The 57671-nt window shown below is 69.5% G+C and carries 49 protein-coding genes, 2 tRNA genes and 1 pseudogene (1 of these 52 cut by a window edge); 29 read left to right on the forward strand and 23 right to left on the reverse strand.

The window, feature by feature from the left end:
* Positions 1–102: 102 nt before the first annotated feature.
* Entirely contained in the window at positions 103–900 is a 798-nt protein-coding gene (locus QMG73_RS02460) for a hypothetical protein (RefSeq protein ID WP_281892102.1), read from the reverse strand.
* 125 nt (positions 901–1025) lie between these two features.
* On the opposite strand from QMG73_RS02460, the gene QMG73_RS02465 reads away from it, so the two are divergent.
* Both QMG73_RS02465 and QMG73_RS02470 read left to right on the forward strand, forming a co-directional pair.
* Complete coding sequence (locus QMG73_RS02465) at positions 1026–1802, forward strand: deoxyribonuclease IV (RefSeq protein WP_281892104.1); 777 nt, start codon at positions 1026–1028, stop codon at positions 1800–1802.
* 12 nt (positions 1803–1814) lie between these two features.
* A complete protein-coding gene (locus tag QMG73_RS02470) occupies positions 1815–4037 on the forward strand; it encodes a hypothetical protein (RefSeq protein WP_281892105.1) in 2223 nt (740 codons plus the stop codon).
* Positions 4038–4053: 16 nt separating this feature from the next.
* On the opposite strand, the gene QMG73_RS02475 is transcribed toward QMG73_RS02470, so the two are convergent.
* From QMG73_RS02475 to QMG73_RS02485, 3 genes are all read right to left on the reverse strand, one after another.
* Complete coding sequence (locus QMG73_RS02475) at positions 4054–5559, reverse strand: glycosyltransferase family 87 protein (RefSeq protein WP_281892107.1); 1506 nt, start codon at positions 5557–5559, stop codon at positions 4054–4056.
* Positions 5560–5632: 73 nt separating this feature from the next.
* Positions 5633–8398 (reverse strand): transglycosylase domain-containing protein, encoded by a 2766-nt coding sequence (locus tag QMG73_RS02480; protein ID WP_281892108.1) that lies wholly within the window; start codon positions 8396–8398, stop codon positions 5633–5635.
* 188 nt (positions 8399–8586) lie between these two features.
* Positions 8587–9105: a DUF5318 domain-containing protein gene (locus tag QMG73_RS02485; RefSeq protein ID WP_281892109.1), complete on the reverse strand. Its 519-nt coding sequence runs from the start codon at positions 9103–9105 to the stop codon at positions 8587–8589.
* Between the two features lie 152 nt (positions 9106–9257).
* Between QMG73_RS02485 and QMG73_RS02490 the strand changes: the two genes are divergently transcribed.
* Together QMG73_RS02490 and QMG73_RS02495 are read left to right on the forward strand one after the other, a co-directional pair.
* Positions 9258–9884 (forward strand): PadR family transcriptional regulator, encoded by a 627-nt coding sequence (locus tag QMG73_RS02490; protein ID WP_281892218.1) that lies wholly within the window; start codon positions 9258–9260, stop codon positions 9882–9884.
* A gap of 23 nt (positions 9885–9907) precedes the next feature.
* Complete coding sequence (locus tag QMG73_RS02495) at positions 9908–10987, forward strand: inositol-3-phosphate synthase (RefSeq protein ID WP_281892110.1); 1080 nt, start codon at positions 9908–9910, stop codon at positions 10985–10987.
* A 44-nt stretch (positions 10988–11031) separates the two neighbouring features.
* Here the strand turns inward: QMG73_RS02495 and QMG73_RS02500 are convergent, their stop codons facing one another.
* The 3 genes from QMG73_RS02500 to QMG73_RS02510 all read right to left on the reverse strand — a co-directional run bounded on the left by QMG73_RS02500 (position 11032) and on the right by QMG73_RS02510 (position 13875).
* Entirely contained in the window at positions 11032–11508 is a 477-nt protein-coding gene (locus QMG73_RS02500; RefSeq protein WP_281892111.1) for a methylated-DNA--[protein]-cysteine S-methyltransferase, read from the reverse strand.
* Positions 11509–11540: 32 nt separating this feature from the next.
* A complete protein-coding gene (locus tag QMG73_RS02505) occupies positions 11541–12332 on the reverse strand; it encodes a hypothetical protein (RefSeq protein WP_281892112.1) in 792 nt (263 codons plus the stop codon).
* A gap of 82 nt (positions 12333–12414) precedes the next feature.
* Positions 12415–13875, reverse strand: a complete 1461-nt coding sequence (locus tag QMG73_RS02510; RefSeq protein ID WP_281892114.1) for a CCA tRNA nucleotidyltransferase — start codon at positions 13873–13875, stop codon at positions 12415–12417.
* Positions 13876–13913: 38 nt separating this feature from the next.
* On the opposite strand from QMG73_RS02510, the gene QMG73_RS02515 reads away from it, so the two are divergent.
* The gene (locus QMG73_RS02515) at positions 13914–14765 is read left to right on the forward strand and encodes a hypothetical protein (RefSeq protein WP_281892115.1); all 852 of its coding nucleotides are present in this window, start codon (positions 13914–13916) and stop codon (positions 14763–14765) included.
* Positions 14762–16504: a murein biosynthesis integral membrane protein MurJ gene (murJ, locus tag QMG73_RS02520; RefSeq protein WP_281892116.1), complete on the forward strand. Its 1743-nt coding sequence runs from the start codon at positions 14762–14764 to the stop codon at positions 16502–16504. The genes QMG73_RS02515 and murJ overlap by 4 nt, the downstream gene beginning before the upstream one ends.
* Here the strand turns inward: murJ and QMG73_RS02525 are convergent.
* Entirely contained in the window at positions 16501–18036 is a 1536-nt protein-coding gene (locus QMG73_RS02525; RefSeq protein WP_281892117.1) for a helicase HerA-like domain-containing protein, read from the reverse strand. The genes murJ and QMG73_RS02525 overlap by 4 nt on opposite strands.
* A 209-nt stretch (positions 18037–18245) precedes the next feature.
* Between QMG73_RS02525 and QMG73_RS02530 the strand changes: the two genes are divergently transcribed.
* From QMG73_RS02530 to QMG73_RS02555, 6 genes are all read left to right on the forward strand, one after another.
* Complete coding sequence (locus tag QMG73_RS02530; RefSeq protein ID WP_407676729.1) at positions 18246–19820, forward strand: protein kinase family protein; 1575 nt, start codon at positions 18246–18248, stop codon at positions 19818–19820.
* Between the two features lie 9 nt (positions 19821–19829).
* On the forward strand, positions 19830–20465 hold the full coding sequence (gene sigM, locus QMG73_RS02535; protein ID WP_281892119.1) for an RNA polymerase sigma factor SigM: 636 nt from the start codon (positions 19830–19832) through the stop codon (positions 20463–20465).
* Positions 20462–21364: a hypothetical protein gene (locus QMG73_RS02540; protein WP_281892120.1), complete on the forward strand. Its 903-nt coding sequence runs from the start codon at positions 20462–20464 to the stop codon at positions 21362–21364. The genes sigM and QMG73_RS02540 overlap by 4 nt, the downstream gene beginning before the upstream one ends.
* Before the next feature lie 104 nt (positions 21365–21468).
* The gene (trxB, locus tag QMG73_RS02545) at positions 21469–22422 is read left to right on the forward strand and encodes a thioredoxin-disulfide reductase (RefSeq protein ID WP_281892121.1); all 954 of its coding nucleotides are present in this window, start codon (positions 21469–21471) and stop codon (positions 22420–22422) included.
* A gap of 20 nt (positions 22423–22442) precedes the next feature.
* Positions 22443–22766, forward strand: a complete 324-nt coding sequence (gene trxA, locus QMG73_RS02550; RefSeq protein WP_281892122.1) for a thioredoxin — start codon at positions 22443–22445, stop codon at positions 22764–22766.
* 159 nt (positions 22767–22925) lie between these two features.
* Positions 22926–24071, forward strand: coding sequence for an N-acetylmuramoyl-L-alanine amidase (locus QMG73_RS02555; protein WP_281892124.1), 1146 nt, complete (start codon positions 22926–22928; stop codon positions 24069–24071).
* A gap of 10 nt (positions 24072–24081) precedes the next feature.
* Here the strand turns inward: QMG73_RS02555 and QMG73_RS02560 are convergent, their stop codons facing one another.
* A complete protein-coding gene (locus QMG73_RS02560; RefSeq protein WP_281892125.1) occupies positions 24082–24744 on the reverse strand; it encodes a GNAT family N-acetyltransferase in 663 nt (220 codons plus the stop codon).
* Between the two features lie 292 nt (positions 24745–25036).
* Here QMG73_RS02560 and QMG73_RS02565 point away from each other — a divergent pair, with 292 nt between their 5' ends.
* A complete protein-coding gene (locus QMG73_RS02565; protein ID WP_281892126.1) occupies positions 25037–26353 on the forward strand; it encodes an aminotransferase-like domain-containing protein in 1317 nt (438 codons plus the stop codon).
* 8 nt (positions 26354–26361) lie between these two features.
* A complete protein-coding gene (locus QMG73_RS02570; RefSeq protein WP_281892128.1) occupies positions 26362–27327 on the forward strand; it encodes a D-alanine--D-alanine ligase family protein in 966 nt (321 codons plus the stop codon).
* 158 nt (positions 27328–27485) lie between these two features.
* Here QMG73_RS02570 and QMG73_RS02575 read toward each other — a convergent pair whose 3' ends face one another.
* From QMG73_RS02575 to rpmH, 9 genes are all read right to left on the reverse strand, one after another.
* Positions 27486–28448: a hypothetical protein gene (locus QMG73_RS02575; protein WP_281892222.1), complete on the reverse strand. Its 963-nt coding sequence runs from the start codon at positions 28446–28448 to the stop codon at positions 27486–27488.
* A gap of 262 nt (positions 28449–28710) precedes the next feature.
* Positions 28711–29712, reverse strand: a complete 1002-nt coding sequence (locus QMG73_RS02580; protein ID WP_281892129.1) for a ParB/RepB/Spo0J family partition protein — start codon at positions 29710–29712, stop codon at positions 28711–28713.
* On the reverse strand, positions 29709–31118 hold the full coding sequence (locus tag QMG73_RS02585) for a ParA family protein (RefSeq protein ID WP_281892130.1): 1410 nt from the start codon (positions 31116–31118) through the stop codon (positions 29709–29711). Before QMG73_RS02585 ends, QMG73_RS02580 begins: the two co-directional genes overlap by 4 nt.
* A 145-nt stretch (positions 31119–31263) precedes the next feature.
* Positions 31264–32028, reverse strand: coding sequence for a 16S rRNA (guanine(527)-N(7))-methyltransferase RsmG (rsmG, locus tag QMG73_RS02590; protein ID WP_281892132.1), 765 nt, complete (start codon positions 32026–32028; stop codon positions 31264–31266).
* A 1-nt stretch (position 32029) separates the two neighbouring features.
* Positions 32030–32638 carry a Jag family protein gene (locus tag QMG73_RS02595; protein ID WP_281892133.1) on the reverse strand — a complete coding sequence of 203 codons (609 nt, stop codon included), beginning with the start codon at positions 32636–32638 and terminating at the stop codon, positions 32030–32032.
* A gap of 170 nt (positions 32639–32808) precedes the next feature.
* Positions 32809–33825, reverse strand: coding sequence for a membrane protein insertase YidC (yidC, locus tag QMG73_RS02600; RefSeq protein ID WP_281892134.1), 1017 nt, complete (start codon positions 33823–33825; stop codon positions 32809–32811).
* Positions 33822–34067, reverse strand: a complete 246-nt coding sequence (gene yidD, locus QMG73_RS02605) for a membrane protein insertion efficiency factor YidD (RefSeq protein ID WP_265252933.1) — start codon at positions 34065–34067, stop codon at positions 33822–33824. The genes yidC and yidD overlap by 4 nt, the downstream gene beginning before the upstream one ends.
* 19 nt (positions 34068–34086) lie before the next feature.
* On the reverse strand, positions 34087–34494 hold the full coding sequence (gene rnpA, locus QMG73_RS02610; protein WP_281892135.1) for a ribonuclease P protein component: 408 nt from the start codon (positions 34492–34494) through the stop codon (positions 34087–34089).
* Positions 34495–34526: 32 nt separating this feature from the next.
* Positions 34527–34664 (reverse strand): 50S ribosomal protein L34, encoded by a 138-nt coding sequence (rpmH, locus tag QMG73_RS02615; RefSeq protein WP_281892136.1) that lies wholly within the window; start codon positions 34662–34664, stop codon positions 34527–34529.
* Positions 34665–35190: 526 nt separating this feature from the next.
* Here rpmH and dnaA point away from each other — a divergent pair.
* From dnaA to QMG73_RS02640, 5 genes are all read left to right on the forward strand, one after another.
* Positions 35191–36894 (forward strand): chromosomal replication initiator protein DnaA, encoded by a 1704-nt coding sequence (gene dnaA, locus QMG73_RS02620; protein WP_281892225.1) that lies wholly within the window; start codon positions 35191–35193, stop codon positions 36892–36894.
* Positions 36895–37409: 515 nt separating this feature from the next.
* A complete protein-coding gene (gene dnaN / locus QMG73_RS02625; RefSeq protein ID WP_281892137.1) occupies positions 37410–38543 on the forward strand; it encodes a DNA polymerase III subunit beta in 1134 nt (377 codons plus the stop codon).
* 44 nt (positions 38544–38587) lie between these two features.
* Complete coding sequence (gene gnd / locus QMG73_RS02630; RefSeq protein WP_281892139.1) at positions 38588–39463, forward strand: phosphogluconate dehydrogenase (NAD(+)-dependent, decarboxylating); 876 nt, start codon at positions 38588–38590, stop codon at positions 39461–39463.
* A gap of 3 nt (positions 39464–39466) precedes the next feature.
* Positions 39467–40594, forward strand: coding sequence for a DNA replication/repair protein RecF (recF, locus tag QMG73_RS02635; RefSeq protein ID WP_281892140.1), 1128 nt, complete (start codon positions 39467–39469; stop codon positions 40592–40594).
* Positions 40527–41135: a DUF721 domain-containing protein gene (locus QMG73_RS02640; protein WP_407676730.1), complete on the forward strand. Its 609-nt coding sequence runs from the start codon at positions 40527–40529 to the stop codon at positions 41133–41135. Before recF ends, QMG73_RS02640 begins: the two co-directional genes overlap by 68 nt.
* 67 nt (positions 41136–41202) lie before the next feature.
* Here QMG73_RS02640 and QMG73_RS02645 read toward each other — a convergent pair.
* Together QMG73_RS02645 and QMG73_RS02650 are read right to left on the reverse strand one after the other, a co-directional pair.
* Positions 41203–42348 (reverse strand): annotated as a pseudogene (locus QMG73_RS02645) (MFS transporter); the annotation flags it as partial.
* Positions 42349–42508: 160 nt separating this feature from the next.
* Positions 42509–43063: a hypothetical protein gene (locus tag QMG73_RS02650; protein ID WP_281892142.1), complete on the reverse strand. Its 555-nt coding sequence runs from the start codon at positions 43061–43063 to the stop codon at positions 42509–42511.
* A gap of 436 nt (positions 43064–43499) precedes the next feature.
* On the opposite strand from QMG73_RS02650, the gene gyrB reads away from it, so the two are divergent.
* From gyrB to QMG73_RS02680, 6 genes are all read left to right on the forward strand, one after another.
* Entirely contained in the window at positions 43500–45443 is a 1944-nt protein-coding gene (gene gyrB, locus QMG73_RS02655) for a DNA topoisomerase (ATP-hydrolyzing) subunit B (protein ID WP_281892143.1), read from the forward strand.
* Between the two features lie 91 nt (positions 45444–45534).
* Positions 45535–48042 carry a DNA gyrase subunit A gene (gyrA, locus tag QMG73_RS02660; RefSeq protein WP_281892144.1) on the forward strand — a complete coding sequence of 836 codons (2508 nt, stop codon included), beginning with the start codon at positions 45535–45537 and terminating at the stop codon, positions 48040–48042.
* A 3-nt stretch (positions 48043–48045) separates the two neighbouring features.
* Positions 48046–48990, forward strand: coding sequence for a DUF3566 domain-containing protein (locus QMG73_RS02665; protein ID WP_281892145.1), 945 nt, complete (start codon positions 48046–48048; stop codon positions 48988–48990).
* Positions 48991–49074: 84 nt separating this feature from the next.
* Positions 49075–49148 (forward strand) — tRNA-Ile (locus QMG73_RS02670).
* A gap of 1 nt (position 49149) precedes the next feature.
* Positions 49150–49278, forward strand: coding sequence for a DLW-39 family protein (locus tag QMG73_RS02675; RefSeq protein ID WP_281892147.1), 129 nt, complete (start codon positions 49150–49152; stop codon positions 49276–49278).
* A 30-nt stretch (positions 49279–49308) separates the two neighbouring features.
* A tRNA-Ala gene (locus QMG73_RS02680) sits at positions 49309–49384 on the forward strand.
* 20 nt (positions 49385–49404) lie between these two features.
* Here QMG73_RS02680 and QMG73_RS02685 read toward each other — a convergent pair.
* On the reverse strand, positions 49405–50220 hold the full coding sequence (locus tag QMG73_RS02685; protein WP_281892149.1) for an alpha/beta fold hydrolase: 816 nt from the start codon (positions 50218–50220) through the stop codon (positions 49405–49407).
* A 158-nt stretch (positions 50221–50378) separates the two neighbouring features.
* Between QMG73_RS02685 and QMG73_RS02690 the strand changes: the two genes are divergently transcribed.
* Positions 50379–52322: an Hsp70 family protein gene (locus tag QMG73_RS02690; RefSeq protein WP_281892151.1), complete on the forward strand. Its 1944-nt coding sequence runs from the start codon at positions 50379–50381 to the stop codon at positions 52320–52322.
* Positions 52323–52357: 35 nt separating this feature from the next.
* Complete coding sequence (locus QMG73_RS02695; RefSeq protein WP_281892227.1) at positions 52358–52927, forward strand: YbaK/EbsC family protein; 570 nt, start codon at positions 52358–52360, stop codon at positions 52925–52927.
* Here QMG73_RS02695 and QMG73_RS02700 read toward each other — a convergent pair.
* On the reverse strand, positions 52916–54619 hold the full coding sequence (locus QMG73_RS02700) for a proline--tRNA ligase (protein WP_281892153.1): 1704 nt from the start codon (positions 54617–54619) through the stop codon (positions 52916–52918). The genes QMG73_RS02695 and QMG73_RS02700 overlap by 12 nt on opposite strands.
* A 71-nt stretch (positions 54620–54690) precedes the next feature.
* Here QMG73_RS02700 and QMG73_RS02705 point away from each other — a divergent pair, with 71 nt between their 5' ends.
* Complete coding sequence (locus tag QMG73_RS02705; RefSeq protein WP_281892155.1) at positions 54691–55455, forward strand: SGNH/GDSL hydrolase family protein; 765 nt, start codon at positions 54691–54693, stop codon at positions 55453–55455.
* Positions 55456–55472: 17 nt separating this feature from the next.
* Positions 55473–56735 carry an aminotransferase class V-fold PLP-dependent enzyme gene (locus tag QMG73_RS02710; RefSeq protein WP_281892157.1) on the forward strand — a complete coding sequence of 421 codons (1263 nt, stop codon included), beginning with the start codon at positions 55473–55475 and terminating at the stop codon, positions 56733–56735.
* On the opposite strand, the gene QMG73_RS02715 is transcribed toward QMG73_RS02710, so the two are convergent.
* Positions 56732–57671 carry the 3' portion of a hypothetical protein gene (locus QMG73_RS02715; RefSeq protein WP_281892159.1) on the reverse strand. It continues 335 nt past the right edge of the window, so the window shows 940 of its 1275 coding nt (coding positions 336–1275); its start codon lies off the right edge, out of view; its stop codon occupies positions 56732–56734. The two genes, QMG73_RS02710 and QMG73_RS02715, sit on opposite strands and share 4 nt — an antisense overlap.

The raw sequence follows: 57671 nt of genomic DNA on the forward strand, positions 1-57671 counted from the left end.
GGGGCGCCCTATCCACTTCTTTGGGTGGGACCTGGGGAGGAACGACCACACCGACGAGGTTGGATAGAAGGCGCCCCGCGGAGCCTTTTCTTCAGTTACATATTACGCGACACCCGTCCGGGTTGCACGTTGAGCGATAATAGCCCGAATTGCTCCGGCTGACACGCCAACGACACATACTGTGGCGATAAGTGCCAGCAATCCGATTGGCCCTGTTTCGCGAATCGGCTCGACCGACGCCAACGCCTCCGCGGCGGCCCCTTCCGACCCGGTCGCTTCGTCGAAGGTAGCCGCGCCGGCATCCAGGTCGCCACCGTCTTCGCTGGTGACGGCCGCGTCCGGGCTGGCTTCCGCCGACGGGCTCGCGTCCGGCTCCGGCGAGGCCGAGGCCCGGGTCCGCGGCCGGTCGCCGTGCTCGTTGGAGGGCGGGCGTCCCGGACGGCTGGTCCCCGGCTTGGTACCGGAGCCCGGCGTGGCCGACCCGGGTGCCGCGACGACCTCCACGCGTACCGCGGACTGCTTGCCGAGCATGCAACTCGGCTTGAGACCGAGGGTCACCGGACCGCGGTGGAACACCACCGGAGCGGTGGCGCCGTTTTCGATCTCACCCTGCGAGGCGCCGTCGAGGTACAGCTTGGCGCGGTACCCCGTCTGGTTGACCACCCGCAGCGTCGTCTCCGCCGGCACGGTGACCGCCGAAGCGCTGGGGTTGGCCTCGCACGAGACCCCGAGCAGTCCTTTGGAACCGCTGAACACGACCTCCTTGCCGCTTTCCGGCACGGAGATTGCGGGAGACGGTGCCGGTGCGGCGTACACCGCTCCGGTGGCCAGCAGCGGTGCGGCGACGAACAGTGCGGCCACAGCGGTGGCTGCGGCACGATGTCGGGCCGGCGTCGGCATTCACCATCTCCCCAGGTCGGTATCGGGTCCACTCCCAGTAACGATGTGGTCAACAAGGCGGTGACGGGTGATTGCGAGCTATGCCCGGCCCGGTTTGGTCGGTGGTGAGCAGTAGGCTCGCCACCATGCGTATCGGAGCCCACGTCGACTCGACCGACCCGCTGGGCGAGGCCGCCGCCCGCGGCGCCGAGACCGTGCAGTTCTTCCTCACCGACCCGCAGGCGTGGAAAGACCCGGAGCCGCGCGCCGACGCCGATGCGGTGCTCGCGGCCGACGTCGACGTCTACATTCACGCGCCCTACCGGATCAACGTCGCCACCCTCAACAACCGCATCCGCATCCCGAGCCGCAAGCTGCTTCTGACCCATGCCCAGGGCGCGGCCGCGCTGGGTGCAAAAGGTCTGATCGTCCACGGTGGACACGTCGGCAGCGGCGAAGACGTGGCGGTCGGCTTCGACAACTGGCGAAAGACGTTCGAATACGGTGCGAAGGCGGGCGGCTTCCCGACGCCGATCCTGATCGAAAACACGGCCGGCGGTGACAATGCGTGCGCCCGGCGCTTCGACGCGCTCGCCCGCCTGTGGGAGGCGATCGGCGACTACGAGGTCGGTTTCTGCCTCGACACCTGCCATGCGTTCGCGGCCGGCGAAGACCTCCTCGACGCGGTCGACCGGATCAAGGCCATCACCGGCCGCATCGACCTGATCCACGCCAACGGCTCCAAGGACCCGTTCGACTCGGGGCGCGACCGCCACGACAACCTCGGGGCCGGCACGATCGACCCGGAGCTGATCGTGGCCGTGGTGCGGGCGGCCGGCGCGCCCGTGGTCGTCGAGACCCCGGGTGGAGTCGAGGGCCAGGGCGCCGACATCGAGTTTCTGCGTGACCGCGTCGGCCGATAGGGTCGTCGGTCGATGACTACCGAGCCGCCGGCACCCGCCACACCGACCCCGGCCACCGATCCGGCACGTGCCGGATCGGCAGGCTCCGCACCGGCGAGCTCCGACAAGCCGGCCAGCGCGAAGACTTCCGAGGGGGCGCCGGCCGCCAGCGCGCCGACGTCGCCGGCACCGGCTGGCGCCGCGACCAAGCCGTCCAGCGAGCCCGCCGCGCCGGACCCGGAGCCGGCCAAGTCGGAGGATGACGCGCCGGACGCGGGCCCACCCAAGTCCGAAGCCGCGCAAGCGCCCAAGCCTCGCGCGGCGGAGGAGGCCGGCGCCGGGGCCGGCGCGGTGGCCACCAAGACCGACAAGCCGGACGACGCCGCGAAGTCAGAAAAGTCCGAAGCACAGCCGAAGAAGGCGGAGAAGGACGGCGCGGAGAAGGACGGGTCGGGCAGCGAGGAGGCGGCGAAGCCGCCGCGTGACCCGTTCACGTCGTTCGCGCCGGAGCCCGAGCACGAGCCGGGCCGGCTCCAGCGCTTCGGTCGCGCGATCGGCCGGTTCGTGATCCACGAGCGGTTCCTCGCCGTCGTCGGGTCGCTCGCGCTCGCCGTCCTCATGACGTGGCCCACCCTGCGTTACCCGCAGCACACCCTGCCGCAGGACATCTGGGACCCTACCCTTCAGTCCTGGCAGATGGCCTGGTCGGGCCACATCCTGCTGAGCGACCCCACCCAGCTCTGGAACGCCAACGCGTTCTATCCCGAACGGCTCAGCTTCGCGTTCTCCGACACGCTGCTTGGGTACGCGCCGGCCGGGATGCTCGGCGACGGGCCTACGGCGGCGGTGCTGCGGTACAACATCATGTTCGTGCTGGCACACGCGCTGGCCACCCTCGGCGCGTACGCGCTGGTCCGCCAGCTCGGCGCCGGACGCACGGGCGCCGTCGTGGCGGCGGCCGCCTACACCTACGCCCCGTGGATGCTGTCGCAGGCGGGTCACCTGCACATCGTGTCGAACGGCGGCATCCCACTGGCGCTGGCGATGCTGGCGCGCGGCCACGGCTACTCGTTCCGGCACGGGTACCGGCCGGACCGGCGGCACGCCGGCTGGGCGCTGCTCGGCTGGATCGTGGCGGCGTGGCAGATCAGCCTCGGCTTCGGCATCGGCCTGCCGTTCGCGTACGTGCTGGCGCTGCTCGGCGTCGCGGCGATCGGCGTCTGGTTCTGGCGAAAGGCGCGACGCTGGGCGGTGAAGCGCCCGTTCGGGATCCGGCTGGCCCTGGCCGACGTGGTCGGCGGTGCGATCTTCGCGGCCACCGGCGCCCTGATGTCCCTGCCGTACTTCGAGGTGGCGCACCAGCACCCCGAGGCGGCTCGCACCGTCAACGACCTGAGGGCGTACTCGCCACCGCCGAGCGGCTTCTTCATCGCGCCCCCGGAGTCCCTGGTCTGGGGCGATCTGCACGAGAGCGCGCGCGCCGGCCTCCCGTGGGCGCCGGAGATGACGCTCCTGCCCGGGTTCGTGCTGTACGGGCTCGCGCTGGCGGGCCTGTTCTTCTCCGTCTGGAAGCTGCGCCACCGGCTGCTCCTGCTCGCCGGTGTACTCGTCAGCGGCATCCTGGCGATGGGTCCACGCTTCTTCGGCGGCACCTACACCTACCTGCCGCTGTTCAACAACCTGCCGGGCTGGGATGGTCTGCGCACCCCCGGACGCCTGATGTTGTGGACTTCGCTGCTGCTCGGCATCCTGGCCGCCGGCGCGGTGAGCGCGTTCGTCCGGAGGGTCGAGAAGATCTCGACTCTGCGAGTGCCACCGCGTCCACAGCCGTGGCTGCGACTGCTGACATTCGTGCCCTTGGCGCTGGTGCTCGTCGAGGGACTCAACACCACGCCGCACCCGATCGTGCCGCAGCAGCCCGTCGTCATGCGGGTCGACGAGGGCCCGATCCTGGTGCTGCCGAGCACTCTCAAGATCGACCAAAACGTCATGCTGTGGTCGACGACGCGGTTCCAGCCGATCGTCAACGGCGGCAGCGGCTTCACGCCGACCCGGCAGGAGGAGGTGCGCGAGATGGCTCGCTCCTTCCCCGACCAGGCCAGCGTCGACTACCTGCGGGAGCTGGGCGTCAAGACCGTGGTCCTGCTGCGTGACCAGATCTCCGGCACACCGTGGCAGGCGGCCGCCGACCTGTCCGTCGACAACCTCGGCATCGAGCGCGAAGACGTCGGAGACACGATCATCTTCCGCCTCTGACCGGGCTGACGAAGGCTTACGCCGGGATGAGGGCCTCTTCTTCTTGACGGGCTCTGCGTTCTCGGCGGCGGATCAGCCAGGGCGCGTCCGGTGCGCCGTCGAAGAACCCGCCGTCCGGGTCGTCCTCGTACGTGTCGCGGACGCGATCCTGCTCGGGCTTGAGGATGTCACGAACGATCAGTCCACAGAGGACGCCAACCGTGATGAGCCGCAGCGAGGCCGCCAGCACGAACACGCCCTCCGGGAAGACCTGCTTGCCCGAGGCGCCGAGCAGCTCGCCGTAGAACGACACGAAGTACAGCACTTCGGCGATCTGCCAGGCGAGGAAGGCACCCCACCGCGGCCGAGCCAGCACCGCCAGCGGCAGCAGCCACAGGACGAACTGCTGCGACCAGACCTTGCTGAAGATCAGGAACGCGGCCACAACGAGGAACGCCAACTGCGCCACCCGGGGCTTCCGGGGAGCGAAGAGGGCCAGCGCGGCGACGCCCAGGCAGCAGAGGCCGAACAGTCCGTACGTGAGGTAGTTGAGCTGCGGGTCGACGTGGTTGCTGAGCCACTGGAACGGGCCTTGGTCGCCAGCGTTGCCCGAGTTCCACTTGCCGTCGAGGTAGCGGCCGATGTACCAGAACGTGCCCCAGTCGATCGGGCGCTCGGTGTTCAGCTCGAAGAACCGGTCCCAATTCTCCCGGTACGGGAGGGCGACCGGCAGGTTGACCAGTACGACCGTGGCGATCGCCGTGCCGATGGTGGTCAGGATCGGCCGGAGACGGGCGGTGCGCAGGCCGAGCACCAGCAGCGGCCCGAGGATGAACAGCGGCCACATCTTCGCCGCGCCGGCGATCCCGAGCAGGATGCCGGCCGCGACGGGTCGTTTCTTCACCCAGGCGTACAGGCCGAACGCGAAGAACCCGATGGCCAGAAGGTCCCAGTTGACCGTGGCGGTGACGAACAGGGCGGGGGAGAGGGCGAACAGCGCCGCGTCCCACGGGCGGCGCCTGCGCAGCGCGAGGATCACGCCGACGGTCGCCACGGCCAGGGCGCTCAGCACCAGCGCGTTCAGGTCGTAGAACCACAACGCCTGGTTGAGCTCCGGCCGGCTCTCGCCGAGCGCGTGCACCGGCAGGCCCAGCGCGCCCATGAAGTACCCGGTGACGACCGGGTACTCGACCGGGTGATCGCGGTACGGCACCTTGCCCTCGTTGAGGCCCTCGGCGTAGTACAGCGCCAGCACATCGGTGTAGCAGAACTTGGTGTACTGGATGTGATCGGCCCAGGCTCCGTCGCGACAGGGTGACTTCTGCACCCAGTGCAGCGCCAGCGTGAGACACGTGAGGGCGAGCACGATCCGCGCGGCGCTCCAGAACCGCCCACCCCAGCCATCCGGCTGGTCACGGCCCGCGGCGTGCTCGCCGAGGGGCCCGCCGATGGCCTGGGAGAGCCCACGCACGAACGGGTCGGACTGCGCCGGATGGTCGACCCGCTCAGGGCCATCGATGCCTTCCGCCGACTGAACGCTCATGAACAGGCATCTTGCCTTATCGGCGGACCTAAACGTAGGGCCCGGCGGAGTGTCGTCGCCGGGCCCCAGGTCATCACTGTCTCCGGGGTGTCAGCGTCGGCGTCGGTATGACCACACCGCCCCCGGTGCCGGGGAACGGGTTGTTGTCGTCGCCGTCGGTACCCGGGCTCGGTGACGTGTTGTTGTTGCCGTTCCCGTTGTTGTTTCCACCGTTGTTACGGCCGTTGTTGTTCCCGTTGTTGCGGTCGGGGCACAGGAAGTCCGGCAGCAACGCGCAGGGGTCGGGCGTGGTGGGCTGCTCGGCGGGCTTGACCCCGTTGGGGTACTGGCTGTCGGGATCGCCGATGTCCTTGCGGTCGGGGAAGGTCTCCTTCTCCAAGTTCATGGCCTTGTTGGCGTCGTTCATGAACTTCTCCCACACGGCGGCGGGCGTGCCGCCACCGCTCATGGCCCTACCCGTCACCGGATCCTTGATGGCCCGACGCTTGCCTTCCGTGCCGATCCAGACGGCGGCCGCGATCTGTCTTGTCGCGCCGACCATCCAGGCGTCACCACTGTCGCCCTTGCCGCCCGGGCCCAGCTCCCAGGTGCCGGTCTTGCCGGTCGCCTGGCGGCCGTTGTCGAGCGAGTTCGAGATGCTCCCGGGGATCTTCATCAACACTGAGTTGATGTTGTCCATCTGGGCTTCGTCGAACTTTCGCTGCGGGTCGCGCTTCTCACCCGTGCCCGCGACCAGCGCGTACTTGCCGGTCGCCGGGTTGCGGTACTCCACCTTAGCGATGAAGTGCGCCCTGTTGTAGACACCCCGGTTCGCCAGGGTGGCCATGCCGTTCGCGTGGTCGAGCACCGTCACCGGGTACTGGCCGAAGCCAACCTCGTTGTCGAACTCTGCCGGCGCCAGCTTGTCCGGGGCGGTCTTGGTCAGGTCGTGCGCCTCGCCCTTGTCGGTATCCCACATGGTGCGGATGCCGGCGTCGCGGGCCGCCTCGACGACCTTGTCCGGGCCGAGATCCTTGGCGATCCAGTAGAACGGCACGTTGTACGACTCGATCGTCGACTTTTCCAGCGTGCAGGACTTGCCGCAGGGGATGTTGGTGCGGCCCGCGTTGTTGATCTTACGGCCGCCGTCGTCGTCCTTCGTCACGTCCCAGTACGACTCGATCTGAATCTCCGCTCGCAGCGCCGCCGCGAGCGTGTAGATCTTGAATGTCGAACCGGGAGCGTGGCCGCCGCTGGTGCCGCCGTTGTTGAGACCCGCGTAGTCGAAGCCGGTGCCGTTGTCGCCGCCGTAGTAGGCGAGCACCCGGCCGTTGCTCGGGTCGATCGCCACCAGCGCCGACCGGTAGTAGTTGGGCGTCTTCTCCATCGGGGAGCCCTTGACCCGGCGGGCCGCGCCCTCGGCGGCCGCCTGCGCCTTCTGGTTGATCGTCGTGGTGATCCGGTAGCCGCCCTTCTTCCACTCGGACGCCGGAATCCCCATCGCCTCCAACTCTTCGCGCACGTAGTTGACGACGTTGCCGGTCGGCTTGTCGAGACCGCAGCCCACCTGGCACTTCTTCGGGTCGTACTTCTTGAACTTCGGGTACTGCGCCGCGGCCCGCTCGCCCTGGCTCAGCCAACCCTTCTCGACCATGTTGTTGAGCGTGTATCCCCACCGCTCCTGCGCCGCCGGCAGGTTCACCTGCGGGTCGTACCCCTGGTGCCCGGTCACCGCGTCGGGCTCGGGCTGCTTGATCACCGAGGCTAGGACCGCCGCCTCGGCAGCGGTCAACGCGTTCTTCTGACCGGGCTTGGTGACACTGGACTTGCCGAAGTAGCACTGCGCCGCCGCCTCGATGCCGTGACAGCCACGGCCGAAGTAGATGGCGTTGAGGTAGAAGCCGAGGATCTGGTCCTTCGTGTACTCCTGCTCCAGCTTGCGGGCCAGTACCGCCTCGCGGATCTTCCGGTTGTAGTTGATTCCCGTCAGGTCGGCCGCGTGCCGCGCGTACTGCTGCGTGATCGTCGACGCACCCTGCGTACTGCCGCCCGTGAAGTTGTTCCACGCGGCGCGCATGATGCCCTTGACGTCGATGCCCTCGTGCTCTTCGAAGTTCTTGTCTTCCGCCGCCATCACCGCGTGCTTCACCAGCGGCGAGATCTCGGCCGCCGGCACCACCGTGCGGTTGAACTCGCCGAGCGTCGCCATCGTCTGGCCGCCGCTGTAGACGATGCTCGTGGCCTGCAACTCGTCGGTCTTGTACTGCGGCACGTCGTCGTAGAACCAGGTCAGGCCCACAACCGCGCCACCGGCGAGCATGACCAGTACCGCGAACGCCGCGACGACGATGTTGACGCGCTTGCGTCGCTTCGCCTTCTTGATCGCCGCCGGGTCGCCGCCCTTGCCGCTCTTACCGCCACGCCGCCCGGGTCCTGTCGGCCCACCGGGCCCACCTGGACCGCCGGGCCCTTCCAGGAAGTCAGGACCGCCGAACTCGGGGGCAGCCGGCGAGACCGGTCGCACCGACGCCCGCCCGACCGTCGCGCGTCCGGCGGCACCCGCCGAGCCCGCGGCCGCGCCCACGCTGGCCCGACCACCGACCCTGGCCCGACCGGCTGAACCGGCCGATGCGGCACCCACGGACGCGGAGCCGACCGAAGCGCGGCCGGCTGGCGAGACGGGCCGGGCGGACGCCGAGGCGCTGCCCCGGCCGTACCCGTTGCCGTTCGCGGGCCAGCCGCCATCCGCGCTGCCTGCCGACCCCCGGACGTCCGACCCGCGGTCGGAGCCAGGGTCGCCGGACGGGCCCGGAATCTGGGCCCGACCACGCGCGGAACTAGGGTCGTCGTACGAGTTCATTCGTCACACCCTGCCGGTCGCGGTGGCACGCTGCTGCGACACCACCGGTTTGCGGTGAGTTAGGACACGTTGCGCGGCGGGCATGGTGACCCGCCAGCTACCCGACATATTCGGACTTATCCGATTAACGAGTGAACGCTTGCCCCGCCACTTGGGAAAGACCCTGTTGTCGCTTGGGCAAGCGGTGGTCACCGTCGGGCCCCTCGCCTTCGTTTGGATGCCGGCGCGCCGGAGCCCGAGGGGAAACCGGTCGACGCGCCGGAGCCGGTCATGGTGCCGACCGGCGTGGCGGAGGCGGACGCGCCCGCCGCGACGGACTCGGGGGTGGAGTCGTCGCTGGACAGGCCGTCGCGGCCGAGAAGGAACTGCTCGACCAAGTGGTTCCAGTCGCAGCCGCGGCACACCTCGACCACGTATACCTGAAACTCACGGAACGTCATCGCCAGGACGGGCAGCTCGGTGAGCGTGCGCGCCTGGCCGGCCGACTGCTTCAGCTCATCGCCATAGATGTAGTGCACCAGCGTGAGGTTCTCGCGTCGGCAGATCGGGCACCGTCGGTCGATCGGCTCACCATGGAAGCGAGCTGCGTTCTTCAGGTACGGCGACGCATCACAAACCTCATACGTCCCAACCCGACCCGACAGGACCTCACGCAGCAGCGCTCGCTTCTGAAGCGAGTAGTCGACGACCTGCCGCTGCGTGCGCATGCGCACGAGGGTACGCGGTTCCGCCCCGAGTGGCGACAGGCGTCACTTTCCGTAACGACGCCACGCCGTTTCGGGGTTTGAAAGTCATGCCGAGTCGAGCTAACGTGACGATGTATCGGGCCGATACATCGGGGCTGGAGGTGGTGGTGACAATGCTCGAGCTCGCCATCCTCGGCCTTCTGCAGGAGTCGCCGATGCACGGTTACGAGCTCCGCAAAGAGCTCAACACCAAGCTGGGGGCGATCCGGGCGGCGATCAGCTACGGCACGCTGTACCCGACGCTGCGCCGACTGCAGAGCGACGGCTGGATCACCGAAGCGGGCGAGACGTCCGCCGACGCGGAGGAGATCCCGCCACTGACCACCCGGCGGGGACGGGTCGTCTACAAGATCACCGCAGAGGGCAAGGAGCGGTTCGCCGATCTGCTTGCCAAGGTAGGGCCGGAGACGTACGACGACGCCGGGTTCGGTGTCCACTTCGCCTTCTTCGCCCGCACCGACCGCGCCACGCGGCTGCGCATCCTGGAAGGCCGCCGCCGAAAGGTGGAGGAGCGCAGGGAGGGCCTACGCGACGTGCTCGCGCGCGCCGCCGAGCGCCTCGACGCCTACACGCTCGAACTGCAACGCCATGGTCTCGACGCCTGCGAGCGCGAGGTCCGCTGGCTGGAGGAGCTCATCGCCAACGAGCGCTCCGGCCGGGCTCCCGACATCGGGGGTCCACAAGTCGATGACACCCCGCCTCCGCCTGGGTCTGCCAGGGAAATGCCGGAGCGGCCGTGATGAACAAGAAGGAGGCAACCGCGATGGGCTCCGTCCGCGTGGCCATCGTCGGCGTGGGTAACTGCGCCTCGTCCCTGATTCAGGGCGTGGAGTACTACCGCGACGCCGACCCCAACGACCGCGTTCCGGGTCTCATGCACGTCACCTTCGGCGACTACCACGTGTCCGACGTGGAGTTCGTCGCGGCGTTCGACGTGGACGCCAAGAAGGTGGGCCGAGACCTCGCCGAGGCGATCACCGCCAGCGAGAACAACACGATCAAGCTGTGCGACGTGCCTCCGACCGGGGTACAGGTGCAGCGCGGCCCGACCTTCGACGGTCTGGGCCAGTACTACCGCGAGATCATCGACGAGTCCGACGACGCGCCGGTCGACGTCGCGCAGGCACTGCGTGACGCCCGGGTCGACGTCGTCGTGTCGTACCTGCCGGTCGGTTCCGAAGAGGCCGACAAGTACTACGCGCAGGCCGCCATCGACGCGGGCTGCGGCTTCGTCAACGCCCTGCCGGTCTTCATCGCCTCCGACCCGGTCTGGGCGAAGAAGTTCGAAGACGCTGGGCTGCCCATCGTCGGCGACGACATCAAGAGCCAGGTTGGCGCGACCATCGTGCACCGCGCGCTCGCGAAGCTCTTCGAAGACCGTGGTGTCGAGCTGCTGCGCACGTACCAGCTGAACTTCGGCGGCAACATGGACTTCATGAACATGCTGGAGCGCACCCGGCTGGTCTCGAAGAAGATCTCCAAGACCCAGTCCGTGACGTCCCAGGTGCCGCACGAGATGGCCAAGTCCGACGTCCACATCGGCCCGTCCGACCACGTGCCGTGGCTCGACGACCGCAAGTGGGCCTACATCCGGCTGGAGGGCAGGTCGTTCGGCGACGCGCCGCTCAACGCCGAGCTCAAGCTCGAGGTGTGGGACTCGCCCAACTCGGCCGGCGTCATCATCGACGCGGTCCGCGCGGCGAAGATCGCAAAGGACCGGGGTATCGGTGGCCCGGTGCTCTCCGCGTCGTCGTACTTCATGAAGTCACCCCCCGTCCAGTACGCCGACCACGAGGCGCACGCCGCGGTCGAGGCGTTCATCAAGGGCGAGGTCGAGCGGTAACGCTGCGACTGTCAAAGGGCCGGGCACACGCCCGGCCCTTTGTATTACTGCCAGGCGCGTTCCAGCGCGACACGCGCCTCCAGCTCCAGCAGGTATCGCTTGCGGTGCAGCCCGCCACCGAAGCCCACCAGCTTGCCGCCCGCCCCGACGATGCGGTGACACGGCACGATCACCGGTATCGGGTTGCGGTTGCAGGCCACACCGACCGCCCGCGCCCCGCCCGGATCACCCACCGCGGCCGCGATCTCGCCGTAGGTGCGCATCTCCCCATACGGAATGCGCGTCATCTCCCGCCAGACGGCGCGCTCGAACTCGCTCCCGCGCCGCACCGACAGCGGCACGCTGAACTCGGTGAGCTCACCGGCGAAGTAGGCGGCAAGCTCGTCGACAGCTGTCGCGAGCATCGGATCATCGGTGCCGGCAGGCGCGTCGACCCCACCAAACCGCACCCCACAAACCCCGACGTCATCAACCGCGACGCCCAGGTCATCGATCGGCGACCCCACAGAAACCCACCGCACCCACTTATTGTCGCGCCGGGGTACGACAACCGTCAGCTGACGCGGGTGTATTCGGTGGTGAAGAGGAAGGTGCGCTGGGTCAGGTCGTCGCCGGAGCAGGTGTAGGTGACCGGCTCCTCGCTGCCCTCGAAAGGCAGCGGGTCGCCGTACTGCTCGCCGTCCAGGAAGAGCTTGCCGGTGGCGTTCGACTCCAGGTCGCTCAGGGAGACCTTGCCGTCCGCGGCGGTGTACCGGTACGTCACGGTGCCGGAGATCTCCAGCGTCACCTTCTGCCCGTCCATGTCGCCCTCGAACTTCGTGCCGCCCCGGTAGTCGGTCTCGCCGGTGCCGTCGGCGTTGAGCCGGAGCATCGCCTCTTCGCCACCGGTGAAGCTGACCTTGCCTCGGTTGGGGACGTTGACGTCTTCGCGGTGCGAGGTGACCCGCCACGTGCCGATCACGCACTGGTCGATGGCGCCGGCGGGCGTGGCCGACGGAGAGGCGCTGGACTGGCCGGAGGGGCTGGCCGTCGCGGTTGTCGGGTTGGCGATCGGATCGGGGTCGTCACCGCCGCCGCCGGTCGCCGCCACCACGACGATCGCGACCACGAGGACGAACAGCGTCGCCCCGAGCGCGATCAGCGGCACCAGGAAGGAACGGCCGCGCGGTGGGGGATAGCTGCCCGGGTAGCCACCGCCGCTGGTCTGCTGCGGGTAGCCAGGAGGCACGCTGGTCGGGTACGGCGTGTAGGGCTGCTGCTGTGGCACGCCGCGAAACGTGCGGCACTGGGTGCAGTAGCCGGCCGCGTCGACGAGTACGCCGCCGCAGACCGCACACGGCTGCATCCCTGTGGCCTCCCCTTCATGAATTTCGCCTTGCGACGGTAGCCGAGGGGTGCCACGGCCGGTAACCGCGAAGCGGCCCTGCCTAGATCACACCTTCGTCTCGCGCCCATCGCAGCAGCTCGGCCTCTGCCTCGTCGCGGTCGAGCGGGCCGTGCTCCAGCCGCATCTCCTTCAGGTGCCGCCAGGCCCTGCCGACGATCGGACCGGGTGGTACGCCCAACAGCTCCATGATCGCGTTGCCGTCGAGGTCGGGCCGGACCCGTGCGAGGTCTTCGTCGGCGGCGATCCTGGCGATCCGCTCCTCCAGCGCGTCGTAGTCCGAGGCGAGCTGGGCGGCCTTGCGGCGGTTGCGGGTGGTGCAGTCGGACCGGGTGAGCTTGTGGAGCCTGGCGAGCAGGTCACCGGCGTCGGCCACGTACCGGCGTACCGCCGAGTCGGTCCACTCGCCCCGCCCGTACCCGTAGAAGCGCAGGTGCAGCGCGACCAGCTTGACCACTTCGGACGTCACGTCCTTGGGGTACCGCAGTTCTTTCATGCGGTGCTTGGTCATCCGCGCGCCAACCACCTCGTGGTGGTGGAAGCTGACCCGGCCAGCCCGGTCGACGACCTTGGTGGCCGGCTTGCCGATGTCGTGCATCAGCGCCGCCAGCCGCAGGACGAAGTCGGTGCCCCCGTCGCCTTCCAGGCGCACCGCGTTGTTGACCACGGTGAGGGTGTGCTCGTACACGTCTTTGTGCTGGGCGTGCTCGTCGATGGCGAGCTTCAACGCGGGCAACTCGGGCAGGAAGCGCTGGGCCAGCCCGGTGTCGACGAGCAGCCGCAGGCCGGCGACCGGATCGGCGCCGCACATCAGCTTGGTGAACTCGTCGCGGATGCGCTCGGCCGTGATCCGGTCGAGGTCGGTGGCCATCGCTTCCATCGCCGCCCGCACGTCGGGGTCGACCGCGAACCTGAGCTGCGCGGCGAACCGAGCCGCCCGCAGCATCCGGAGAGGATCGTCGCCGAAAGACTCCTGCGGCGTGCCGGGAGTGCGGATGCGCCGCGCGGCGAGGTCGTCGAGGCCGCCGTACGGGTCGGTGAACACGTGCTCGGGCACGCTCACCGCCATCGCGTTGACCGTGAAGTCGCGCCGCCGCAGGTCGTCGAGGAGGCTGTCGCCGTACTGGACGACCGGGTTGCGCGTGACCCCGTCGTACGCCTCCGCCCGGAACGTGGTGATCTCCAGCCGGATCCCGTGGCGCTGCGCCCCGATCGTGCCGAACTCGCGCCCGGTCTCCCAGGTGGCCTCGGCCCAGCCCTTGATCACGCGGAGCGTGTCGTCTGGCCGCGCGTCGGTGGCGAAGTCGAGGTCGTCACCCAGCCGGCCGAGCAGCGCGTCGCGCACCGACCCGCCGACCAGGTGCAGCTCGTATCCCGCCTTGGCGAACCGGCGCCCCAGCTCGTCAGCGACGGGGGAGACCCGCAGGAGTTCGGCGACGGCGTTGCGCTGCGCGGCAGTGAGGTGGCGGCGCTCGGTGGCGGCGGCGTTCGGGCTCTCGGACATGGGACAGCCAGCCTATCGGTGGGGCAGGATGGTGCCTCGTGCCGGTACCCGAGGTCCTGCGGACCCTCAGCTACGACCCCGCCTTCTGGGCCGAGTGGTTCCGCGGCGGCGGCCCCGACGAGCCGGACCCGGTCGAGTTGCGCGTGACATTTCCGATTTCGCACGGGTTCGGGCTCGTGCTCGACGTCGACCGGCATCACGGCACGTTCGGCCTCGGCCTGCGCACCCCGATCACGATCGAGCCGATCCAGCTCGGCTGGGACGACCCGTCCGACTGGTACCCGCACTGCCTGCGCTGGCCGGAGATCGACCTGATCGGACGGGTCACCGCCCTGGACGACCCGTCGCTGCCGCATCCGGGGCTGCCGGTGGTGTTGCTGTCGCGGTTCGCGCCGATCACCCCGGAAGACGACGCGGTCGCTGTCCGCGCGCTGCTCGGCGCCGCGTTGCGTTCTTTGCGGGTACCGGCTCCGCCGCTGGAGCAGGAGCCGCTCTTCCCGGACGCGGGGCAGTCGTGGCCGGTGCTGAGCGATGAGCAGGTGGCCGAGTACACGGCGATAACTCAGCGCGACCTGCGCACACTCAGGGTCACCGACAACGAGCGATTTCCCTTCGAAGAACTGGCCGAGTTGGTGCGACTGGCCGAGCGGCGACTCGCCCGGCTGCGCGTGGAGCCCTGGTACACGGACCAGGTGGCCGCCGCGGCGCGGACGTCAGACGTATCCGCGCTGCTGGCCGCCCTCGATGCCGCTGGTTGCGACCATCCCACGATCATCGACGCGCTCACGCCACCGGTCGCGCCCGCCGAGGCGGCGTGGGTCGTCGAAATACTGGGCGGCGGCATGCCCGTACCCTTGGGGCGGCGGTGGCGAGACATTGGGGTGAGATGAGCGGCGGTCTGTACCGGAGTGCCAACGCCGGGCACCTCGACCCGTCAGAGGCGGACGGCGCGGTACTGATCTCGACGGCTGGTGCGCCGCCGCCGGTGGGCGCCGGCTCGTCCGGCGTCGACCAGCAGCCAGGCGAGGCCAGTGCCGCCAGCAACAGCGCGATCATGGCGATCGGCAGCCTGGTCAGCCGGGGCACCGGCTTCCTGCGCACGCTCGTGCTCGCGGCGGCCCTCGGCGGCGGCGCAATCGGCGACGCGTACACGACCGCGCAGGTCGTGCCGAGCGTCGTCTACGAGCTGCTGCTCGGCGGCATCCTTGCCAGCGTCGTGATCCCGATGCTCGTGCGCCGGCGCAAGGCCGACGCCGACGGTGGCCAGGCGTACACCCAGCGCCTGCTGACGCTGGCGGTAGTGGTGCTCGGCGTGGCGGCTCTCCTGGCCACGCTCTCCGCGTCGCTGCTGACCGCCCTGTACGCCAGCGACAAGCAGGGACCGGACTTCCAGGATCTCGTCACCCAGTTGTCGTACCTGATGCTTCCGATGATCTTCTTCATCGGCATCTCGGGTGTCCTCAGCGCGGTGCTGAACACGCGGGGGCACTTCGCCACCCCGATGTTCACGCCGATCCTCAACAACCTCGTCGTGATCGCCACCGGCGCGCTGTACATGGTCATTTATGGTGCGAAGGCCATCACGCCGGGGCAGATGACGGCGGGCCAGATCGCGGTCATCGGCGGCGGCACGCTGCTCGGTGTGGTGGTCCAGAGCGCGGGGCTGTTCCCCGCGCTGCGCAAGGTCGGCTTCAAGTGGCGCTGGCGGTTCGACTTCCGCGCGCTGGGCCTGCGGGAGCTGGGCCGGCTCGGCGGCTGGGCGCTCTGCTACGTGGTGGCCACCCAGGTCGGTCAGGTCGTCGCGTTCAAACTGCTGAACGCGGCCAGCGGCGAAGACGCGCCCGGCCCGATGATCTACAACAACGTCTTCCTGCTGATGATGATGGCGCACGGCATCATCTCGGTCTCCATCATCACCGCCCTCGCGCCCCGGATGAGCGGCGCGGCGGCCGACAACCGCAACGCCGACCTGGCGGCTGACCTCGCCCGCGGCACCCGCATGATCACCGCGGTGCTGACACCGGTGGCGATCTGCTACGCGGTGCTCGCAGCGCCCATCTCCATCACCCTGTTCCAGCGCGGCGCGTACACGGCGGAGAACGCCACCGACACCGCCCTGGTACTGGTCGTGGCGGCGGTGGCGCTGGTGCCGTTCTCGATCAGCCAGCTCTACACGGTGGGTTTCTACGCCCGGCAGGAGACGAAGACCTCGGCGCTGATCAACCTGCCGGTGGTGGGCCTGCGCATCCTCGTGCAGCTCGTCATCTTCGCGCTGTTCTCGGCGGCGTTCGCGGCGCCCGGCCTGATGTTCGCCAACGCCGTGTCGTACGTGGCGGGAGCGCTGTTCTCGGCGATGCTCCTGCGGCGGCGGATCGGCGCGATCCCGTTCGGCGCCATCCTGGCGAACTTCGTCAAGGTGGGTATCGCCGCCGTCGGCGCGACGGTCGTGGGCATCGTCGTCGTGTATCTGCTGCCCGGCGACTGGACACCCACGCGGCCCGAGGCGATCCTCCAGCTCGTGATCGGCGGCCTCGTGATCGTCGGCACCTACATCGGCATCGCGCTCGGGCTGAAGGTCTCGGAGATCACCGAGGTGATCGGCATGGTCCGCCGCAAGATCGGTCGCTAGCGGCGGCGCTTCCTGGCAGTACCGAAAATCTGGCGTGCGATGGCAGCGCCGGCAGCTGTCGCCGCGGCCCGGAGAAACGACTTGGTCGCGCTCGATGTGAGCACCTTTTCCACCACGCTCGGCTTCTCCTGTGGATAACTAGCCGGTTTATCCACAGGGGCCTGTGGATTACTCGGCACCGGAGCCGGAGCCAGCTTCGCGGCCAGCTTCTCGTACGCGGACTCCCGGTCGACCGGCTCGGCGTACTTCGCGTGCAGGGACGAGCCGCGCACGATCGACTCCATCGTGGAGGCGTCCACGGCGGCCATGAGCGACTGCGGCGCGCGCAGCCGTGTCCAGGCGACCGGGGTGGGCGCGCCCTTCTCGGAGAGCACCGTGACCATGGCCTCCCCGGTACCGAGCTGGGTGAGCGCCTCCTCCAGGTCGTACGCCGAGTGCGGAAACGTCGAGGCGGTCGCCTTGAGCGCCTTGGCGTCGTCCGGTGTGTACGCCCGTAGCGCGTGCTGCACCCGGTTGCCGAGCTGCGCGAGCACGTCAGGGTGCACGTCCTTGGGCGTCTGGGTCACGAAGAACACGCCCACGCCCTTGGACCGGATCAGCCGCACCGTCTGCGTGATCGACTCCAGGAACTCCTTGGAGGCATCCTTGAAGAGCAGGTGCGCCTCGTCGAAGAAGAAGACAAGCTTCGGCTTGTCGACGTCGCCCACCTCGGGCAGGTCCTGGAACAGGTCGGCGAGCAGCCACATAAGAAAGGAGGAAAAGAGCGCCGGCTGGGCCACGACACCCGGCAGCTCCAGGATGGAGGCGACACCGCGGCCGTCAGGAGCGGTGCGCATGAGATCGGCGGTGTCGAACTCCGGTTCGCCGAAGAAGTCGTCGGCGCCCGCGTCGGAGAACGTGACCAGCTCGCGCAGCAGCACGCCGGCGGTCTGCTTGGAGAGGCCGCCGAGCGACCGCAGTTCCGCCGCGCCCTCGTCGGAGACCAGGTACTGGATGACCGACCGCAGGTCCTTGACGTCGAGCAGTGCGAGCCCATTCGCATCGGCGAAGTGGAAGATGAGGTTGAGCGAAGACGCCTGGATGTCGGTGAGCCCGAGCACCTTGGCGAGCAGCACCGGGCCAAACGACGTCATCGTGGCCCGCACCGGAATCCCCGCGCCACGACCACCGAGCGCGTAGAACTCGACCGGATACGCCGCCGGCTGCCACTCCTGCCCGATCTCGGCGGCCCGCGTGGTGATCTTTTCGTTGGCGGCACCGAGCGCCGACATGCCCGACACGTCGCCCTTGATATCGGCCAGAAAGACGGGCACGCCAGCGGCGCTCAGCTGCTCGGCCAGTACCTGGAGCGTCTTGGTCTTGCCCGTGCCGGTGGCGCCGGCGACCAGCCCGTGCCGGTTGAGCATGCCCAGCGGGATGCGCACCTGCGCGGTCGCGTCGCACGCGCCGTCGACCACCAGCGCGCCGAGATCCAGTGCCGCCGCACCATCGAACGCGTACCCGGCACGCACCTCTGCCGCTAGATCAGCCATGCACAAAAGCGTACCTAATAGGTCTATACCTACTAATAGGGCGTTACTTCCGCTGCCGGCGCGCGAGGATGCCGTGTCCGGAGTTAGCGCCACACGGGTAAGGTCGCTCTCGGCGGGTGTCCAGACCGCCTACGCTATGAAATGGCACCACAGCCAAGACCGCGGTAATTACCGGTCCGCTGATCGCACGATCACCGAGGGAGGACGGGGTGACCCAGGTCGGCGAAGGTCGAGAGGCGAGCGAGAGCACGCCTCAGGTCATGACCTTCGGTGCGCCCTCCGTCGGTGAGATTTTGGCCGAGCGGTACGAGCTCGCTGAACACATCAATGACGACAGCGCCGGACGGCAGGTCTGGCGGGGCGTCGACGTGATCCTGCGGCGGCCGGTCGCGGTGGTGCTGCGGTACCCCGGCGGCGATTCGGCGGCTGAGATGCTCCAGGCGGCAGTGGCTGCCAGCCGCGTCATCCACCCGAGCCTCGTCGGTGTCTACGACGCCATCGACGAGACCGAAAACGACCGGGCGTACGTCGTCCGGGAGTGGGTCGACGGCGAGGCGCTGCGCGACGTGGTCGCCGATGGCCCGCTCGACGCGACGCGGACCACCACCGTGGCTCACGCGGTCGCCGACGCGGTCGCCGCGATCCACGCCACCGGCATGGTGCACGGCAACATCCACCCGGGCACCGTCCTCATTGGCGACGACGGCCGCGTGGTGCTGGCCGACGCGCGCGCCGACAGTGCCGACACCTCCGAGACCGACATCCGGGCCATCGGCGGCGTCCTCTACTTCGCACTCACCGGCCACTGGCCGCACGACGAGGTGAGCCCGTCCAACCTGCCCGACGCGGTGCGCGACGGCAGCGGTGCGATCGCGGCGCCTCGCCAGGCCCGTGCCGGCGTGCCCGCCTACCTCGACGACCTCACCATGGACCTGCTCGACAAGCGGCTCGCGCTGCCCGCGGCCGATGTGCTGGCCGCCGAGCTCGCGCGCCTCGACACCGCCGGGGACGAGCCCTACTACGAGGATGCCGGGCCGCTGCGCCTGCTCGGCTCGGGCTCCAGTGGCCAGGGCGCGGCCGTCGCGCGAAACGCGCCCGAGACGACCCGGCCCGCTGGCCGGAAGATCGCCGCCGGCGTCGCCGGGCTGCTCGCTATCGCGATCGTGGGCCTCCTGTTCGGCATGAGCGCCCTCGGTGGCGGCGACGACTCCGACGCCGGTGCCACACCCGCTGGCAACGGCACGAGCGTGTCGCCAGCGCCGGGTAGCGACGCACCCGTGACGAAACCGCAGCCGTTCCCCCTCACCGCCGACCAGGTGCGCATCGTCGACCCTCCGACGGGCAACCGCAAGGGCCTCGAAGGCGTCGACAAGATAGTCGACGGCGACGACAACACCGGCTGGGCTCCCTACAGCTACAAGACCGCCAACTTCGGCAACCTCAAGCCCGGCATGGGCGTCCTCATCAACCTCGGGCAGCCGCGCACCGTCAGCTCGGTGACGGTGACCCTCTCGCACCCCGGCGCATCCGCCGAGCTGCGTTCCGGCGACAGCGACCCGGGTGCCACCTCCGCCGGTGACGACGCGATCGTGAAGTCGTACCAGCGGGTCGGTGAGGAGCAGTTCGAGAAGTACGACGGCACCAAGATGGTCTTCAACGGCTTCGACCCCGACAAGAAGTACCAGTACCTGCTGTTCTTCATCACCGAGATGCCGGCGACCCAGGACGGCCAGTACCCGTACCGGGTCGATGTGCAGGAAATCGTGGTAGCGGGTCTCAGCTAGGGTGCAGCCGTGACCCACAGCACACGCAGCGACGCCGAGCTGCTGCGTGCCCACGTCGACGGCGACCGGCACGCCTTCGGCGAGCTGTTCCACCGCCACCGCGATCGGCTGTGGGCGGTGGCGATCCGCACGCTCACCGATCGCGAAGAGGCCGCCGACGCGCTCCAGGACGCCCTGCTCAACGCGCACCGCTCCGCGAACCGGTTTCGGGGCGACTCTGCCGTCACCACCTGGCTGCACCGGATCGTGGTAAACGCGTGCCTCGACCGCATCCGCCGCAGGCAGGCACACCCGACCGTGCCGCTGCCAGACAGCGGCCGCTCCGACGACGAGCGGTCCATCCGCGGCGTCGAGCCCGCGGCACCGGCGACCGACCACGACACCGCCCTCGACGTGCAGCAGGCGCTCAGCCAGCTGCCGGAAGAGCAGCGCAGCGCCCTGATCCTGGTCGACGTGCAGGGGTACCCGGTGGCTGAGGCAGCGGTCATGCTGGGCGTCGCCGAGGGCACGATCAAGAGCCGGTGCGCCCGCGGGCGGGCACGGCTGGCCACGATGCTGGGCCATCTGCGGAACCCCGGGAGCGGCAGCCGCGTCGGATCGAGTACGGCAGACGCGCGCGCCGCGCAGGTGGAGGAGTCGAAGTGACCGGGCGGGAGTTCAGCGAGGTCGACACCGACCTGCTCGCCGACTATGTCGGCGGGGCGCTGGACGGTACCCCTGAGGAGGCCACCGTCGCGCGCCTGGTCGCCGACGATCCGGCCTGGGGCCGGGCGCACGCCGACCTTTCCGCGGCGCTGGACGCGGTGCACGCCGACCTCGCCGCGTGGGGCGGGGCGGTGGAGCCCATGCCAGCCGACATCGCCGACCGCATCGGCGCCGCCCTGGCCGACGAGCCCATCCGGCCCGCCCTCACGGCTGGGCCCGGCGGTCGCCCCAGCGGAGCCGCGAGCCGGCCAGCACGCCGCAAGCGCTGGCCCGCGTGGGGCACGCCGGCGGCCATCGCGGCCGGCATCGCGCTCTTCGCCGGCATCGGCATCAGCCAGCTCGGCGACCTCTCCGAAGGCAGCCAGGACGCGGGGAGCAGCGCCCACGCACCGACGGCGGCGCGGGACGAGGCCGCCGCCGGAGCCCTCGCCGCGCCACAGGCGCTTTTCGACGTCACCGGCAAGATGGTCGCGACCAACCAGGACTACCGGAGTACGGCGCTGTCCAGCGCTCAGGCACCCGATGCCGATGCGCGCGCCGGCGGTGACCAGCCGTTCGTGGGCCAGGAAGGCGCCAAATCGTCGATCTCCGTCCCCAACGAGCTGGTCGCGCTGACCGCTCCAGGCGTGCTGGGCACCTGCCTGAACGCGATCGCCCTGGAGCACAACCGCGGGCAGGCCACCATCGAGGTGGTCGACTTCGCCCGGTACGAGGGGAATCCGGCGCTCGTCGTGTTTTTCACTGACGGGAACGGGGAACGCTGGATATGGGCATCCGGACCGGCCTGCGGGCAGCCGGGGTCGGGCGCGGACACCCGCGGTAACGCGGCGCTAGGGTGAACTGACCCACTCCGATAGCGGGTTCGGGAATCATCGCTTCGTACGATGGGTTCTGCTCTGCGCACCCCTCAACCGGTGCACACCAAACCATTGGGAGTTCGGAAGTGGACGAGGTCCGCAACCTGATAATCGTCGGCTCGGGCCCAGCCGGCTACACGGCCGCCGTGTACGCCGCGCGCGCCAACCTGAAGCCGCTCATCATCGAAGGCGCCCAGTCCGGTGGCGCGCTGATGACGACCACCGAGGTGGAAAACTTCCCCGGCTTCCCGGACGGCGTCATGGGTCCGGAGCTGATGGACGCGATGCGCAAGCAGGCCGAGCGGTTCGGTGCGGAGTTCATCACCGACGACGCGACTCGGGTCGAGCTGGTCGACACCGGCGTACCGGGGTCATCGGCCACCCAGACGGTCTACGTGGGCCAGACGGCGTACCGCTCCAAGGCAGTCATCCTGTCCACCGGTTCGGCCTGGCGGCCGCTGGGCGTGCCGGGGGAGCAGGAGCTGCTGGGCCACGGCGTCTCGTCGTGCGCCACCTGTGACGGGTTCTTCTTCCGTGGCCAGAACATCGTGGTGGTCGGCGGCGGTGACTCGGCGATGGAGGAGGCGACGTTCCTCACCCGCTTCGCGGAGAGCGTGACGATCATCCACCGCCGCGACGAGTTCCGCGCTAGCAAGATCATGGCCGAGCGCGCGCTGTCGAACCCGAAGATCAAGGTTGAGTGGAACACCGTCGTCGAAGAGGTGCTCGGCGACGACGGCAAGGTCAGCGGCGTCCGGGTGCGCAACGCGCACACCGGCGAGGCCAAGGTGCTCGACGTCACAGGCGTCTTCGTGGCCATCGGTCACGTGCCGCGCAGCGAGCTCTTCAAGGGCCAGGTCGAGATGGACGAAAACGGGTACGTCATCGTCGACGCCCCGACGACCCACACCAACGTGCCCGGCGTCTTCGCAGCCGGTGACGTGGTCGACCACATCTATCGCCAGGCGATCACCGCGGCGGGCACTGGCTGTGCCGCGGCTCTCGACGCCGAGCGCTTCATCGCAACGTTGGAAGTCTGAGTTCACCAGGAGGGTCCTAAGTGGGAGCGACCAAGTCAGTCACCGACGCGAGCTTCGTCAGCGACGTGCTGCAGTCCGACAAGCCGGTACTGGTGGACTTCTGGGCCGAGTGGTGCGCGCCGTGCCGCAAGGTCTCGCCGCTGCTGGAAGAGATCGCCGGCGAGATGGGTGACAAGGTTCGGATCGTCAAGCTCAACATCGACGAGAACCCGGAGACGGCGCGGGCGTACCGGGTGATGTCGGTGCCGACGCTGACGGTGTTCAAGGGTGGGCAGCCGGTGCAGTCTGTTGCGGGTGCTCGTCCCAAGGGCGACCTGGTTCGGCTGATCGAGTCTGCTCTTTAAAGTCAAAGGCGCATTTCGGGCCAGGTTCGCCTCCGATCGTCCGTCAGGCTTGAAGCCGTCGGAGTCGAACCTGGCCCGAAATGCTGTCTGGGTCGCCCTGCCTGGGTATGTTGCGGGCTTAGGAGTTGCGCCCGATGTCGAGTTGCCTTGGGGGTCGTTGTGCGTCCGTATCGGCTCGGGGATGTTGGTCCTGCCGTTCGTGAGATCAACCAGATCCTCGTCGGGCTGGATCTTGTCGTGTCTGGCCAGGCCCCGGACGACTCGTATGACTTGGCTACTGAGATGGCTGTGCTGGGGTTTCAGCAGGGGCGGGGGCTGACGGTCGACGGGCAGGTTGGTGCGGAGACGTGGCGGGCGCTGGTGGCCGCACAGTGGCGGCTGGGCGCTCGGGTTCTGTTTCACGCGGTGCCCGAGCCGTTGGTGGGGGAAGACGTTCACGCGCTTCAGGAGCGGCTCCTGGAGATGGGATACGACGTAGGGCGCGCTGACGGCATCTACGGGCCACGTACGGCCCGCATGGTGGCCCAGTTCCAGCGCGAGGTCGGTCTGCACCCTGACGGCTCCTGTGGGCCGCAGACGATGCACGCGTTGCGCCGGCTCGGGCGCAAGGTGGTTGGCGGGCGCCCGCAGTGGTTGCGGGAGGCGGAGGAGTTCCGCCGTTCCGGGCCGAACCTGATAGGGAAAACCATTATCATCGATCCCGGCCACGGCGGGGACGACCCCGGCATCGTCGTACCCGACGGGCCGCTTCGCTGGACCGAGGCCGATCTCGCGTTCGACCTCGCCGCCCGTCTGGAGGGCAGGCTCGCGGCGGCTGGCATGCGGGTACACCTCACGCGTGGACCGGCCGGCACCGGTGAGCTGACCGACCTCGCCCGAGCCCAACTCGCCAACGAGCTCGGCGGCGACCTGTTCATCTCGGTGCACGTCGACGGTCACGCCAATGTAGACGCGGACGGCGTGGCGAGCTTCCACTACGGCACCGGTAACGGCGTCACGTCGACCGTGGGGGAGCGGCTCGCCGGTCTCGTCCAGCGCGAGATCGTCGCGCGTACCGGCCTGCGGAACTGCCAGACGCACGCGAAGACGTGGGAGCTGCTGCGGCTGACCCGGATGCCCGCCGTGCGGGTCGACGTCGGATACCTCACATCGCCGCTCGACCGGGAGCGCCTGATCGACCCGCACTTCCGCGATCGCGTGGTCGAGGCCATGATGGCGGCCGTGCAGCGGATGTACTTCCCCGTCGAGCAGGACGTGCCCACCGGCACGTTCGACGTACGGGAGCTGCGGGCGGCCGTCGCCTAGGACGCGCCGCCTAGGACGTCGTCGTGCGGGTCGCCGGGCGCACGGGGCGCAGCAGGCTCTCGGGGCTCATCGAGCCGAGCAGCTTCTCCAGCGCGTACTCGACGTCGGACTTCCACGACAGCGCGGTGCGAAGCTCCAAGCGCAGCCGCGGGAAGCGCGGGTGCTGCCGCACGGTCTTGAAGCCCACCGAGAGGAAGAAGTCGACGGGCGCCACGCAGCCCGGCTCGCCGTCGTCGCCAGCGTCGCCGAACTTCGCGTCGCCGAACGCCTCGATGGCCTTGATCCCGCGCTTGGTCAGGTCACGCGCGACGCCCTGCACCAGCATCCGGCCCAGCCCGCCACCCGCGAACGCGGTGACCACGTGCGCGGTCATCAGCAGGGCGGCGTCGGCGGATACCGGCGAGGTGGGAAACGCCATCGAACGGGGCACGTACGCCGGCGGCGCGTACATCACGAAGCCGGCCGGCATGCCGTCGACGTAGGCGAGCTTGCCGCAGGAACCCCACTCCAGAAGGGTCTGGGAGACCCACGCTTCCTTTTCGAGGCCGGGGTCGCCGGCGGCGCACGCCCTTTCGGCGGCCACCGGATCGAGCTCCCAGAAGACGCAACGCCGGCATGGGCGCGGAAGATCTTCAAGCGTGTCCAGCGTCAAGCTGACCAGGCGTCGCGACATCAGCGAATCCTCATGTGAGCCTTGTTGTGTAAGCCCTTGAAAACGCAGCCACGCGCCCCTGGATCTCCGCCGTACCCGGCTGGGCGATGCGGACCTGCCCCCAACGAGGCATCGTACGCGGGAAGTACGCGTCAGGGGAGAGGTCGGGCAAGATGGTCATCATCGGGTCCGCCATTCGGACGCCCTTTGGGTAAACGAAGGCGTCTCGTGGGTAGGCAGACTAGGATCGACCGACCAGTGCTGTGCCGTCATCGCCGCCGGCACGCTCACCCCTCCGAGGCGAGGTGATGTCATGACCGGCACGACGCTCGACGACTATACCGACCGCTACGCCCGGCGGGTTCGCGGCATGACGGCATCGGAGATCCGAGCCCTCTTCGCCGTGGCCAGCCGGCCAGAGGTGGTATCGCTCGCCGGTGGCGCGCCGTACATCGCCGCTCTTCCGCTCGACGCCGTGGGTGAGATGCTCGGCCGGCTCGCTTCCGAGCACGGCACCAGCACGCTCCAGTACGGGATCGGGCAGGGCACCCTCGACCTGCGCGAGCGGATCTGCGAGGTCATGTCGCTGTCCGGCATCGACGTCGGATGCGGCGCCTCCCCCGAAGACGTCGTGGTGACCGTCGGCGGCCAGCAGGCCCTCGACCTCGTGGCGCGGCTGTTCCTCGACCCCGGCGACGTCGTGCTCGCTGAAGGCCCGACGTACGTCGGCGCGCTCGGCGTTTTCCAGGCCGCGCAGGCCCAGGTGGTGCACGTGCCCATGGACGCCGACGGGCTGGTGCCGGAGGCGCTGGAGCAGGCCATCGCCGAGGTCGCCCGGTCCGGCCGCCGGGCCAAGTTCCTCTACACGATCCCCACGTTCCAGAACCCGGCCGGCGTCACGCTGACCGAGGAGCGGCGCGAGCGGGTGCTCGACATCTGCGAGCGCGCCGGCCTCCTCGTGATCGAAGACGACCCGTACGGGCAGCTGAGCTTCGACGGTGAGGCGCCAGCCCCGTTGCGCTCCCGTCGCCGCGACGGCGTTTTCTACCTCAGCACGTTCTCCAAGACATTCGCGCCCGGCCTCCGGGTCGGCTGGATCCTGGCACCGCACGCCGTCCGGGAAAAGCTGGTCATCGCGAGCGAGGCGCAGATCCTCTGCCCCAGCGCGTACGCCCAGGCGGCCGTCACGACGTACCTGTCGAGCATGCCGTGGCGCGAGCAGCTCAAGACGTACCGCGAGGTCTACCGCGAGCGGCGCGACGCGTTGCTCGCCGCGCTCACCGACTACATGCCGGCCGGCACCACGTGGACCGAGCCGCAGGGCGGCCTCTTCGTGTGGGCCACGCTCCCGGAAGGGCTGGACTCCAAGGCGATGATGCCGCGGGCGATCGCCGCCCGGGTGGCGTACGTGCCGGGGACCGGCTTCTACGCAGACGGCACCGGCACCGGCAACATGCGCCTCAACTTCTCCTTCCCGCCGCCGGAGCGGATCCGGGAAGGCGTGCGCCGCCTCGCGAGCGTGATGGAGCAGGAGACCGCCATGCGGCAGGTCTTCGGCTCGCTGGGTGCAACCTCCGGCCGCCGCCGGGGGCAGGCCGGGGCCGATGCCCCGGGCCCCGACTTGGCATGATGCGAGGCATGGATACCGGCACCACCACCGATCTCCGCGTACTCGTTCTCGCTGGCGGTCTCTCGTACGAGCGGGATGTCTCCCTGAAGTCCGGCCGGCGCGTGCTCGACGCGCTGCGCAGCGCGGGCATCGAGGCCGAGCAGCGCGACGCCGACGTGTCGCTGCTGCCCGCCCTCCAGTCCGATCCGCCCGACGCGGTGGTGATCGCGCTGCACGGTGCCACGGGAGAAGACGGCTCGCTGCGCGGCGTGCTCGACCTGTGCGACGTGCCGTACGTCGGCTGCGATGCCCGCTCCGCTCGGCTGGCGTGGGACAAGCCGTCGGCCAAAGCGGTGCTGCGCGAGGCGGGCATCCCCACGCCGGACTGGGTGGCGCTGCCGCATGACCGCTTCTCCGAGCTCGGCGCCGTGGCGGTACTCGACCGGATCGTCGACCGGCTCGGGCTCCCGCTGATGGTCAAGCCGGCGCAGGGCGGTTCGGGCCTGGGTGCCGCCGTGGTGCGAGACGCGGGTGCGGTACCGGCCGCGATGGTCGGCTGCTTCGCGTACGACTCGACGGCGCTCGTCGAGCGGTACGTCGCGGGGATGGACGTCGCCGTGTCGGTGGTCGACCTCGGTGACGGTCCCCAGGCGCTTCCCGCTGTCGAGATCGTGCCGCGCAACGGCGTCTACGACTACGCCGCCCGGTACACCGCGGGCCTCACCACGTGGCACTCGCCGGCTCGCCTGGAACCGGATGTGGCCGCCGAGGTCTCCAGGACCGCGCTCGCCGCGCACACCGCGCTCGGGCTGCGCGACCTCTCCCGTGTCGACCTCATCGTCGACCACGAGGGGCGGCCGCACGTGCTGGAGGTCAACGTCTCGCCGGGGATGACGGAGACGTCGCTCCTGCCGCTGGCGGTACAGGCGGCTGGGCTCGACTTCGGCAAGCTGCTCGCCACGATGGTCGCTCGCGCCGCCACTCGCCCTTCCTAGCCCTGGTGATCAGGGCGTCCCTCAAGTTGTTAGAGCGACTTGAGGGACGCCCTGATCACAGCAGCGTTCGCTACGTGGGCGCACGGGCGCGCTTTCTGAACGACGCAGCGCCCCGCTTCCAACAACGGAAGCGGGGCGCTCGTTTCCCGTGAAACGTGCTAGCTGACGGCCGGCGCGGCCTCCTTCTCGGAGGTCGTCGTGCCAGACTTACCGCCGCCCGGAGCATCCTCGGCCGCGGCACGCGGAGAGGGCAGGGTGCCGCCCTCGGACGCGCCGGCAGAATCGGCTGCACCGTCATCGGCTGCACCGTCGCCGTTCACGCCGTCGCCATCGACTGTCGCCGACGAGCCAGTGGGGGCGTCGGGCGCGCTGGCATCGGCGCCCGACTCGGCCCCGTCCGGCGAGTCGCCGTCACGAGTGGGATCGCCGACAGGCTCACCGTCGGACGGCTCCTCGATGAGCGCCACCGAGACGTCACCACCAAGGTCGTCGTCACTCGCGACATCGGCGACGGCTGCGGCTTCCTTCTCGCGCCCCGCGACCTCGGCGAGGGTCGACGGCGCGTGCCACTCGATGCGCGGCGGCTCGGCGAGCGGCCTGCCGCCGAACTCGGCGAGCCAGGCGGCGACGAGAGCGAGGTTTTCCCGCCACTGCGATTCGGGGATCGGCGGCAGGATGTCGTCCCACAGCGAGAGGAACGTGCCGCGCAACTGCAGCCGGCCGTACGGGCGAGCCAGGAACCACATGTGCAGATGCGCCGACCCGTCGCCCCACCGATTCACGTGAACCCGGGCGACACCGTCGAGCGAGCGGACGGCGCGCTCCAGCCGAACCGTCATCACGCCGAGCTCGGCGGCCAGCAGGTTGGGGAGGTCGCCCAGATCGAGGTGCGACCGGGATTCCAGGATGAGCACCATCGGCAGACCGGTCGGGCGATCCATCGCTCGGACCCGCCACCGTTCGCTGACCCAGATGTACGCCTCATCGGGCGCGCTACACGCGGAGCAGTCGGCGGAATCCTCGCCCTTGCGTGAGGGCTCCGTCTCGACCGGGTCGTCGAGTTGCTTCATGCGCAGATCGCCCTCGAACGGAAACGACGGCCACCGCGTGAAGTCGGGCACTGAGGTGTGGGTGTCGGGCACGACGCTGACACTAACGGGTTTCTCGACCGCTGTCGTTCCCCGTTTCGGGCGGACGGCGAGACCGTTGTCCACAGGCGACCACGTACTCCTACCGGCGGTTTCTCTGATTTTCGGCTCGACTGTGGATAAGTCCTGTGGATTAATACGGGCGCCTCAGACGGCCGCCGTTTCACGTGAAACGGCGGCCGTCGGGGTTTCACGTGAAACCGCGACGGCCGCCGTTTACAAGGCGTGCCTGTGGCTACTCCTCGGGCTCGACCCGCTCGACGCCGATGATGCCGACGATGCGCTCCAAGTCGTCGACGGTGGCGAACTCGATCGTGATCTTCCCCTTGTTCCGTCCGATGTCGACCTTCACTCGGGTGTCGAACCGGTCGGAGAGTCGATCGGCCAGATCCGTGAGCGCCGGTGCGTGCGGGCGGGCTCGCCGCTTCGGAGCCGCCTTCTTGGCGGGACCGTCGGCGATGGCCATCGTCACCAGTTCCTCGGTGGCCCGCACCGAGAGGCCCTCGGCGACGATCCGGGTCGCAAGGTCTTCCTGGGTGTCGGCGTCTTCCAGGCCGAGCAGTGCCCGCGCGTGCCCAGCCGACAGGACGCCGGCCGCGACCCGCCGCTGCACCGGAGCCGGCAGGTTCAGGAGCCGGATCGTGTTCGAGATCTGGGGACGGCTCCGGCCGATCCGCCGAGCCAGCTCTTCGTGGGTCGCCCCGAACTCCTCCAGCAACTGCTGGTACGCCGCCGCCTCTTCGAGCGGGTTGAGGTTGACCCGGTGGATGTTCTCCAGGAGCGCGTCCCGGAGCATCGCGTCGTCTTTTGTCTCCCGGACGATCGCGGGGAGGCTCTCCCGGCCGACGGCCTGTGCAGCCCGGTACCGCCGCTCGCCCATGACGAGCTCGTACTTGCCGTCTTCGAGCTCGCGCACGACGATCGGCTGGAGAAGCCCGACCTCTTCGATCGAGACCTTCAGCTCCTCCAGGGCCTCCTCATCGAAGACCTGTCGGGGCTGCTTCGGGTTCGGAACGATCGCCTCGAGCGGGATCTCAGCGAATCGAGCCCCCGGCACCGGAGCGAGAGGACTCTCGGCCGCCGGCGCCCCGACCGGGGTCGGCTCCGGCCGAGCGGGCTCGGAAGCCTCGCCCCGGGTCAGCGGCGGCTCCGCCGTCGCGACTCCCGCCTGCGGCGCTCCGGTGGGGATGAGGGCACCCAGCCCACGCCCCAGCCCGCCACGCGGACGGTTCTTCATGCCACGCCTCCCATTTTGACGCCACGCTCCGCGATCTCCTGGGCCGCCTCGAAGTAGCTCGTGGCGCCCCGCGAACCGGGATCGTAGGTCATGACCGACTGGCCGTAGCTCGGTGCCTCGGAGACGCGCACGTTCCGGGGGATGACCGCCTGAAGCACCTTCTCGCCGAAGTGATTCCGGACGTCCTGCTCGACCGCGTCCGCGAGGCGGGTCCGCCGGTCGTACATGGTGAGCAGGATCGTGGAAACGTCGAGCGTGGGGTTCAGGTGCTGGCGTACCAGGTTGATGTTGTTGATGAGCTGGTTCAGACCCTCGAGCGCGTAGTACTCGCACTGGATCGGGATCAGTACCTCCTGGGCCGCCACCAACGCGTTGACGGTCAGCAGGCCCAGTGAGGGCGGGCAGTCGATAAGGACGTAGTCGAACTTCTCCGGGTGCCCGTTAATGGCCCGGGACAGGCGGGACTCGCGGGCCACCACCGAAACCAGCTCGATCTCGGCGCCGGCGAGGTCGATGGTCGCCGGTACGCACCACAGGTTGGGAATGCCGTCGACCGCCTGGGCCACCTCAGCGAGCGGCACGTTGTCGATCAGGCAGTCGTAGACGTCTGGGATGCCGGCGTGATGCGGCACGCTCAGCCCGGTCGAGGCGTTGCCTTGCGGGTCCAGGTCGACGACCAGGACCCGGTTGCCGTGCAGGGCGAGCGCCACCGCCAAGTTCACCGTGGTCGTGGTCTTGCCCACGCCGCCCTTCTGGTTCGCTACGCACATGATCCTTGACCTGGCCGGACGAGGCATGGTCACCTCTCCACTCGGATTAAGGATCTGCACGGCACGCATTGCCTCCATAGCCAACGGGGGATCTTCCTCTTCACGCGATGTGGTTTCACGTGAAACGTACGCGTCGGTGGAGCCTTCGTCAGTGAACGCTCCGGGTGACAGCGCGGGCGTGTCGGATCTAGGGGCGGTTGCGGGTGCCGGAGCCGTGCCCACCGCCGGCTGTGGTCGCGGCGCGGGCCGGCGAGAGTCCGACTCCGGAGGCTGGCCTGGCGGCTGTGCCGGTGCTGGACCCGGTGGCCGTGCCGGCGCTTGACCCGGCGGCTGGGCCGGAGTCTGATCGGGCGCTCTCGGCGGCGTGTGGGCCGGCGCCTGTGGAGCCGGTATGGGGGAGGGCGAGGGCCCAGGCTGAGGCTGTGACGGAGACGAGGCCCCACGCGGCTGCGGGACGGCGAACGGGTCGCCGTCACCGCTCCGAGAAGGAGGGGAGCCCTGTCCCGCCGCGCGCGGCGCCCCGCGCCCCACAGACCAGCCCTCGTACTCGGTTTCACGTGAAACGGCGGCGCCGTTAGGCCCGTAGCCGCCGGACTGGCTCAGCCGAGAGTCGTCGTACCTACCGTAGTCATGCACCGTGTCATCCCTGCCCGCTTCGGATGGATCGGCAAACTCGCGCGGTCAGCCTACGGCCGATAAGCGAAAGTGGCCATTGGTGTCCGGCACATGAGCGCCACTGGCACCCGCGTGCGGTACTCAAAAAGGAGAAAGCGGACCCGCATCAGTGACGACGCGCCCGACGACTGTCCGAAGTAGACCCGGACCGCCCCGCGCGGGGCGCCTTCGACCGCCCGGCCGCGACGACCCGCTCCCGGACGATCTCCACGACGGTCACCGGCGGATCGATCAGGCCGGCACCACAGCGACGCACGACCGGCTCGCCGCCACCCAGCCGGGTGAGCGCCTCGCGGTGCTCCGCCACCTCGTCGGCCGCCGAGGCGCCCTTGAGCGCGAGCAGTCGCCCACCGATGGCGGCCAGCGGCAGGCACCAACCGCCGAGCCGGTCGAGCGGTGCCACCGCGCGCGCCGTCACGACATCGGCCAGCGGTCGCTCCCGGCTCTCCTCCGCGCGCGCCCGAACCACAGTGACCGACTCGTCCAGGCCGAGCGCGGTCACCGCCTCGTCCAGGAAGGACACGCGCCGCGCGAGCGGCTCGATCAGGGTGACGGAAAGGTCGGGTCGGGCCACGGCGAGCACGATGCCCGGCAGGCCGGCTCCCGAACCGACGTCGACCACCGACGCTCCATAGGGGATCAGTTCCACCACGGCCGCGCAGTTGAGCAGATGCCGGTCCCACAGACGCGGCGCCTCCCGGGGACCGATCAGGCCACGGATCACGCCGTCGGTGGCGAGCAGGCCCGCGTACTCCGCGGCGAGGTCGAGCCGGTCACCGAAGAGCGCCTCGGCCGCTGGACGGAGCTCCGCCGGGACAGGCAACGGCCCGGGCGGCGGACCACCCGGGCCGAGTACTGGCTCACTAACCACGTCAGTCGACGGGGCGTACGACGATCCGCCGGTTGGGCTCGACGCCCTCCGACTCGCTTTCCACGCCCGCGATCGCGTTGACCACGTCGTGCACGCACTTGCGCTCGAACGCCGACATCGTCTCCAGGCGCACCGGCTCGCCGAACTCCTTGACCTTCTCGACCGCGTTCTTGGCGACCGCGGCGAGCTCCTTGCGACGGCTGGCGCGGTAGCCGCCGACGTCGAGCAGCAGCCGGCTCGGGGTGCCGGTCTGGCGGAACACAGCAAGCCGGGTCAGCTCCTGGAGCGCCTCCAGCGTCGCACCGCGCTGCCCGACGAGCGGCTGGAGCCGCCCGCCGACCACCTCGACGACCGGACGGCCGCTGGAGACCAGCTCGTCGATGTCGCCGTCGTAGTCGAGGATGTCCAACAGGCCCTCTACGTAGTCCGCGGCGATCTCGCTCTGCCGGAAGAGGTCCGAGTCGCTCGTGCCGTTCGCCGACGCTTCCTTCGCCTCGGCCTCCGGCTCGTCCTCCTCGTCGTCGTCCTGCTCGTCGTCCTGCGCCGCCTCGGTGGCCGCCAGCTCCTCGTCGAGGGCCTGTTCCGTCTGGGGAACGCTGGTGTCCGTCACGGTGTCATCTCCGTACTCACTCGTCCGGACCGTCTCCGGTCCGGTGGTTTCCCGTGGCCGGCGGTGGTGGCCGGCGTGCCACGGGCACGTCTTTCGTGTGCCTCGCGAAGGTCGCGATCAGGGGAGCGCCGCGGTGCCCGCCGGCGGCGTTGACGGCGGGCACGGTCGCGTCAGCCCTGGCGCTTCGCGGGGCGCCCCTTCTTCGGGTTGACCGGCTTGGCGCCGGGCCGCGGTGCGAGGGCCTTGCCGTCGACGGCCGGCTTGGTCTCCGGCTGGTCCTTGTCGCCCTTGCCGCGGCTGGAAGTGCCGGGCTTGGCGCTGGCGGCCTTGGTGCTGGCGGCCTTGCGGGCGGCCGGGCCGGGAATCGGCTTGCCGTTCTTGCCGGTCATCACCGGCGGCGGGTACTTGCGCAGCACCCACTGCTGCTGGCCGAGGGTGAAGAGGTTGTTGGTGACCCAGTAGATGATCACACCAATCGGGAAGATCGCGCCGGAAATGAGCAGTGAGGCCGGGATGCCGTACAGCATCAGCCGCTGGATCATCCGCTGCTGCGGGTCTTCGGCCCAGCCGGTCTTCAGGATCATCTGGCGGCTGGTCAGGTACGTCGTCGCGATCATGATGAGGACCAGGACGCCCGCGATCACCTTGACGGTGGTGCCGTTGGCGCCGAGGTCGGCCAGCTCCTGCGTCGACGAGCCGAACTTGCTGGCGATCGGCGCCGTGAACAACTTGGCGCTCGCCGCGCTGTCGAACTGGTCGGCCGCCCAGCCGTAGAGGGTCTTGGCGCCCTCGCCCTTGTTGGGGTTGAGCCGGCGGAGCACGTGGAACAGACCGAGGAAGACCGGGATCTGGAGGAACATGGGCAGGCAGCCCATGAGCGGGTTGGCCTTTTCCTTCCGGTACAGCTCCATCATTTCTTTCTGGAGCGTTTCCCGGTCACCCTTGTGCTTTTCCTGCAGCGCCTTGACCTGCGGCTGGAGCGCCTGCATGGCTCGCTGCGACTTGATCTGCTTCACGAAGACCGGGAAGAGGATCACCCGGACGGTGACGACCAGGAAGAAGATCGCGAGAATCCAGGCCCAGTTAGTGCCCAGCACCGTGTCTTCGGGCACGCCGATGGCGTCCCAGATCGAGTGCCAGGACAGCAGGATCCACGAGATCCCCCAGTAGATCCAGTCGAGACTCAATTCGGGGCTCCAGTCACGTCGGCAGGTCGGCGTCGGTTCGGCGCGGGCACCGGGTCGTACCCGCCGGGATGGAATGGATGGCAGCGCAACAGCCGCCAGACCGCGAGGCGGGACCCCCGGAGGGCGCCGTGCGTCGTAATCGCCTCGAGGGCGTACGCGCTGCACGACGGGTAGAACCGACAGCGGGCCGGCAGTGCCGGGCTTATCCAACGACGGTACGCGATGACGAGCGCGGCCAGCATTCGGGCCGCACCCCCGGGCTTACTCACGGCGGCCCCCGGTGGTACGGGCCGGCCTGCGGGGCGAGCGGGCCGCGGCGAGCGCGGCGTCGAGGTCGGTGCCCAGGCGCGCATACGGCTGGTCGGCGGCGGCCGGCAGCGCGCGTACGACGAGGGTGCTACCGGGCGGCAGGTCGGCAAGCCGGTCGCGAACCAGGTGGCGCAGCCGCCGCTTGACCGTGTTACGCGTCACGGCGCTGCCGACTGCCTTGGACACGACAAAGCCGGCGCGGACCGGAAGGACTCCGGAACGCACCGGCTCATCAGGCTCTGCGAACTCCGCGGGAACGGTCAGGTGGACGACAACGGAACCTCGACCGGCACGACGTCCTGTGCGGATCGTGCTGGCGAAGTCGTCACTGCGCCGAAGTCGATGCGCCGTGGCCAGCACGGCTGCCTCACCCCCCGGGCCACCCGTGCGGCTCAGGCCGACAGGCGGGCCCGCCCCTTGGTACGGCGAGCGGAGACGATGGCGCGGCCCGCGCGGGTGCGCATGCGCAGCCGGAAACCGTGGGTCTTGGCACGCCGGCGGTTGTTCGGCTGATAGGTGCGCTTGCTCACGTCAGTATCTCCGTCTTCGTTGCGATCGTGGGCTCGGCCGAGCAAGACTGGCCGAGCACAGCATGCTCCGCCGGGCGACGGAGCAGCCGCTCAAGCTTACGCATGCCGAGAATGATCGTCAAACAGGGTCGTAGAGACACGCCGTACCCGCCGGATCACTCCATGCACAGTGCCCAATGCACCGTTTAGCAGCCTCCGAGAACGAACCGGTGTGGACAACGGTTGAAGGGTTGTGGACAACGCTGTTAGCGTGCCCGATTGCCGGTCGGCGTCAGGGGGTTTCTGTCGCTACATATCGGTGCAAAACCGGGCGAGGTGGTCAGTCGTTCGGCACGGTGTGGCCGCAGTAGCGTCACCGCAGGCCGAACAAAATCTGGCGCGCTTCAGGCGGGGGAGCCACAAACGGTCGGTACACAGGCTGTGGACAAGTTGTGGACAACGAACCGCGGCGGCGACGACCGGGTTGTGACTCGGAGGCGAAGGGGGTGGCGCGACGGTGGCTGACAACGACCTGGCCGTGGTCTGGATGGCGGCGACCGAAGAGCTGGCCGACGAGATCGTCTCGGCACAGCAGCGCGCCTACCTCCGGCTGACCCGACTGGGCGCCATCGTCGAAGACATCGCCCTGTTGTCGGTGCCGGACGCCTTCACCCGCGACGTCATCGAGTCCCGGCTCCGCCCCGCGATCACCGACGCCCTCTCCCGCAGGCTGGGCCGACCCATCCAGGTCGCGGTGACCATCCGGCCGCCCGAAGACGGGCAGGGCCGCCCCTCCGGCACCCTCTACGGCAGCCCCGCCAGCGCGCCGGTCGTCGACGAGGGCCTCGCGGAGCAGCCCACCGGCTCGGCACAGAAATCCGCGCCAGCATCCGTGTCGGCCGCCGCGGCCGTACCGGTCAACATGGACCCACGGCACGACCAGGAGACGCTTTTCGCGGCGCCGCCCGTGAACCCGCGCAACGAGGCGCCGCCGGCCGATCCGTACGCCTATCAAGCCGACCTCCGCGAGCCCGACCGGTACCCGGAACTCGGCGGCCGCGACGAACCGACGGGTGAGTTGCGTCACGTTGAGACCTCGGACAGCGGACCGGGCCGGGCCGCCGCGCCTCCCGACCGCGGCACCGCGGTGGTCGACCAGCCGGGCCCGTCACATGTCGACAGGCGTCCCGGCACGGGCCAGGCTCCGGGTGTGGAGACCGGTGGTAACCGGCTCAACCCGAAGTACATGTTCGAGACGTTCGTCATCGGGTCGTCCAACCGGTTCGCGCACGCCGCGTCCGTGGCGGTCGCGGAGTCGCCGGCCAAGGCGTACAACCCGCTGTTCATCTACGGCAGCTCGGGGCTGGGCAAGACCCACCTGCTGCACGCGATCGGTCACTACGCCACCACGCTCGGCAACGCGCGCTCGGTGCGGTACGTCTCGACCGAAGAGTTCACCAACGACTTCATCAACTCGCTGCGCGACGACAAGACGAGCGCGTTCCAGCGGCGGTACCGGGATGTGGACATCCTCCTGATCGACGACATCCAGTTCCTGGAGAACCGGGAGCGGACGCAGGAGGAGTTCTTCCACACCTTCAATACGCTGCACAACGCGAACAAGCAGATCGTCATCACGTCCGACCGGTCGCCGAAGCAGCTGGCCACGCTCGAAGACCGGTTGCGTACCCGGTTCGAGTGGGGCCTGCTCGCCGACATCCAGCCACCCGACCTGGAGACGCGGATCGCGATCCTCCAGAAGAAGGCGGCGCAGGAGCGGCTGTTCGCACCGCCCGAGGTACTGGAGTTCATCGCCTCGCGGATCTCCAACTCGATCCGCGAACTCGAAGGCGCACTCATCCGGGTGACGGCGTTCGCGTCGCTGACCCGCTCGCCCGTGGAGCTGTCGCTCGCCGAGGAAGTGCTGCGCGACTTCATCCCGGACGGCTCGGGCCCGGAGATCACCGCCGACCAGATCATGGTGTCCACCGCCGACTACTTCGGCGTGAGCCTGGAAGACCTGCGCGGTCACTCCCGCTCCCGGGTACTCGTCAACGCCCGCCAGGTCGCCATGTACCTCTGCCGCGAGCTGACCGACCTGTCGCTGCCCCGCATCGGGCAGGCGTTCGGCGGCCGCGATCACACCACCGTCATGCACGCAGACCGGAAAATCCGCCAGCAGATGGCGGAGCGTCGCTCGCTGTACAACCAGATCGCCGAGCTGACCAACCGGATCAAGCAGAACTCCTGACATCTCTCCCTGAGCAGAGTTGTCCACAGGCTGTGGAGAACTCCTGTGGGTACCGCTGTGGACGTGTACGACAGGTGACGAGTTTGTCCACTGGCAAAGTCGCAAGTGTGTACAGCCTGTTGAAGGTTCTGGGGAAAACTCGTTGGAGGGACGGTTCCACGCTTCCCACAGCTGGGGAGAAACCCGGTGGATAGCCGGTGGATAGCCAGTGGATAGCGGTGGACAAACCTTGCTCGATCGCGAAGCTGTGGATCGGGAGGCCCCTTCAGGGCCGGGTTCTCCACACCTCGCCCACCCGTGGATAACGTTCTGACCGGCGCAGACGCCCGCTCTCCACAGAACCCACAGGACCGATGAAGACGATGAGTCTTCTCCTCTAAGAAGGTTCCAAACCCAATCACCACTCTGGGGAAAACCAAACGTGCCAAACCCCTGGGGTCGGCGCACGCGATCAAGCAGGTAGCCCCTATCGTCGTGAGGGCAGTTTGCCCACCAGTCGACGCGGAGGCACAGGCATGAAGTTCCGAGTCGAGCGCGACGCGCTCGCCGATGCTGTGGCGTGGACGGCGAAAAGCCTGCCCAACCGGCCATCTGTGCCGGTGCTCGCCGGAGTGATGCTGCGGGTCACCGACGGCCAACTCGGCGTCTCCGGCTTCGACTACGAGGTGTCCAGCCAGGTCAGCGTCGATGTTCAGGGAGACGCCGACGGCGCCGCCCTGGTCTCGGGCCGGCTGCTCGCTGAGATCACCAAGGCCCTGCCGGCCAAGCCGGTCGACATCGCCGCCGTCGGTGCCCATCTCGAACTGGTCTGCGGCAGCGCGCGGTTCACCCTGCCCACCATGCCGGTCGAGGACTACCCGACCCTTCCGGAGATGCCCGCCAGCGCCGGCACCGTCGACGCCGCCGCGTTCGCCGCCGCCGTCGCGCAGGTGGCGGTCGCCGCTGGCCGTGACGAGACGCTGCCGATGATGACCGGCGTCCGCATCGAGCTGAATGGCAGCACTCTCGCCATGCTCGCCACCGACCGGTACCGCCTGGCGATGCGCGAGATGCAGTGGCGCCCGGACGACCCCGAGATCAGCATCAACGCGCTCGTACCGGCGCGCACGCTCGCCGACACCGCCAAGACCCTCGGCCCGCTCGGTGGCGACGTGACGCTCGCGCTCGCCCACGGTGGCGCCGGCGAGGGCATGATCGGTTTCGCGGGCGGCACCCGGCGCACCACCAGCCGGCTGCTCGACGGTGCCAACTACCCGCCGGTGCGCTCGCTCTTCCCGGCCTCGCACAACGCCGAGGCGCGTGTGACCGTGGCGTCGCTCAACGAGGTGGTCCGCCGCGTCGCGCTGGTCGCCGACCGCACCACCCCGGTGCTGCTGAGCTTCAGCGACGAGGGCCTGGTGGTCGAGGCGGGCGGCACCGAGGAGGCGCGCGCCAGCGAGGCCATGGAGGCCACCTTCAGCGGCGAGTCGCTGACCATCGGCTTCAACCCGCAGTACCTGCTCGACGGGCTCGCCGCCGTGGGCTCGCAGAACGCCGTGCTGTCGTTCGTCGACGCGTTCAAGCCCGCCGTGATCTCGCCGGCGGGTGATGATGGTGAGATCATTCCGGGCTACCGGTATCTGATCATGCCAATCCGGGTAACCCGCTGACGGGCGGTTCAGCGGGCAGCCCGGAAAGCAAGGGGGACGCGACAATGCAGCTAGGGCTGGTGGGGCTCGGCCGGATGGGCGGCAACATGCGCGGGCGACTGCGCGCCGCCGGGCACGAGGTCATCGGATACGACCGCAATCCGGAAGTCAGTGACGTCGAGAGCCTGGCCGGGCTCATCGAGCGGCTTGCGTCGCCGCGGGTCGTCTGGGTGATGGTGCCGGCCGGCGTGACCGACGCGACGATCGACGAGCTGTCCGGGTTGCTCAGCGAGGGCGACCTGATCATCGACGGGGGCAACTCGCGCTTCAGCGACGACGCACCGCGCGCGGAGCGCCTCGGCAAGGTTGGCATCGGGTACATGGACGTTGGCGTCTCTGGCGGCGTCTGGGGGCTCGAAAACGGGTACGCGCTGATGGTGGGCGGCGATGCCGAGCACGTGGCACGGCTGGCCCCGATCTTCGAGGCGCTCAAGCCCGAGGGTCAGTTCGGCTTCGTGCACGCCGGGCCGGTCGGTGCGGGGCACTACGCGAAGATGGTCCACAACGGCATCGAGTACGGGCTGATGCACGCGTACGCCGAGGGATACGAGCTGCTGACCAAGTCGGAGATCATCACCGACGTGCCCGGTGTCATCAAGTCGTGGCGGGAGGGCTCGGTCGTCGAGTCGTGGCTGCTCGACCTGCTCGACCGGGCGCTCGACGCCGATCCGGAGCTCGCTGCCCTGAGCGGCTACACCGAAGACACCGGCGAGGGGCGATGGACCGTCGAAGAGGCGATCCGGCTCGCGGTGCCGATGAACGTGATCGCCGCGTCGTTGTTCGCCAGGTTCGTGTCCCGTCAGGACGACTCGCCGGCGATGAAGGCGGTGTCCGCGCTGCGCCAGCAGTTCGGCGGCCACGCGGTCCGCAAGTCCTCGTAACGCATGTACGTCCGCCGGCTGGAACTCGTCAACTTCCGCTCGTACGAGCGCGTGGAGGTCGACTTCGAGCCGGGCGGATCGGTTCTCGTCGGTGCGAACGGCGTCGGCAAGACCAACCTGGTCGAAGCGTTGGGCTACGTGGCGACCCTGGGCAGTCACCGGGTCGCCACCGACGCCCCGCTGGTACGGGCCGGTGCGGATTCCGCCGTGATCCGGTGCGCGATCGTCCACGATGGACGTGAGCTGCTGGTCGAGCTGGAGATCGTGCCGGGTCGCGCCAACCGGGCCCGGATCGGGCGGTCGCCCGCACGCCGGGCGCGCGACGTGCTCGGCGCGCTGCGGCTGGTGCTCTTCGCACCCGAAGACCTCGAACTGGTACGCGGCGACCCGTCCGAGCGCCGGAAATACCTCGACGACCTGCTGGTCGCCAGGCTGCCCCGATACGCCGGGGTGCGCGCAGACTACGAGCGGGTCGTCAAGCAGCGCAACGCTTTGCTGCGCACGGCGTACCTGGCGCGCAAGACCGGCGGTACCCGTGGCGGTGATCTGTCCACACTGGACGTCTGGGACACGCATCTGGCCAAGCACGGCGCCGAGCTGCTGGCCGGCCGGCTGGAGTTGGTCGCCGCGCTCGCACCGCACGTGACCAAGGCGTACGACGCGGTGGCGGCCGGCAAGGGGGCGGCGGCCATGACGTACAAGGCTTCCGTGCCCGTCGAGACGCCAGACCGCACCGCGATCGAAGCAGCGTTGGCCACGGCGCTGGCCGAGGCGCGTTCGTCCGAAGTGGAGCGTGGCGTGACGCTGGTCGGCCCGCACCGCGACGATGTCAAGCTGATGCTGGGAGAGCTGCCCGCCAAGGGATACGCGAGCCACGGCGAGTGCTGGTCGTACGCGCTGGCGTTGCGGCTGGCCGCGTACGACCTGCTGCGCGCCGACGGCATCGAGCCGGTACTGGTGCTCGACGACGTCTTCGCCGAGCTGGACGCTGGCCGGCGCGCCCGGTTGGCCGACCTCGTGGGTCAGGCCAGCCAGTTGCTGGTGACCTGCGCGGTCGCCGAGGATGTGCCGGAAGCCTTGCGGGGCAACCGGTACGCGGTGTCGGAGGGCGGTGTCCTGCGTGTCCAATGAGGAGGAACAGGACAAGGCCGGTCCCGAACTCGCCCGGGCGGTACTCGACGCGGCACGAGCCAGACGCCAGGCGGCCGCGGCGCAACGGCGTACCAGATCGGCTGACACAGAAGCGGACCAGGCGGCTGCCGGCGGCGCGCCCGCCCGGCGGCGGCTGCGCGGCTATTCCGGTCCTGGGCCCGACCCGCGCGACCCGCAGAAGTTCGGCGACGTGCTCGGAAGGCTTGTCAAGGCGCGTGGCTGGCAGGGGCCGACGGCCGAGGCGACCGTCTTCGGCGCGTGGGAACGGGTGGTCGGGCCCGACGTGGCCAAGCACAGCCGCCCGGTCAAGCTCGACAACGGCGAGCTGACCGTCGAGGCGGAATCTACGGCGTGGGCGACCCAGCTACGGCTGCTCGCCGCTTCGCTGCTGCAGCGGATCGCCGGCGAGGTCGGCCATGACGTGGTACGCAAGCTGCACATTCACGGTCCCGCCGCACCGTCCTGGTCCCGAGGACCCCGGCGGGTACGGGGGCGCGGCCCGCGGGATACGTACGGCTGACCACCGCCAGGCAGCGCACGTGGTGCCCGTGCAGCCGTGCGAGTGCGACGCCCGCCGCCACCGCGGCGATCGCGGCCGCCGTTCCCGCGAGCACGAGCGTCTGCCGCGCGCCGGCGTGCTCGGCGAGCCATCCGAGCAGCGGCGCACCGGCGGCCGTGGCGACCGAACTCGTCATCGCGAGCGCGGCCAGCACCCGCCCGCGCATGTCTTCGCGGGTGTCGAGCTGCACCCGCGCCGACACGGTGGTGTCGATGACGATGGCGCCCGCCGCGATCGGCAGGATCAGCGCACCGAACGTCCACACGCCGGGCGCGAGGCCCGCGACCATCTGGAGCACGCTCGCCATCAGGCCGGCGCCGACCAGCGTCCGGTACCCGAGCCTGCCGCGCCGCGCGGCCGCGAACCCGCCGATCACCGTGCCCACCGCGAACACCGTCGACAGCGCGCCGTAGCCGGCGGCACCGGTCGCCAGCGGCCCGTTGCTCATCGCGGCCATCGTGACCTGGTAGTTGCGGCCGAGGCTGCCGAGCACGAACGACAGCGCCAGCGCGGTGAGGACCGCGGGCTGCCGCAGCAGGTACCGGAATCCCGCCCGTACGCCATTGCCGCCACCGGATGGCTCAGGGACCGCCGCGCGCCGTGCGTGCACCGCGAGCAGCGCGCCGACGACAGCGATGAAGCTGACCGCGTTGATCGCGAACAGCGGAGCGGTCCCGGCGACGGCGACCAGCAGGCCGCCGGCGCTCATGCCGAGAATGCGCCCCGAGGAGCTGACCAGCGAGCCGAGCGCGAGGGCGTTGCCGAGGGTCTCGCGCTCGACCAGGAGCGCGTTGAAGCGACCCATGATCGGGCCCTCGACCGCCGAGATGACGCCACCGGCGAACGAGATCGCGTACACGAGGGCGAGGCCGCCGGACGTCCAGGCGATCACGGCGAGGGCCGCCGCGAGCGTGGCGTGCGCGAGCTGGCTCGCGATCAACAGCCGGCGGGCCGGCAGGCGGTCGGCGAGCGCGCCGCCCCACGAGCTGAGCAGCAGTACCGGCAGGGCCTGGAGGAGCACCGCGAACCCCACCTGGGTCGCCGATCCGGTGCGATCGAGGACGTACCAGTTGATCCCCAGCACCTGCATCCACGTACCCGTGACCGAGACGAACCCCGCACCGGTCCAGATCCGGTAGTCGCGCTGGCGCAGGGCGGCGAACGTCGTGCCCATGCGGCGCGACACTTCCGTGACTCTCCGTTACCACCGACCGTCGGTGGCGACGGGTAAGTCTGGCCGTCGCTCAGGCCGTGTGTCTGCTGTCGGTGAGGGAGTTCACGCAGCTCAGGAGGGTGATGGACCGTATGGAGGAGGCGTGAGGAGACGATCGTTCTCAGAAATCGGCGTAGACGGCAAAGCCGCGATCTGCACACCGTCTGTAAAAACGCGAGAGCACGCCGAGCTCGGATCGGGAGAAGCTCCACTGCGGGGCCCCGCCCGACTCATCGCGAAGCGCGTCGAGCCGCGTCTCCAGCCAGCGAAGCTGCTGGTCGGCGAGGCGCCCGCCGGAAAGGGCAGCTCTCAGTACCTCGGCGACGGTGTCGAACGTGACGGCCTCGCCGAGGTCTCGGTGCGTCTCGACGAACCGCTCCAAGCCGCCGGCGATCCAGGCGCACCCGTCGGGATCGATCACCGGGTCTTCGTCTTCGCTGGCCGCCTCTGTGGCGTACAGCACACCGTCGAGTCCGAGCAGCAGGTCGACCAGCTCCGTGTACGCCGTCGCCCGTACCGTGCCCGTCTTCGCGATGTGCCCGGCCAGCGCCGCGGTGGGTGCCGAAACATCCGGATCATCCGCGAGCGTGGCGAAGTCGACGAAGGCGGCCGGGGCAACCGGCTCGTAGAAGCGGCCGGTACGCGGCCATTGCACGGCGACGTTGTCCAGCCCCATGAGGGGTCACCCTTTCTTGTAGCGCAGCGCGACCGCGCCCTCATTCTGCTCTGGGCGCACGGTCCTTCAAACGGCGCCGGGCAAAATTACGACACGGTGAGCCGTTTGCGCTATCCCGGTCTGCACGGGCGCGCCCGTCGAGCACTCGCACGGCCTGTGCGTGTGGGGGGAGTCGCGCCCACGGCGGTTCGGCCCGCTATGAACCTCTGAGACGCCCGCGAGGGGGTGCCGTGCACCCGTTCCGTCGGTTTCGCACAGTAAGATTGAAGGGATGTGGACGCCGCCCGGCGCGGTGTCCCGGTGAACGTGATCCGCGGGCGACCGCGGTGACGGGCCCGCCCGCCTTCGGCGGTGCGTGCCCGCTGCCGTGACCTGCCCGCCTACCCCGCGTCTCCCCGCGCCTTCGGGCGCTGGTGGCGCGAGAAAGTGGCCGAGGGTGGCAGCGCAGAAGAAGCAGGAATACGGCGCCGAGCAGATCACCGTTCTGGAAGGCCTGGAAGCGGTCCGCAAGCGTCCAGGCATGTACATCGGATCCACCGGCGAACGTGGCCTGCACCACCTGGTCCAGGAGGTCGTCGACAACGCGGTCGACGAGGCCATGGCTGGGTACTGCGACACCATCGACGTGATCCTGCTCGCCGATGGCGGTGTGCGGGTCGTCGACAACGGCCGGGGCTTCCCGGTCGACCTGCACCCCAAGCTCAAGAAGCCCGGCGTCGAGGTGGCGCTCACCGTGCTGCACGCGGGCGGCAAGTTCGACGGCAAGGCGTACGCGGTCTCCGGTGGCCTGCACGGCGTCGGCGTCTCGGTCGTCAACGCGCTCTCCACCAAGATGGAGCTGGAGATCTGGAAGAACGGCTTCACGTACCGGCAGAGCTACCGCGACTCGAAGCCGACCCCGCTGGAGAAGGGCGAGCAGACCAACCGCAGTGGCTCCTCGGTCGCCTTCTGGCCCGACCCGGACGTCTTCGAGACCACCGAGTTCTCGTTCGAGACGATCTACCGGCGGCTCCAGGAGATGGCGTTCCTCAACCGCGGGCTGACCATCCACCTGCGTGACGAGCGCGTGACCGACGACGAGGGCAAGGTCCGCGAGGTCACGTTCCTGTACAAGGGCGGCATCGCCGACTTCGTCCGGCACCTCAACCAGACCAAGAACGCGATACACAAGACGGTGGTCGAGTTCCAGGCCGAGGAGGAGGGCATGGCGGTCGAGGTCGCCATGCAGTGGAACGAGTCGTACGGCGAGTCGGTCTACACGTTCGCCAACACGATCAACACGCACGAGGGCGGCACCCACGAAGAGGGCTTCCGGGCGGCGCTGACCACGGTGGTCAACAAGTACGGCGCCGACAAGAAGATCCTCAAGGGTGACGAGAAGCTCTCCGGCGAAGACATCCGTGAAGGGCTCGCCGCGATCATCTCGGTGAAGCTGACCAACCCGCAGTTCGAGGGCCAGACCAAGACCAAGCTCGGCAACACCCCGGTGAAGAGCTTCGTGCAGCGGGTCTGCAACGAGTGGCTGAACGACTGGCTGGAGCGCAACCCGGCCGAGGCCAAGATGATCATCCTGAAGGCCACCGCCGCGGCTCGTGCCCGTATCGCCGCCGCTCAGGCGCGCAAGCTGGCCCGCCGCAAGTCGCTGCTGGAGTCCGGCTCGATGCCGGGCAAGCTGGCCGACTGCCAGTCGACCGACCCGCGCGAGTCGGAGATGTTCATCGTCGAGGGCGACTCGGCGGGCGGCTCGGCCAAGCAGGGTCGCGACCCGCGTACGCAGGCGATCCTCCCGATCCGCGGCAAGATCCTCAACGTCGAGAAGGCCCGCATCGACCGGGTCCTGAAGAACAACGAGGTCCAGTCGCTGATCACCGCGCTGGGCACCGGCGTGCACGAGGACTTCGACATCGAGAAGCTGCGGTACCACAAGGTGATCCTGATGGCCGACGCCGACGTCGACGGTCAGCACATCCAGACGCTGCTGCTCACGCTGCTGTTCCGGTTCATGCGCCCGCTCGTCGAGCTCGGTCACGTCTACCTGGCCGCCCCGCCGCTGTACAAGATCAAGTGGGACAAGAAGGGCAGTGACGCACAGTATGCGTACTCCGACCGGGAGCGCGACGGTCTGATCCGTCTCCGGCAGGAGAAGAAGCCCAACGCCAAGCCCGACGACATCCAGCGGTTCAAGGGTCTTGGCGAGATGAACTACCCCGAGCTGTGGGACACGACGATGAACCCGGGCACGCGTACGCTGCGGCAGGTGACGCTCGACGACGCCGCAACCGCGGACGAACTTTTCAGCGTCCTTATGGGTGAAGACGTAGAGGCTCGTCGGTCCTTCATCCAGCGCAACGCCAAGGACGTGCGCTTCCTGGACATCTGAGACCCTGCACAGGGTTTTCCACAGCTTTTGCGGTTTCCACAGCCGTTATCCACAGGCGGAACGCGGCTTTTGATCTGATACGAGGTTTACTGTGACGGACACTCCATTCGAAGACGAGACCGACCAGGCCGACCAGACAGGCGGGCAACGCCTCCGCGTCGAACCGGTCGGGCTCGAGGTGGAGATGCAGCGCTCGTACCTCGACTACGCGATGAGCGTGATCGTCGGGCGGGCGCTGCCGGACGTGCGGGACGGCCTCAAGCCGGTACACCGCAAGATCCTGTACGCGATGTACGACTCGGGGTACCGGCCCGACCGCGGGTACGTGAAGTGTTCCCGAGTCGTCGGCGACGTCATGGGTCAGTTCCACCCGCACGGTGACTCGGCCATCTACGACGCCCTCGTCCGGATGGCGCAGCCGTGGTCGCTGCGGTACCCGCTTGTCGACGGCAACGGTAACTTCGGTTCGCCCGGCAACGACCCCGCGGCCGCCATGCGTTACACGGAGTGCAAGCTCGACCCGCTGGCCATGGAGATGCTGCGGGACATCGACGAAGACACCGTCGACATGCAGGACAACTACGACGGGCGGGCCAAGGAGCCCACGATCCTGCCGTCGCGCATCCCCAACCTGCTGATCAACGGCTCCGAGGGCATCGCGGTCGGCATGGCCACCAAGATCCCGCCGCACAACCTGCGCGAGATCGCCGCCGCGGTGCAGTGGTGCCTGGAGCACCCGGAGGCGGACGAGGCCACCACGCTCGACGAGCTCACCCAGATCGTCAAGGGCCCCGACTTCCCGACCTACGGTCTCATCGTCGGCATGGCGGGCATCCAGGACGCGTACCGCACCGGGCGCGGCTCGATCCGGATGCGCGCGGTGGTCGAGGTCGACGAAGACAAGAAGGGTCGCACCTGCCTGGTCGTCACCGAGCTGCCGTACCAGGTCAACCCGGACAACCTGGCCGAGCGCATCGCCGACCTGGTGAAGGAGGGCAAGCTCGCCGGCATCGCGGACATCCGCGACGAGTCCTCCGGCCGCACGGGCATGCGGATCGTGATCGTGCTCAAGCGCGACGCGGTCGCCAAGGTCGTGCTCAACAACCTGTACAAGCACACGCAGCTGCAGGAGACGTTCGGCGCCAACATGCTGGCGCTCGTCGACGGCGTGCCGCGCACGCTCAACCTGGCGCAGTTCATCCGGTACTACGTCGAGCACCAGATCGACGTCATCCGCAGGCGCACCGCCTTCCGCCTGCGCAAGGCCGAGGAGCGGGCGCACATCCTGCGCGGCCTGGTCAAGGCGCTCGACGCGCTCGACGAGGTCATCGCCCTGATCCGGCGTTCACCCACGGTCGAGGAGGCCCGCACCGGCCTGATCCAGCTCCTCGACATCGACGAGGTGCAGGCCACCGCGATCCTCGACATGCAGCTCCGCCGGCTCGCGGCCCTGGAGCGCCAGAAGATCATCGACGAGCTCGCGAAGATCGAGATCGAGATCGCCGACCTCAAGGACATCCTCGCGAAGCCGGAGCGCCAGCGGAAGATCGTCTCTGAGGAGCTGGCCGAGATCGTCGCCAAGTGGGGCGACGACCGGCGCACCCAGATCGTGCCGTTCGACGGCGAGGTCTCGATGGAAGACCTCATCGCCCGCGAAGACGTCGTGGTGACGATCACACGGACCGGGTACGCCAAGCGCACCAAGGTCGACCTGTACCGGTCGCAGCGGCGTGGCGGCAAGGGGGTCAGCGGCGCCAGCCTGCGGCAGGACGACATCGTCAGCCACTTCTTCGTCACGTCGACGCACTCGTGGATCCTGTTCTTCACCAACAAGGGCCGGGTATACCGCGCGAAGGCGTACGAGCTGCCCGAGGCGAGCAGGGTGGCCAAGGGCCAGCACGTCGCCAACCTGCTCGCGTTCCAGCCCGAGGAGCACATCGCCCAGGTAATCGTCATCCCCAACTACCAGGTCACTCCTTACCTTGTGCTCGCCACCAAGAATGGTCTCGTGAAGAAGACCCGGCTGGAGGAGTTCGACTCGAACCGCAGCGGCGGAATCATCGCCATCAACCTGCGTGACGAGGACGAGTTGGTGGGCGCCGCGCTCGCCGGCGCGGAGGACGATCTGCTGCTGGTGTCGAAGAAGGCGCAGGCCATCCGGTTCAACGCCACCGACGACGCGCTGCGCCCGATGGGCCGGGCCACGTCCGGCGTCATCGGCATGCGCTTCGGGGAGCAGGACGAGTTGCTCGCGATGGAAGTGGTTCGCGAGGGCCTTGATGTTTTGGTTGCCACAAATGGTGGGTACGCCAAGCGAACGCCGATCGAGGAGTACCCGGTGCAGGGGCGCGGCGGCAAGGGCGTGCTGACCGCCAAGATCACCGAGCGCCGGGGCGGCTTGGTAGGCGCTGTCGTGATCGATCCGGAAGACGAGTTGTTCGCTATCACAAGTACTGGTGGAGTTATCCGGACTCCGGTGAAGCCTGTACGCCGCACGCGCGATCGGAACACAATGGGGGTCAAGTTGATGGACCTTCCAGACGGTGTCACGATCGTGGCCATTGCTCGCAATGCCGACGAGCCCGACGAACAGGACTAGTTGATGACGGAGACACAGGCGAAGTCGGGGGTTGCGGGGACCTCGACAAACCCGGTCGATGAGGAGGCCGCCGACAGCGGCACACCCGCGACCGGCCGCGCGGTGGTAGGCCGGGCGGCAGTCCCCGCCGAATCAGCGTCCACTTCGAAACCGGCGTCTGGTCCGCCGTCGGGCGGCTCCGCGGGCGCAGCGGGCAAGGGGAAGGGTGCGGCCGGCACCGCGACCCCGCCGCCGTCCTCCGCACCTCCGGCGTCCGGTTCGGCTGCCGCGCCCAAGTTCACGCGGGCGCCCGGCATGCCCCCGCCGCCAGACCAGGCACAGGACGGGCGCGCTCAAGCGACGGCGGTCACCGCGACCGCCAAAGCGCCCGTGAGCGCTCCGCCGGCGGGTGCTCCCGCCGCAACCGGCGTCGCTCGGCCCGGTGTCGCACCCGGCGCCCCCGCCGCCGCGAACACCACCCAGCCCGTCGGCCGCACGGCCGCGGGCGGTGCCTCCGTGCGTACCGCTGGCGCGGTCGGCGCGGCCCGCGTGGGCGAGGCGGTTCGGGCGGCCCGCAGCACCGTCGCGTCCGCGGCCTCGCGCGGCCCCAGGCGTGCCCGCCTGAACGTCAAGCGCATCGACCCGTGGTCCGTGATGAAGTTCTCATTCGCGGTGTCGCTGGTGCTCTTCATCGTCGTCATCGTGGCGACCTCGGTGCTCTACCTCGCGCTCGACGCGATGGGAGTCTTCGAGAGCGTCAACAGCAGCCTCACCGACCTGGTGGCCGCAGGCGGCGAAAACTCCAGCACGTTCCGGATCACGGCAAAGGGCGTTATCGGCACGTCCGCCCTGATCGGGGCCGTCAACGTCGTGCTCTTCACCGCTCTGGCGACGCTGGGCGCGTTCATCTACAACGTCTGCGCCGACCTGGTTGGCGGCATCGAGTTGACGCTCGCCGAGCGCGACTGAAGCCTCAACGGGGGTGCTCGCCACGCCGGGCGCCCCCGACTTGGGACTTGAATCCTCGGTACGGTAACCTTGCTCGTCGCACGCGGGGCTATAGCTCAGTCGGTTAGAGCGCAGAGCTGATAACTCTGAGGTCGATGGTTCGATTCCATCTAGCCCCACATGTGGAAGAAGGTTCTTATCCTCGCCGGTGTGATCGGCGTTGCTGCGCTGGTCGCCAAGAAGGTCAAGGAATCCAACGACGAGCGCGCGTTGTGGCACGAAGCCACAACCGCGCCTGACCTTCGGTAGCCCTCCACCGGCGGGGTTCTTCCCGTCGGCGGGGCCATAGCTCAACTGGCAGAGCACTGCCTTTGCAAGGCAGGGGTTAGGGGTTCAAGTCCCCTTGGCTCCACCACTTCACGGGTCCGTGCGCGTTCAGGCGCGGAAGGCCTTGTCGGCAAACGACACCAGTGCCTTGTTGACGATCTCGGGTGAGTCGGTCATCGGGTAGTGGCCCGACTCGGGCACCATCAGCACCTCGGCGCCGCCACCCAGATTGTCGGCGGCGAAGCGTGCCTCGGCCGCGGTGTCGGGGAAGTCGGGGTCGCGTTCGCCCATCACCACCAGCGCTGGCGCGTGCACGTCGCCGAGCCGCTTCTCCGCGGGGGTGTGGTCGGTGCGGGTGGTCCGCACGAACGAGCGCCAGTGTGTGCCGCGCGCGAGGCTTTCCCGGATGTGCTGCTGGTGCTCGGCCAGGTCGGCCGGCTTACGCCCGGGGTAGAAGTTCTTGTAGTACGACGTCCACACGTTCGGGCCCCACGGCTTGAGCAGGAGCAGCCGCAGCAACAGTGCCATCACGGGGTTTGTCTGCGGGTTGCGCACGAAGGGCCCCACCAGCGCCAGCCCGGCGATCTTCGACGGTTGCTCGGCGGCGGCGAGGACGCCGGCCGCCGCGGCCATCGAGCTGCCGATCACCAGTGCGGGCTCGCTGCCGAGATGGTCGATCAGGGCGAGGATGTCGCTGCTCAGGGCCTCGTCGTCGTACGTGCTGAAGCTGTCGTCGCTGTCGCCGTGGCCGCGCAGGTCGAGGGTCGCCACGCGGTAACCGGCCGCGAGCAGGGCGGGCACGGTGAAGCGAAAGTTCGACGACAGGTCGCCCATGCCGTGTACGCAGACGATGAGCGGGCCGGCGCTGCCGTGCACCTCGTAGGCGATACGACCCTCGGGGCGGCGCAGGTAACTAGTGGACATAGCTAGAAGGCTAATGCCATTAGCCAGCCAAGGTCAAGTGCTACGGGGCAGGGTTGGTAGATCGGTTGTCGTAGACTCGTCGGCCGAATGCCTGGGGAGGCCCGATCGACGGGGGAATGGTGAGTCCCAACCTTAGTGTTGATCTTGGGACCTTCCGGATGGGCGTCGATTTCGGCACCTCCAACACGGTGGCGATGCTGGGCTGGCCCGACGGTCGCGCCCGACCAGTGCTCTTCGACGGTGCACCGATCCTGCCCTCGGCAATCTTCGCCGACCAGTCCGGTGAGCTGCTCGTCGGGCGTGACGCCGTCGTCGCCGCACTGTCCTATCCGGAGCGCTTCGAGCCGTACCCGAAACGCCGCATCGACGACGGCATGCTGCTGCTCGGCGACGTGGCGATGCCGATCGGTGACGCGATCGCGGCCGTGCTGCGCCGGGTCGTCGTCGAGACGCAGCGGGTCGCCGGGCAGTGGCCCTCACAGGTGGCGCTCACATACCCAGCCGCGTGGGGCGCGCGCCGGCGGTCCAGCCTCCTCGAAGGTGCCGCCCGCGCCGGAATCACGAACCCGCAGCTGATCCCGGAGCCGCTGGCCGCCGCGCACCACTTCGCGACCCTGCTCGGCGGCCGGCTGCCGGTCGACGGGCACCTGCTCGTGTACGACTTCGGCGCCGGCACCTTCGACGCGTCGGTGGTACGCCGCACGCCGGAGGGCTTTTCGGTGCTCGCCTCCGAAGGGCTTGCCGACACGGGCGGGCTCGACATCGACGCGGCGGTCGTGGCGCACCTCGGTGCCGTGTACGGCGGGCGGTACCCGGACGCCTGGCAGCGCCTGCTGCAGCCGAGCTCTCCGGCCGACCGGCGGCACAGCCGGCAGCTCTGGGACGGGGTACGCGCGGCCAAGGAACTGCTGTCCCGGACCTCGTCGGCGGTGGTGCACCTGCCGCTGCTCGAACAGGACGCGCCGATCACCCGGGAACAGCTCGACGAGCTCGCCCGACCGATCGTCGACCGCACGGTCACCGCCGCCCGCGGCGCGCTGCTCGACGCCGGGGCGGATCTGCGGCAGCTGGCCGGCGTGGTCCTGGTCGGCGGTGCCAGTCGCATGCCGATCGTCGCCACCCAGCTGCACCGGGTGCTCGGGATCGCGGCGACCGTACTGGAGCAGCCCGAACTCGTCGTCGCCGAGGGAAGCCTGCTGGCCGCCGCGCCAACGAGTGCCGGTGACGCTGTCCGCGTATCAGAAAAAACAGCCGATGACGGCGAGTCGCCCACGGTCGTGATGCAGGCGGTTCGCGACGCCGGACCGCCCACAGCGGCCGCGCCGCCGCCCGCCGGGCGACGGCGCGCGGTGCTCGCGGCGGTGGCGGGCTTGGCCACGCTGGTCGTGCTCGTCGGGGCCGGCCTGTTCGTGACCAAGCTTGTGCCGCTGCCCTTCCTCGACCGTGACAACGGTTCGCTGGACGCGGGTGACGGCGGCGGCAGCTTCCGGACGCCGTCGCCGGGAGCCAGCGGAGCCCTCGTGGGTGCGCTGCCGGGCGGGGCGACACCCGGCGCCGGCACGCCGTCCGGCGGAGCCAGCGCGAGTGCTGGCGGCTCGCCCAAACCCGCAGGCTCGGGCACGGCACGCCCCCGGACGACGCCGACCAAGGCGAGCGGGAGCGGGATCAAGGGCACCCCGCTGGCCCGGCATCGCAACAGCGACCCGCCGCTGGAGTGCGAAGGCATCGGGATCCCGCTGACCAACAGCGCCAACACGGGAAACCTGCCGGAGGTGCGGCTGAACACCTGCACGGGCGGCCCGACCGTCAAGTCCCACGGCGGCTGGAGCCTCACGTGGTTCATCGACTACGAGAACTACTCCTACGAGAGCCGGTTCGTCGTTGAGCTGTACGAATGCGGCGGCGGCCTGGTCAAGAAGGTCGACACCGGTGTGGTGAAGAAGATCGGCGAGAACGACCACGACGTCAACATGGACACGAGCGGTATCTCGGGGGAGCACTACACGAAGACCAGGCTCGTGTCGCTCACCCTGAAGCTCGACGGGGTGGTGTGGACCAACACGAGCGACCCGGTCGTGACGACGGCCTGCACCAACATCTGAGCCGCCGGGGCGAGGGTGGGAGACTCGCAGGCGTGATAGGGACGCTGAAGACCGAGCCCGCCCGCACCCGACCCGACCTGCTGGCCGCGCCCACCACGGCTGCGCTCGCCTCATGGGGTGACGACGACTGGGGCGACGACGTGCTGGTCGCGCCGATCGACCCCGATCTCGCCGACACCGCCGCGTTCTGCGAGGCGTACGAGGTCGCGCTGGACGCGTCGGCCAACTGTGTCGTGGTGGCGGGCAAGCGCGAGGGTGCCGTGCGGTACGCGGCCTGCGTGATCCTCGCGACCACCCGCGCCGACGTGAACGGTGTGGTGCGCCGGATGCTCGACGTGCGGAAGGCCAGCTTCGCCCCGATGGCGGAGGCGGTGGAGCTGACCGGCATGGAGTACGGCGGGATCACGCCGGTCGGGCTGCCGGAGGGCTGGCCGATCCTCGTGGACGCGCGGGTGATCGCCACGCCGTACGTGATCATCGGATCCGGCGTACGGCACAGCAAGATCGCCCTGCCCGGCGCAGCCCTCGCGACGCTGCCAGGTGCCCAGGTGGTCGACGGCCTGGCGAAGGTCGTCGATACCGTTTCACGTGAATCAAACGGGTAGGCGGACCTCTTCGCGCGTGCCGGTGCGGCGGTCGCGGATCTCGACATAGCCCTCCGCGAAGCGGCGGCCCAGGACGATCGCCTGCGGGATGCCGATCAGTTCGGCGTCGGTGAACTTGACGCCGGGTGACGCCCCGCGACGATCGTCCACCAGCACTCGCTTGCCCTGTGCGGCCAGGCGGGTGGCCAGGTCGACCGCGGGCTCCACCAGGTCGCGGCTCGTCGGGATCACGTGGACGTCGCAGGGCGCGACCTCCGGGGGCCAGGCCAGGCCCTGTGCGTCGTGGTGCTGCTCGGCGATAGCCGCCACCGCACGCGAGACGCCGATCCCGTAGCAGCCCATGGTCGGCCGGACCGGCCTGCCGTCGGGGCCGAGAGCGTCGACGTCGAACACCTCGGTGTACCGCCGGCCGAGTTGGAAGATGTGTCCGATCTCCACGCCCCGGCGCATCGTCAGCGTGCCGGCGCCGCAGGCCGGGCAGGGGTCACCGGCGCGTACCTCCGCCGCCTCGATCGTGCCGTCGGGGGTGAAGTCGCGTCCGCAGACCACGTCGACGGCGTGCCGGCCGGGCTCGTTGGCGCCCGTCAGCCAGGCCGTTCCGGGCACCACGCGCGGGTCGACCAGGTAGCGCAGGTCGAGCTTCTGCGGGCCGAGGTATCCGCGGACCAGGTCGGGCCGACTCTCCCAGCCGTCGAACATCGCCACCGTCGCGGGGTGCAGCGCCGCCTCGACCCGCTTGAGGTCGACCTCGCGATCGCCGGGTACCCCGATCGCCAGCAACTCCGGCTCGGCGCCGGGCCGGGTGACGGTGAGCACGACGTTCTTGAGCGTGTCGGCGGCCGTCCAGTCGTCGCGGTCGCCCAGCCGCCGCGCGTTCGCCAGAGACACGAGCGACTCGATGGTCGGCGTGTCCGGCGTGTCGTGCACGGTGATCGGCGCGTGCGCGTGGGGGTCACTGTGTGGCGGCGCCACGGTCGTGACCGCCTCGGTGTTCGCGGCGTACTCGCACGCCGTACAGCCGACGAAGGTGTCTTCACCGACCGGCGTCTCAGCCAGGAACTCCTCGGACGCCGAGCCGCCCATCGCACCCGACATGGCCGCGACGATCGTGTACCGCAGGCCCAGCCGGTCGAACATCCGCTGGTACGCGCCGCGGTGCTTGGCGTACGCCTCCCGCAGCCCGTCGTCGTCCAGGTCGAACGAGTACGCGTCCTTCATCAGGAACTCGCGACCGCGCAGCAGCCCCGCCCGGGGTCGCGCCTCGTCGCGGAACTTGGTCTGTACCTGGAACACGATCAGCGGATAGTCCCGGTACGAGGAGAAGAGGTCGCGCACCAGCAGCGTCGCCATCTCCTCGTGGGTGGGCGCCAGCAGGTGGTCGGCGCCCCGGCGATCCTGGAGCGTGAAGATGTCCGAGCCGTACTCCGCCCACCGGCCGCTCGTCTCGTATGGCTCGCGCGGCAGCAGCGCGGGGAACGAGACCTCCTGACCGCCGATCGCGGCCATCTCCTCGCGGATCACCGTGGCGACCCGGTCCAGCACGAGCTTGCCCAGCGGCAGCCACGTGAAGCCGCCCGGCGCCGCGCGCCGTATGTAACCGGCCCGCAGCAGGAGGCGGTGGCTCGGCACCTCAGCCTCGGCGGGCTCCTCGCGCAGGGTACGCAACAGGAGGTTCGACATCCGCAGCAGCATTGGCGCAGCGTAAGCAGCATCGCACTCGTAAAGGCACCGATTTTCGGCGCGCCGATGCGAGGATTGCCTGCGTGCGGTGGCGGAATTTCGTAGCGGTCGGGGACAGCTTCACCGAGGGCATGGACGACCCTTATGCCGATGGCACCTATCGGGGCTGGGCCGACCTGGTGGCGGGCACGCTGGCGGGGTTGGCGGGCGGTGACTTCCGGTACGCGAACCTCGCGGTCCGGGGCCGGCTGTTTCCGCAGGTGGTGTCCGACCAGGTCCCGGCGGCGATCGCGATGCGGCCCGACCTGGTGAGTTTCGCGGCGGGCGGCAACGACGTGCTGCGGCGCAACTTCGACCCGTTGGCGTTGATCGAGCGGTTCGACAAGACCGTGGCCGACGTGCGAGGCACGGGCGCCGACCTGGTGCTCTTCCGGTTCGCCGGGCTCCGGTTGCCGGCGCAGCGGTTCGTCGCGGCACGCGTGGCGGCTCTCAACGAAGCGGTCGGCGAGACGGCCAAGCGGCACGGCGCCATGCTGATCGACCTGCCCAGCGACGAGGCGTTCCGCAACCCGCACCTGTGGAGCATCGACCGCCTGCACCTGTCGGCGGCCGGGCACCAGCGGGTGGCGGCACACGTGCTCACCGCGCTCGGCCTGGCGCCGGATCCGGACTGGCTGACCACGCCTCCGGAGCACGTACGCGGACCGTGGCTGGCGGCTCGCGGTGCCGATCTGGCGTGGGCCGGCCGGTACCTCGCCCCGTGGATCAAGCGCAGGCTGACCGGTCGCTCCTCAGGCGATACCGTGACGGCTAAGCGGCCCACTCTGGAGCCGATCACGTTCGACTGAGCGCCGGAGGGTGACTCATGAGACGGCGAAGTGTCTTGGGCGCGGCGGCGGCCTTGGGCCTGGTCGGGTGTACTGACCCTGAGCCGGCGGCATCGAGCACGCCGCCGCTGATTCCCACGGACTGGACCAGTGTACGGGCGCAGTTCGCAATCGATCGAAAAGTCGCCCATCTGACCACGTTCGCGCTCGCTCCCGCTCCGGCACCGGTGCGCGCGGCGATCGAGAAGCACCGCGCGGGGCTCGACGCTGACCCGATCGGTTACCTGCACGAGCACGAGCAGGAGCGAGACGCGGCGGTGGCCGCCGGCGCCAGCGGATACCTGGGCGCCCCGGCCGAGCAGATCGCGTTCACGCACTCGACGACGGCCGGGCTCGGCCTGCTGTACTCGGGGCTTCGGCTGGCTCGGGGCGACGAGGTGCTCACCACCGAGCACGACTTCTACTCCACGCACGAGACACTGCGCCTGCGGTCCGAACGCGACGGTGTGACCGTGCGCCGGGTGCGGCTCTATGCCGATCCGGTGGCTGCGAGCGTCGACGAGATCGTGGGCAACCTCGCGCGGGCGGTCACCCCGCGCACCAAGGTGGTGGCGGTGACGTGGGTGCATTCGAGCACCGGGGTCAAGCTGCCGGTCCGGGCGATCGCCGACGCGCTGCGGGGGCGCGGCGTGCTGCTGTGCGTCGACGGTGTGCACGGGTTCGCTGCCGAAGACGCCGACCTGGGCGCGCTCGGCTGCGACTTTCTGGTCTCGGGGTGCCACAAATGGCTGCTCGGTCCGCGCGGCACCGGCCTGATCGCGGGCACGCCCGCCGGCTGGCAGGGGTACCAGCCGATCGTCCCGCCGTTCCAAGCCGAGAGCTTCGCCGCGTGGTTCGGCCAGCCGGGCGCCGCGCCGCCACCTGGTCCCGCGGCCACACCGGGCGGGTACCACGCCTTCGAGCATCGGTGGGCGCTCGCCGAGGCGTTCGATTTCCACAAGGCGATCGGCAAGAGCCGGGTGGCCGCGCGCAACCGGGAGCTGGCGACCGCCCTCAAAGACGGCCTGGCCGGTGTCAGCAAGGTCCGGCTCGTCACGCCGAAGAGTCCCGAGCTGTCGGCGGGCATCGTGTGCTGCGAGGTGTCCGGCGTGGCACCGGGTACGGCCGTCGAGCGGTTGCGGGAAAGCACGGTGATCGCCAGCGTGACGCCGTACCAGCACTCGGTCCTGCGGTTCGGTGCGACGATCGCCAACGACGAGTCCGATGTGGAGGCTGCGCTGAAGGCCGTGCGCACCCTCTAGGGCATCGCGTGGCGGAGGTTCACCAAGCCGGGGACCTGTGTGCGGGACACGACCTCGCCCGTCTGTGGATTGTGGGCGGTCACCTCGCCGTCCTGCCCGACATACACGCGGCCGTCGCCGACGAGCGCGAGCCCGCGCACCTCCGAGCCGGTGGACCAGCGCACCGGCTTGTCGCTCGACGGCGCCACCAGCACCTTCCGGCCCGCGCCCACCACCAGGCGGCGCCCGTCGGCGGTCAGGGCAGCGGCAGCGGTGCCGCCGTCGAGAGGCGCGGGCAGGTTTCCGGTACTGGTCACCGTCAGCCCGGAGGGGTCGATTTCCGCGTACGCCGACGTCGTGGTGTCGACCACCGTCAGGCGGCTGCCGTCGGCGCTGAGCGCGATGGCGTGCCCGGCCGCGGCCCGCGATCCGAAGGGCTCCGGCAGGTCGACGCAGTACGCCCAGCGCTCGGTGAGGTGCAACGTGTGCACGAACGCGTGGACGTGCGGTGCGTCATCCCGAGCGCCGGCTACCAGCTCGCGGGTGTGCAGATGGTCAGGCTGGTGCGTGTAGAGCGTGAAGAGCTGCCGCCGCCGCGGGTCGTACACCGCCTGCCGCCCTTCGCCGCGCATCTCCTCCTCGGCACCGGCGGGTACGGCCGACTTGAGGCGGGTCAATAGCGGCTGCAGCGCCTTCGCCCGCAGGTCGATCTGGCGCACCCGGTACCGGTCGGGTCGCGCCGGCGGCAGGTAGTCGAGGACGAACAGGAAGGTGCCCGACGCGTCGAACGCCTCGGGTTCGAGGTACCCGGGCAGTTCGAGGCGGACCCGCTCGCCGCTGCTGTCGGCGACCACGAGGGTGGTGCTGCTGCGCGGGCGGGACGGGTTGGTGAGCGCGAGCAGGCGCCCGTCCGGTGAGAGCACGCGGGCGTCGAGCCGGTCCTTGAGCGTGCCGCCG

This window comes from Phytohabitans aurantiacus (assembly GCF_027923225.1).
Lineage (GTDB): Bacteria > Actinomycetota > Actinomycetes > Mycobacteriales > Micromonosporaceae > Phytohabitans > Phytohabitans aurantiacus.

Excerpts from the sequence above, each read along its gene's own strand:
- QMG73_RS02460 (WP_281892102.1), bottom strand. The coding sequence starts at position 900 with ATGCCGACGCCGGCCCGACATCGTGCCGCAGCCACCGCTGTGGCCGCA.
- QMG73_RS02465 (WP_281892104.1), top strand. The coding sequence starts at position 1,026 with ATGCGTATCGGAGCCCACGTCGACTCGACCGACCCGCTGGGCGAGGCC.
- QMG73_RS02470 (WP_281892105.1), top strand. The coding sequence starts at position 1,815 with ATGACTACCGAGCCGCCGGCACCCGCCACACCGACCCCGGCCACCGAT.
- QMG73_RS02475 (WP_281892107.1), bottom strand. The coding sequence starts at position 5,559 with ATGAGCGTTCAGTCGGCGGAAGGCATCGATGGCCCTGAGCGGGTCGAC.
- QMG73_RS02480 (WP_281892108.1), bottom strand. The coding sequence starts at position 8,398 with ATGAACTCGTACGACGACCCTAGTTCCGCGCGTGGTCGGGCCCAGATT.
- QMG73_RS02485 (WP_281892109.1), bottom strand. The coding sequence starts at position 9,105 with ATGCGCACGCAGCGGCAGGTCGTCGACTACTCGCTTCAGAAGCGAGCG.
- QMG73_RS02490 (WP_281892218.1), top strand. The coding sequence starts at position 9,258 with ATGCTCGAGCTCGCCATCCTCGGCCTTCTGCAGGAGTCGCCGATGCAC.
- QMG73_RS02495 (WP_281892110.1), top strand. The coding sequence starts at position 9,908 with ATGGGCTCCGTCCGCGTGGCCATCGTCGGCGTGGGTAACTGCGCCTCG.
- QMG73_RS02505 (WP_281892112.1), bottom strand. The coding sequence starts at position 12,332 with ATGCAGCCGTGTGCGGTCTGCGGCGGCGTACTCGTCGACGCGGCCGGC.
- QMG73_RS02510 (WP_281892114.1), bottom strand. The coding sequence starts at position 13,875 with ATGTCCGAGAGCCCGAACGCCGCCGCCACCGAGCGCCGCCACCTCACT.
- murJ (WP_281892116.1), top strand. The coding sequence starts at position 14,762 with ATGAGCGGCGGTCTGTACCGGAGTGCCAACGCCGGGCACCTCGACCCG.
- QMG73_RS02525 (WP_281892117.1), bottom strand. The coding sequence starts at position 18,036 with ATGGCTGATCTAGCGGCAGAGGTGCGTGCCGGGTACGCGTTCGATGGT.
- QMG73_RS02560 (WP_281892125.1), bottom strand. The coding sequence starts at position 24,744 with ATGTCGCGACGCCTGGTCAGCTTGACGCTGGACACGCTTGAAGATCTT.
- QMG73_RS02565 (WP_281892126.1), top strand. The coding sequence starts at position 25,037 with ATGACCGGCACGACGCTCGACGACTATACCGACCGCTACGCCCGGCGG.
- QMG73_RS02570 (WP_281892128.1), top strand. The coding sequence starts at position 26,362 with ATGGATACCGGCACCACCACCGATCTCCGCGTACTCGTTCTCGCTGGC.
- QMG73_RS02580 (WP_281892129.1), bottom strand. The coding sequence starts at position 29,712 with ATGAAGAACCGTCCGCGTGGCGGGCTGGGGCGTGGGCTGGGTGCCCTC.
- yidD (WP_265252933.1), bottom strand. The coding sequence starts at position 34,067 with ATGCTGGCCGCGCTCGTCATCGCGTACCGTCGTTGGATAAGCCCGGCA.
- dnaA (WP_281892225.1), top strand. The coding sequence starts at position 35,191 with ATGGCGGCGACCGAAGAGCTGGCCGACGAGATCGTCTCGGCACAGCAG.
- dnaN (WP_281892137.1), top strand. The coding sequence starts at position 37,410 with ATGAAGTTCCGAGTCGAGCGCGACGCGCTCGCCGATGCTGTGGCGTGG.
- gnd (WP_281892139.1), top strand. The coding sequence starts at position 38,588 with ATGCAGCTAGGGCTGGTGGGGCTCGGCCGGATGGGCGGCAACATGCGC.
- recF (WP_281892140.1), top strand. The coding sequence starts at position 39,467 with ATGTACGTCCGCCGGCTGGAACTCGTCAACTTCCGCTCGTACGAGCGC.
- QMG73_RS02640 (WP_407676730.1), top strand. The coding sequence starts at position 40,527 with ATGTGCCGGAAGCCTTGCGGGGCAACCGGTACGCGGTGTCGGAGGGCG.
- QMG73_RS02650 (WP_281892142.1), bottom strand. The coding sequence starts at position 43,063 with ATGGGGCTGGACAACGTCGCCGTGCAATGGCCGCGTACCGGCCGCTTC.
- QMG73_RS02665 (WP_281892145.1), top strand. The coding sequence starts at position 48,046 with ATGACGGAGACACAGGCGAAGTCGGGGGTTGCGGGGACCTCGACAAAC.
- QMG73_RS02675 (WP_281892147.1), top strand. The coding sequence starts at position 49,150 with ATGTGGAAGAAGGTTCTTATCCTCGCCGGTGTGATCGGCGTTGCTGCG.
- QMG73_RS02685 (WP_281892149.1), bottom strand. The coding sequence starts at position 50,220 with ATGTCCACTAGTTACCTGCGCCGCCCCGAGGGTCGTATCGCCTACGAG.
- QMG73_RS02690 (WP_281892151.1), top strand. The coding sequence starts at position 50,379 with ATGGGCGTCGATTTCGGCACCTCCAACACGGTGGCGATGCTGGGCTGG.
- QMG73_RS02700 (WP_281892153.1), bottom strand. The coding sequence starts at position 54,619 with ATGCTGCTGCGGATGTCGAACCTCCTGTTGCGTACCCTGCGCGAGGAG.
- QMG73_RS02710 (WP_281892157.1), top strand. The coding sequence starts at position 55,473 with ATGAGACGGCGAAGTGTCTTGGGCGCGGCGGCGGCCTTGGGCCTGGTC.